Origin of the sequence: Rudanella paleaurantiibacter, from assembly GCF_009184635.1 — a bacterium.
Lineage (GTDB): Bacteria > Bacteroidota > Bacteroidia > Cytophagales > Spirosomataceae > Rudanella > Rudanella paleaurantiibacter.
The window spans coordinates 1-57,671 of sequence record NZ_WELI01000015.1 but is presented as its reverse complement, the minus strand read 5'-3'; the positions used below and the strand labels follow the sequence as shown (position 1 = coordinate 57,671).

General features: G+C 53.9%; 53 protein-coding genes. 31 read left to right on the top strand and 22 right to left on the bottom strand.

All coding sequences use genetic code 11. The features are described from left to right. The first annotated feature begins 96 nt into the window (after window positions 1-96). The 13 genes from F5984_RS24375 (at window position 97) to F5984_RS24315 (ending at window position 13,291) form a co-directional block, all read left to right on the top strand. The gene (locus F5984_RS24375; protein ID WP_019990915.1) at window positions 97-438 is read left to right on the top strand and encodes a DUF6660 family protein; all 342 of its coding nucleotides are present in this window, start codon (window positions 97-99) and stop codon (window positions 436-438) included. 109 nt (window positions 439-547) lie between these two features. Further along, window positions 548-4,966, top strand: a complete 4,419-nt coding sequence (locus F5984_RS24370) for a CusA/CzcA family heavy metal efflux RND transporter (RefSeq protein WP_019990914.1) — start codon at window positions 548-550, stop codon at window positions 4,964-4,966. A 13-nt stretch (window positions 4,967-4,979) separates the two neighbouring features. Then, complete coding sequence (locus tag F5984_RS24365; RefSeq protein WP_019991115.1) at window positions 4,980-6,248, top strand: efflux RND transporter periplasmic adaptor subunit; 1,269 nt, start codon at window positions 4,980-4,982, stop codon at window positions 6,246-6,248. Between the two features lie 12 nt (window positions 6,249-6,260). Next, window positions 6,261-6,887, top strand: coding sequence for a hypothetical protein (locus F5984_RS24360; RefSeq protein WP_019991114.1), 627 nt, complete (start codon window positions 6,261-6,263; stop codon window positions 6,885-6,887). Between the two features lie 5 nt (window positions 6,888-6,892). Then, on the top strand, window positions 6,893-8,914 hold the full coding sequence (locus tag F5984_RS24355) for a heavy metal translocating P-type ATPase (RefSeq protein WP_152126793.1): 2,022 nt from the start codon (window positions 6,893-6,895) through the stop codon (window positions 8,912-8,914). Between the two features lie 218 nt (window positions 8,915-9,132). Next, window positions 9,133-9,564 (top strand): methyltransferase family protein, encoded by a 432-nt coding sequence (locus F5984_RS24350; RefSeq protein ID WP_019991112.1) that lies wholly within the window; start codon window positions 9,133-9,135, stop codon window positions 9,562-9,564. Window positions 9,565-9,666: 102 nt separating this feature from the next. Further along, a complete protein-coding gene (locus F5984_RS24345) occupies window positions 9,667-10,023 on the top strand; it encodes a hypothetical protein (RefSeq protein WP_019991111.1) in 357 nt (118 codons plus the stop codon). 104 nt (window positions 10,024-10,127) lie between these two features. After that, complete coding sequence (locus tag F5984_RS24340; RefSeq protein WP_019991110.1) at window positions 10,128-10,622, top strand: hypothetical protein; 495 nt, start codon at window positions 10,128-10,130, stop codon at window positions 10,620-10,622. Between the two features lie 93 nt (window positions 10,623-10,715). Then, entirely contained in the window at window positions 10,716-10,997 is a 282-nt protein-coding gene (locus F5984_RS24335) for a hypothetical protein (RefSeq protein WP_019991109.1), read from the top strand. A 205-nt stretch (window positions 10,998-11,202) separates the two neighbouring features. After that, window positions 11,203-11,463, top strand: a complete 261-nt coding sequence (locus F5984_RS24330; RefSeq protein ID WP_019991108.1) for a hypothetical protein — start codon at window positions 11,203-11,205, stop codon at window positions 11,461-11,463. Between the two features lie 38 nt (window positions 11,464-11,501). Beyond that, complete coding sequence (locus F5984_RS24325) at window positions 11,502-11,819, top strand: hypothetical protein (RefSeq protein ID WP_019991107.1); 318 nt, start codon at window positions 11,502-11,504, stop codon at window positions 11,817-11,819. 20 nt (window positions 11,820-11,839) lie between these two features. Then, window positions 11,840-12,109, top strand: a complete 270-nt coding sequence (locus tag F5984_RS24320; RefSeq protein ID WP_019991106.1) for a hypothetical protein — start codon at window positions 11,840-11,842, stop codon at window positions 12,107-12,109. Between the two features lie 183 nt (window positions 12,110-12,292). Beyond that, window positions 12,293-13,291 (top strand): hypothetical protein, encoded by a 999-nt coding sequence (locus F5984_RS24315; RefSeq protein WP_044130827.1) that lies wholly within the window; start codon window positions 12,293-12,295, stop codon window positions 13,289-13,291. 140 nt (window positions 13,292-13,431) lie between these two features. On the opposite strand, the gene F5984_RS24310 is transcribed toward F5984_RS24315, so the two are convergent. Beyond that, a complete protein-coding gene (locus F5984_RS24310) occupies window positions 13,432-14,934 on the bottom strand; it encodes an FAD-binding domain-containing protein (RefSeq protein ID WP_152126792.1) in 1,503 nt (500 codons plus the stop codon). Between the two features lie 58 nt (window positions 14,935-14,992). Further along, a complete protein-coding gene (locus F5984_RS24305; protein ID WP_019991011.1) occupies window positions 14,993-15,670 on the bottom strand; it encodes an endonuclease III domain-containing protein in 678 nt (225 codons plus the stop codon). Between the two features lie 131 nt (window positions 15,671-15,801). On the opposite strand from F5984_RS24305, the gene F5984_RS24300 reads away from it, so the two are divergent. Then, window positions 15,802-16,401: a TetR/AcrR family transcriptional regulator gene (locus F5984_RS24300; protein ID WP_019991010.1), complete on the top strand. Its 600-nt coding sequence runs from the start codon at window positions 15,802-15,804 to the stop codon at window positions 16,399-16,401. A 50-nt stretch (window positions 16,402-16,451) separates the two neighbouring features. Here F5984_RS24300 and F5984_RS24295 read toward each other — a convergent pair whose 3' ends face one another. Both F5984_RS24295 and F5984_RS24290 read right to left on the bottom strand, forming a co-directional pair. Then, window positions 16,452-18,620, bottom strand: a complete 2,169-nt coding sequence (locus F5984_RS24295; protein WP_245581713.1) for a YWFCY domain-containing protein — start codon at window positions 18,618-18,620, stop codon at window positions 16,452-16,454. A 15-nt stretch (window positions 18,621-18,635) separates the two neighbouring features. Then, window positions 18,636-19,337 (bottom strand): M23 family metallopeptidase, encoded by a 702-nt coding sequence (locus F5984_RS24290; protein ID WP_083940635.1) that lies wholly within the window; start codon window positions 19,335-19,337, stop codon window positions 18,636-18,638. Between the two features lie 76 nt (window positions 19,338-19,413). Here F5984_RS24290 and F5984_RS24285 point away from each other — a divergent pair, with 76 nt between their 5' ends. From F5984_RS24285 to F5984_RS26955, 9 genes are all read left to right on the top strand, one after another. Further along, on the top strand, window positions 19,414-19,752 hold the full coding sequence (locus F5984_RS24285) for a hypothetical protein (RefSeq protein WP_019991007.1): 339 nt from the start codon (window positions 19,414-19,416) through the stop codon (window positions 19,750-19,752). Between the two features lie 5 nt (window positions 19,753-19,757). Further along, a complete protein-coding gene (locus tag F5984_RS24280) occupies window positions 19,758-20,042 on the top strand; it encodes a hypothetical protein (RefSeq protein ID WP_152126791.1) in 285 nt (94 codons plus the stop codon). 12 nt (window positions 20,043-20,054) lie between these two features. Further along, entirely contained in the window at window positions 20,055-22,811 is a 2,757-nt protein-coding gene (locus F5984_RS24275) for a toprim domain-containing protein (protein WP_019991005.1), read from the top strand. Window positions 22,812-22,897: 86 nt separating this feature from the next. Next, on the top strand, window positions 22,898-23,569 hold the full coding sequence (locus F5984_RS24270; protein ID WP_019991004.1) for a hypothetical protein: 672 nt from the start codon (window positions 22,898-22,900) through the stop codon (window positions 23,567-23,569). Between the two features lie 245 nt (window positions 23,570-23,814). Further along, on the top strand, window positions 23,815-24,474 hold the full coding sequence (locus F5984_RS24265) for a hypothetical protein (protein WP_019991003.1): 660 nt from the start codon (window positions 23,815-23,817) through the stop codon (window positions 24,472-24,474). Window positions 24,475-24,553: 79 nt separating this feature from the next. Then, window positions 24,554-25,264, top strand: a complete 711-nt coding sequence (locus F5984_RS24260; RefSeq protein WP_019991002.1) for a PD-(D/E)XK nuclease-like domain-containing protein — start codon at window positions 24,554-24,556, stop codon at window positions 25,262-25,264. A 65-nt stretch (window positions 25,265-25,329) separates the two neighbouring features. Continuing rightward, window positions 25,330-25,545 (top strand): hypothetical protein, encoded by a 216-nt coding sequence (locus F5984_RS24255; protein WP_083940634.1) that lies wholly within the window; start codon window positions 25,330-25,332, stop codon window positions 25,543-25,545. A gap of 129 nt (window positions 25,546-25,674) precedes the next feature. Next, on the top strand, window positions 25,675-30,888 hold the full coding sequence (locus F5984_RS24250; RefSeq protein ID WP_152126789.1) for an Eco57I restriction-modification methylase domain-containing protein: 5,214 nt from the start codon (window positions 25,675-25,677) through the stop codon (window positions 30,886-30,888). Window positions 30,889-30,925: 37 nt separating this feature from the next. Beyond that, window positions 30,926-31,060 (top strand): hypothetical protein, encoded by a 135-nt coding sequence (locus F5984_RS26955; protein ID WP_262884520.1) that lies wholly within the window; start codon window positions 30,926-30,928, stop codon window positions 31,058-31,060. A 253-nt stretch (window positions 31,061-31,313) separates the two neighbouring features. On the opposite strand, the gene F5984_RS24245 is transcribed toward F5984_RS26955, so the two are convergent. The 3 genes from F5984_RS24245 to F5984_RS24235 are packed head-to-tail and all read right to left on the bottom strand — an operon-like array spanning window position 31,314 to window position 33,427. Beyond that, window positions 31,314-31,970: a hypothetical protein gene (locus tag F5984_RS24245; protein WP_019990999.1), complete on the bottom strand. Its 657-nt coding sequence runs from the start codon at window positions 31,968-31,970 to the stop codon at window positions 31,314-31,316. 3 nt (window positions 31,971-31,973) lie between these two features. Next, entirely contained in the window at window positions 31,974-32,540 is a 567-nt protein-coding gene (locus F5984_RS24240) for a hypothetical protein (RefSeq protein ID WP_019990998.1), read from the bottom strand. Further along, a complete protein-coding gene (locus F5984_RS24235; protein ID WP_019990997.1) occupies window positions 32,540-33,427 on the bottom strand; it encodes a ParA family protein in 888 nt (295 codons plus the stop codon). Before F5984_RS24235 ends, F5984_RS24240 begins: the two co-directional genes overlap by 1 nt. 263 nt (window positions 33,428-33,690) lie before the next feature. On the opposite strand from F5984_RS24235, the gene F5984_RS24230 reads away from it, so the two are divergent. From F5984_RS24230 to F5984_RS24210, 5 genes are all read left to right on the top strand, one after another. Continuing rightward, complete coding sequence (locus tag F5984_RS24230) at window positions 33,691-34,194, top strand: plasmid mobilization protein (protein ID WP_019990995.1); 504 nt, start codon at window positions 33,691-33,693, stop codon at window positions 34,192-34,194. Continuing rightward, the gene (locus F5984_RS24225) at window positions 34,191-34,850 is read left to right on the top strand and encodes a relaxase/mobilization nuclease domain-containing protein (RefSeq protein WP_152126788.1); all 660 of its coding nucleotides are present in this window, start codon (window positions 34,191-34,193) and stop codon (window positions 34,848-34,850) included. The genes F5984_RS24230 and F5984_RS24225 overlap by 4 nt, the downstream gene beginning before the upstream one ends. Window positions 34,851-34,904: 54 nt before the next feature. Continuing rightward, window positions 34,905-35,162 (top strand): hypothetical protein, encoded by a 258-nt coding sequence (locus F5984_RS24220; RefSeq protein ID WP_019990993.1) that lies wholly within the window; start codon window positions 34,905-34,907, stop codon window positions 35,160-35,162. A 108-nt stretch (window positions 35,163-35,270) separates the two neighbouring features. Further along, window positions 35,271-36,338, top strand: coding sequence for a site-specific DNA-methyltransferase (locus F5984_RS24215; protein WP_019990992.1), 1,068 nt, complete (start codon window positions 35,271-35,273; stop codon window positions 36,336-36,338). A gap of 7 nt (window positions 36,339-36,345) precedes the next feature. Further along, entirely contained in the window at window positions 36,346-40,818 is a 4,473-nt protein-coding gene (locus F5984_RS24210) for a DEAD/DEAH box helicase (RefSeq protein WP_083940633.1), read from the top strand. A gap of 59 nt (window positions 40,819-40,877) precedes the next feature. Here the strand turns inward: F5984_RS24210 and F5984_RS24205 are convergent, their stop codons facing one another. Genes F5984_RS24205 through F5984_RS24145 form a run of 13 tightly spaced genes read right to left on the bottom strand, consistent with a single transcriptional unit; the run spans window position 40,878 to window position 51,948 of the window. Next, a complete protein-coding gene (locus F5984_RS24205; RefSeq protein ID WP_019990990.1) occupies window positions 40,878-41,447 on the bottom strand; it encodes a conjugal transfer protein TraO in 570 nt (189 codons plus the stop codon). 3 nt (window positions 41,448-41,450) lie between these two features. After that, entirely contained in the window at window positions 41,451-42,629 is a 1,179-nt protein-coding gene (traN, locus tag F5984_RS24200) for a conjugative transposon protein TraN (RefSeq protein WP_019990989.1), read from the bottom strand. Window positions 42,630-42,649: 20 nt separating this feature from the next. Then, window positions 42,650-44,176, bottom strand: coding sequence for a conjugative transposon protein TraM (gene traM, locus F5984_RS24195; protein ID WP_019990988.1), 1,527 nt, complete (start codon window positions 44,174-44,176; stop codon window positions 42,650-42,652). Further along, complete coding sequence (locus tag F5984_RS24190; RefSeq protein WP_019990987.1) at window positions 44,173-44,412, bottom strand: hypothetical protein; 240 nt, start codon at window positions 44,410-44,412, stop codon at window positions 44,173-44,175. Before F5984_RS24190 ends, traM begins: the two co-directional genes overlap by 4 nt. 1 nt (window position 44,413) lies before the next feature. Beyond that, entirely contained in the window at window positions 44,414-45,028 is a 615-nt protein-coding gene (traK, locus tag F5984_RS24185; RefSeq protein ID WP_019990986.1) for a conjugative transposon protein TraK, read from the bottom strand. Next, entirely contained in the window at window positions 45,025-45,264 is a 240-nt protein-coding gene (locus F5984_RS24180; RefSeq protein ID WP_019990985.1) for a hypothetical protein, read from the bottom strand. Before F5984_RS24180 ends, traK begins: the two co-directional genes overlap by 4 nt. Window positions 45,265-45,316: 52 nt before the next feature. Beyond that, on the bottom strand, window positions 45,317-46,612 hold the full coding sequence (locus tag F5984_RS24175; RefSeq protein WP_019990984.1) for a hypothetical protein: 1,296 nt from the start codon (window positions 46,610-46,612) through the stop codon (window positions 45,317-45,319). 45 nt (window positions 46,613-46,657) lie between these two features. Beyond that, window positions 46,658-47,662, bottom strand: coding sequence for a hypothetical protein (locus F5984_RS24170; protein ID WP_152126787.1), 1,005 nt, complete (start codon window positions 47,660-47,662; stop codon window positions 46,658-46,660). A gap of 40 nt (window positions 47,663-47,702) precedes the next feature. Further along, entirely contained in the window at window positions 47,703-50,291 is a 2,589-nt protein-coding gene (locus tag F5984_RS24165; protein ID WP_019990982.1) for a TraG family conjugative transposon ATPase, read from the bottom strand. Continuing rightward, window positions 50,288-50,626, bottom strand: coding sequence for a DUF4133 domain-containing protein (locus F5984_RS24160; protein WP_019990981.1), 339 nt, complete (start codon window positions 50,624-50,626; stop codon window positions 50,288-50,290). The genes F5984_RS24165 and F5984_RS24160 overlap by 4 nt, the downstream gene beginning before the upstream one ends. Further along, entirely contained in the window at window positions 50,623-51,075 is a 453-nt protein-coding gene (locus F5984_RS24155; RefSeq protein ID WP_019990980.1) for a DUF4134 family protein, read from the bottom strand. Before F5984_RS24155 ends, F5984_RS24160 begins: the two co-directional genes overlap by 4 nt. Further along, window positions 51,072-51,596 carry a DUF4134 family protein gene (locus tag F5984_RS24150; protein ID WP_019990979.1) on the bottom strand — a complete coding sequence of 175 codons (525 nt, stop codon included), beginning with the start codon at window positions 51,594-51,596 and terminating at the stop codon, window positions 51,072-51,074. The genes F5984_RS24155 and F5984_RS24150 overlap by 4 nt, the downstream gene beginning before the upstream one ends. Window positions 51,597-51,609: 13 nt before the next feature. After that, a complete protein-coding gene (locus F5984_RS24145; RefSeq protein ID WP_019990978.1) occupies window positions 51,610-51,948 on the bottom strand; it encodes a DUF4134 domain-containing protein in 339 nt (112 codons plus the stop codon). A 246-nt stretch (window positions 51,949-52,194) separates the two neighbouring features. Here F5984_RS24145 and F5984_RS24140 point away from each other — a divergent pair, with 246 nt between their 5' ends. The 3 genes from F5984_RS24140 (at window position 52,195) to F5984_RS24130 (ending at window position 53,845) form a co-directional block, all read left to right on the top strand. Continuing rightward, complete coding sequence (locus tag F5984_RS24140) at window positions 52,195-52,791, top strand: hypothetical protein (RefSeq protein WP_083940632.1); 597 nt, start codon at window positions 52,195-52,197, stop codon at window positions 52,789-52,791. A gap of 166 nt (window positions 52,792-52,957) precedes the next feature. Further along, a complete protein-coding gene (locus tag F5984_RS24135) occupies window positions 52,958-53,554 on the top strand; it encodes a ParA family protein (RefSeq protein WP_019990976.1) in 597 nt (198 codons plus the stop codon). Between the two features lie 12 nt (window positions 53,555-53,566). After that, a complete protein-coding gene (locus tag F5984_RS24130; RefSeq protein WP_019990975.1) occupies window positions 53,567-53,845 on the top strand; it encodes a hypothetical protein in 279 nt (92 codons plus the stop codon). On the opposite strand, the gene F5984_RS24125 is transcribed toward F5984_RS24130, so the two are convergent. After that, window positions 53,842-54,396, bottom strand: a complete 555-nt coding sequence (locus F5984_RS24125) for a hypothetical protein (protein ID WP_246169349.1) — start codon at window positions 54,394-54,396, stop codon at window positions 53,842-53,844. The genes F5984_RS24130 and F5984_RS24125 overlap by 4 nt on opposite strands. Before the next feature lie 69 nt (window positions 54,397-54,465). Next, a complete protein-coding gene (locus F5984_RS24120; protein WP_138279465.1) occupies window positions 54,466-57,453 on the bottom strand; it encodes a Tn3 family transposase in 2,988 nt (995 codons plus the stop codon). Between the last annotated feature and the right edge of the window lie 218 nt (window positions 57,454-57,671).

The window sequence follows — 57,671 nt, the reverse complement described above, 5'->3', positions numbered from 1 at the left end:
CTATAGAAGCCGTACCCCTGAAAAGTGTGCGGCTTCTATAATTCAGCTTTCTTTTTGACTCCCTGTTGCACAAGTTGTTTACGTACCTTTGCCGCCGTGAAGTGGCTCACTACCCTACTGGCCCTTTATCTGCTGGCCCTTTCGCTGTGGCCCTGTGCAGATGAACCCCTGCTTACCAGCGAGCAGGCCGGGTCGGCTGTGGTGTCGGCATTGGCTCACGACTCGGAGCGGTCTCAGCACCACGAACACGATACGTGCACGCCGTTCTGTACCTGCGCCTGCTGCGCCACGACGATTACCGTAGTCCCCCGCTTCCAGTACACCCCTTCCACCCCGGTCGAGACGCTATTGACCTTTGTCGCTGCATTTAGCGACGCGCCGGAACATCCCCTCGACCCAATTACGGCCATCTGGCAACCCCCCAAACACCGGGTCTGAACACCCTTCGCCGTTTGCGATGGACTGCTTTACTATGCCCTAACCAGCGTAGTTAGGCGGTCTGTGCGCGTTCGGCAGCTTCCTATTGTCCATTTGTTCAGACACGATCATGCTGGATCGACTCATCTATTTTTCCATTCAAAATAAGCTTATCATCGGGCTGTTCACCCTCGCGCTCGTCGTGTGGGGTGGCTATTCGCTGACCCGACTGCCCATCGATGCCCTGCCCGACATCACCAACAATCAGGTGCAGGTCATCACCCAAAGCCCGGCCCTGTCGGCCCCCGACGTAGAGCGGCTCATTAGCTTTCCCATCGAGCAGACAATGGCCACCCTGCCCGATCTGGTCGAGGTACGTTCCATTTCCCGCTTCGGTTTATCTGTCGTCACCATCGTTTTTACCGATGCGGTTGACGTACTAACAGCCCGCCAGCAGGTCTTTGAACGACTGCAACAGGCCCGCGCCCAGATACCAGCCGGTGCGGGCAACCCCGAACTGGCTCCCGTCACGACGGGGCTTGGCGAAATCTACCAGTACGTGATTCGGGCGAAACCCGGCTACGAAAAACGCTATAACGGTATGGAACTGCGCTCGATTCAGGACTGGATCGTTCGGCGGCAACTGTTGGGCACCAAGGGCGTGGCTGACGTAAGTAGTTTCGGGGGCCTGTTGAAACAGTACGAGGTGGCCGTCGATCCGCAGCGGCTCCGGGCGACCGGCGTAACGATGGACGAATTGTTCACCGCCCTCGAACGCAACAACCAGAACGCGGGCGGGGCTTACATCGACCGTCGGCCCAACGCCTACTTTATCCGCTCCGAAGGGCTAATCGGCACGTTAGGAGACATCGGCAAGATCGTCGTGCGCCGAACCGATGAGGGCGTACCCGTGCTGGTACGCGACGTGGCGCAAGTGCAGTTCGGCTCGGCGATTCGCTACGGAGCCATGACCCGAAACGACGAAGGCGAGGTCGTGGGGGCCATCGTGATGATGCTCAAGGGGGCCAATTCGTCCGAAGTGATCGGCAACGTCAAGGCCCGCATCGAGCAGATCAAAAAATCGCTGCCCGAAGGGGTTGAGATTCACGCCTTTTTAGACCGCACCAAACTCGTCAACCGCGCCATCGGTACCGTCGAGCGCAACCTCATCGAAGGTGCCCTGATCGTGGTGTTCGTGCTGGTGCTGATGCTGGGTAACTGGCGGGCGGGTTTGGTCGTCGCGTCGGTCATCCCTTTGTCGATGCTTTTTGCCGTCTCGATGATGAACCTCTTCGGCGTGTCGGGCAACCTGATGAGCTTAGGTGCCATCGACTTTGGGCTGATCGTGGACGGGGCCGTCATTATCGTCGAGGCCACCCTGCACCACATCGCCCTGAAGAACTATAGGCATAACCTGACCCAGGCCGAAATGGACGAAGAAGTGTATGAATCGGCCAGCCGCATCCGCTCGTCGGCAGCGTTCGGTGAAATCATCATCCTGATCGTCTATCTGCCCATTCTGGCCCTGGTCGGCATCGAGGGCAAGATGTTTCGCCCGATGGCCCAGACCGTCGCCTTTGCCATTGCCGGGGCCTTCATCCTTTCCCTGACCTACGTACCGATGGTGTCGGCCCTGTTGCTCAGCAAGAAACCTGTGCGTGAAGGAACCCGCACTATCTCCGACCGGATCATGGCCTTCTTCCACCGGCTCTACGACCCGGCTATCCGCTGGACATTAAACCACAAGGGTATCGTCGTCGGGCTGTCGGTCGCCCTGTTCGCCGTTTCGCTATTCGTCTTTAGCCGGTTAGGGGGCGAGTTCATTCCGCAATTGGACGAGGGCGATTTTGCGGTGGAAACCCGCGTGATGACCGGCTCCTCGCTGGCCCAATCGTCGGATGCCGCGTTACAGGCCGGACGGGTGCTCAAACAAAACTTCCCGGAAGTCATTGAGGTGGTCGGCAAAACCGGCGCGGGTGAGATTCCCACCGACCCCATGCCCATCGAAGCCACTGATCTGATGGTGATTCTGAAAGACCGCAGGGAATGGACTTCGGCCAACAGCCGGGAGGAATTGGCCGAAAAGATGCAGGCCAAATTAGAGCAGATACCGGGGGTGAGTTTCGGCTTTCTCCAACCCATTCAGATGCGCTTCAGCGAGTTGATGACGGGCGTCAAGCAGGACGTAGCCGTGAAGCTCTACGGCGAGGATTTGGGGATTCTGGCCGACTATGCCGCCCGCATTGGCCGGGTGGTCAGCACGGTGCCAGGGGCCAAAGACCTCTACGTCGAGCAGGTATCGGGGTTGTCGCAGATTGTGGTCAGGTTCGACCGGGATGCCCTGGCTCGCTTCGGGATGAGCATTGAGGAGGCCAATCGAAGTTTGCAGGCCGCCTTCGCGGGGGCCTCGGCGGGGCTGGTGTACGAAGGCGAACGACGCTATGACCTGGTGGTGCGGTTGCAGCAACAAAGCCGCCAACGACTTGAAGATGTGCAGAACCTATTGGTGACGACGGTTAATAATCAGGCAGTGCCGTTAGGTCAGATCGCCGACGTATCGTTTCAGAACAGCGTCAACCAGATTCAGCGCGAGAATGCCCAACGGCGCATTACGGTAGCCTTCAACGTGCGCGAACGTGACGTAGAAAGTGTCGTGCGCGAGTTGCAGCAGAAGTTGGACAGCCAGGTAAAGCTGCCCCCCGGCTACTACGTGACCTACGGCGGCCAGTTTCAGAACCTTCAGGAAGCCAAAGACCGCCTGAGCATCGCCGTACCCGTCGCCCTGGGACTGATTTTCCTCCTGCTGTTCTTCACCTTCGGCTCGGTACGGCAAAGCCTGCTGATCTTCTCGGCCATTCCGCTGTCGGCCATCGGGGGCGTAGTTGCCCTCTGGCTCCGGGATATGCCCTTTAGTATTTCGGCGGGCGTGGGCTTCATTGCTCTGTTTGGCGTAGCGGTGCTCAACGGCATCGTGCTGATCGGGGAGTTCAATCACCTCAAAGCAGGGGGCCTGGCTGATTTACGGACGATTATTCTGCAAGGCACGGCTACCCGGCTGCGGCCCGTGATGATGACCGCGCTGGTGGCTTCGCTCGGGTTTCTGCCGATGGCCTTGGCCCAGACCGCCGGGGCCGAAGTGCAACGCCCGCTGGCTACGGTCGTCATCGGTGGGCTGGTATCGGCTACGTTGCTGACCCTGCTGGTCCTGCCCTGCCTCTACTGGTGGGAGCAAACCCGCTGGGGCGCGAAGAAATCGGGCAACGTACCCCGCCCTGCGCCCGCGACGAGCTGGCTGCTGGTAGGTACGTTGCTGGGTGGACTTGGCCTGTCGGCCCAGGCGCAAACGCCCCCGACGGGCAACACGGGCAACCCAACGACCGGCCCGCTGACGCTCGAAGCGGCTTTGAACCAGGCAATTGCCAATAATGGGTCAAGCCGGGTGAGCAGCCTGAACATCGCTATCCAGCAAACCGCCCGGCGCACGGCCCGCGACATTGGCCGGACCGACGTATCGCTGGTGAGCGGGCAGTACAATTCGCTTAATTGGGATAACAACCTTACCATCTCCCAAAGTATTCCCAACGGCAAGCTGATCCGGGGGCTGGAACGACTGGCCGATGCAACCATCCGGGGGGGTGAATTACAACGCCAGTTGACCCAAACCGAGCTAAGGGCGCGGGTAAAAGGCACGTACCTGGAACTAACGTACCTCATTGAACGGCTCAACCTATTGGCCCGGCAGGATAGTCTGCTCGTCGCCTTTCGCCGGGCCACTGAAGTGCGGCAGCGCACCGGCGAGGGGACGGCACTCGAAGTAGCCACCGCCGACAACCTCATCGGCGAACTACGCAACCAACTGGCCCTGACCGAAGCCGACCGGCAAATTGCCCTGACAAGTCTGCAAACGCTGCTTAATACGACGAGTCCGTTAACGCTCCCGACCAGCCCGCTGGCACGTCGCCCACTACCGTTGCTGACCGATTCGGCCCTGGCCCAGAACCCGACCCTGGCTTTGCTGCGGCAGCAGGTGTTCATTGCCGGGGGGCAAATCGCCGTCGAGCAGGCCCGTTTACGGCCCGATTATTCGGTGGGCTACTTCAATCAGTCACTGATCGGTATGCAGAACATCGACGGGCAGGACCGGTATTTTGGCGCGGGAAGGCGGTTTCATGGGGTGCAGGTGGGCGTGGCGATTCCGCTGTTTCAGAAAGCTCAGCGCGCCCGCATCGAATCGGCCCGGCTGGGGCAGCAACTCGCCGAAGCCGCACTCGACTTTAACCAGCGGAATCTGCAAGGCAATTTGGCCGCCGTTGTGCAGGAGGTACGCAAGCAGCAGGCGAGCCTGACCTATTATGAGCAGACCGGCCTGCCCGTTGCCCGCCGACTGGCCGAGGGAGCCGAAAAGGCGTTCCGGGCCGGTGAAGCCGGTTATTTAGACTACAGCCAGGCCCTGACCCGCGCCTACCAGACGCAGTCGGGCTATTTAGATACGATCAATCAATACAATCAGGCGGTCGTCCAACTGGAGCAACTTCTGGGCCTGCCATAACCCCACTGAATCCATGATTTTCAGACGAAGTGTATCATTTATCGCCCTATTGTTCAGCTTACTGGCTGTACCGATGGCCTGCCAGCAGCGCACCGGCGACGCGGCAAAACCAACCGGGGAAGCCGAGCATCCCCACGAAGAAGGCCCGACGGATGTGGTCGAACTGACCGACGATCAGCGACGTATTGCCGCCATAGCAGTAGGCAGCGTCGAATACCGCAACCTCGGCCAGACGCTACAGGTCAATGGCCGATTGGCCGTGCCGGCTCAGAGCCAGGTGAACATCACGGCCCTGCAAGGCGGGTTTGTACGGGCCATCCCCCTGCTACCCGGCCAGCCCGTGCGGAAGGGGCAGGTCCTGGCCCGCATTGAAAACCCCGACCTGATCGGGGTGCAGCAGGAATACGCCGAAACCCACAGCCGCCTGACGTACCTCGAAGCCGAGTTTGCCCGCCAGCAGGAACTGAGCCGCGAGAACGTCAGTGCCCTGAAGGTGTTGCAGCAAACCACCGCCGATCTGAGGGCGACCCGCGCCCGCGTGACGGGGCTGGCCCAGCGCATCCGGCTGGTGGGCCTGTCGCCCCAGTCGGCATTAGCGGGAAAATTCAGTGCCGGCTACGTCGTTACCGCTCCCGTGGCGGGCGTCGTGACCGACGTACCCGCCGTGGCCGGGCAGTACGTGCAGCCCGCCGACGTGATTGCCCGCCTTACCAGCAGCCAGGGTTTGTATGCCGAACTGACGGTATTCGAAAAGGATTTGCCCCAGTTGCGCGAAGGCCAGCGGGTGAGCATCGTACTCAACAACGAAGGGGGCCGGGAGCGTTTGGGACGCATCAGCTTTATCAACCGGGCCATCGACGCAGACCGTTCCGTTCGGGTGGTTGTGCGGCTTGACCAATCCGATGCCCGGTTGGTGCCGAACACGTTTCTGAAAGCGAGTTTAGACCTCGGTAACAGCCGGGTTACGGCCCTGCCCGAAGGGGCCATCGTGTCGGCGGAGGGAAAAGATTACATCTTTATCGAGACCGACGATCAGGCAGCACATCACCACGAGGAAGGAGAAGCTGAACAGTCAGAGAAGGAAGAGCATGAAGCATCCGATCCACCGTCGCGGTTTAAACAAATACCCGTGCGCCGGGGCGTAACCGAAGGCGGCTATTCGCAGGTGACGTTGCCGGGCAATCTGGATATAGCGAAGTCACGGGTAGTGGTGAAGGGGGCCTACGCGCTGCTGTCGCAGCTCAAAGCGGCCAGTGGGGAAGAAGAAGGACACGCGCACTAAACAGACAGGACGATGGACAGTATTCTGATTGGTAGCCTGACCCTGAGCCTGCTTCACGCGCTGATTCCCAGCCATTGGCTCCCCTTCGTCACCATTGGGCAAACCGAACGGTGGAGCCTTCGGCAGACGTTGACGGTAACGACCATTGCGGGGCTGGCTCACACGATTAGCACGACGCTGCTGGGTGTACTGGTGAGCCTGGCGGGCTGGCAACTGGCCGAAAACTACCACGACCTCTCGGAGCGAGCCATACCGCTGTTGCTCCTGGCGTTAGGATTGTGGTATTTGATGCAACACCTGCGCCACCGCCACGTGCATGACCACATCGATACGGACACAGCGCGGAAAGCGCGTTCGTTTTCGGCCCTGCTACTCTCGCTGGGGCTGGCCATGTTTCTCTCGCCCTGTCTGGAAATCGAAGCGTACTTCCTCAGCGCGGGCGCGAAGGGCTGGTCGGCGGTACTGCTGGTAGCCCTGATCTATAACGTCGTCACGCTGTCGGGAATGCTGGTGATGGTCGCGATTGGTCGGCGGGGACTGCAACGGGTGAACCCCCACTGGTTCGAGCACTACGAAAACCTGATTACCGGCCTGACCCTCGTTGGGCTGGCGATTCTCAACTTTTTCATTGAATTCTAAGCGAAATGGCACACGACCATAGTCACGACCACGAGGGACACAATCACGACGACGTAGACCTCATTGAAGCAGGGACTACCCCCGCAGCCGACGCGGCCCCGGCTAAAGAAGGGCCGTTCCAAACGGTACGTACCTACGCTCCGGCTATCAGTAGTCTGGTGCTGCTGCTGGGCGGCATCGGGCTGGATCAATACGCGCCGGGCTGGTTTGGCGACCCCTGGCGACTCATCTGGTACGTCGTGGCGTACCTGCCCGTTGGCTGGCCGGTGCTGCGCCGGGCGTGGAGCAGCATTCGCCGGGGGGATGTCTTCACGGAATTTTTCCTGATGAGCGTCGCGACGCTCGGCGCGTTCGCTATTCGCGAATACCCCGAAGGCGTGGCCGTGATGCTGTTCTACACTATCGGCGAACTGTTTCAGGAAGCCGCCGTGCTGCGGGCGCGTCGCAGCATCAAAGCCCTGCTGGACGTGCGGCCCGACGAGGTAACGGTGCTTAGAAACGGCAACGCCCAGGTAGTGAAGGCCGCGACGGTGGCCGTCGGCGAGGTGATCCAGATCAGGCCGGGCGAGAAAGTCGGGCTGGATGGGACGATGCGCTCCGACTCGGGTACGTTCGATACGGCGGCTCTGACGGGCGAGAGCGTTCCGCGCACCATCGGGCGGGGCGAAGCGGTGCTGGCAGGCATGATCAACCGGCAATCGCTGGTGGAGATGGACGTAACGACTCCGTATCAGGATTCCAAGTTGTCGCGCATCCTGAAGCTGGTGCAGCAGGCGACAGGCCGCAAGGCGCAGACTCAGGAGTTTATCGCCCGCTTCGCCAAGATATACACGCCCATCATCTGTTTGCTGGCCGTGCTGATTACGGTACTACCGTATTTCTTCGTCGCCGACTACCGCTTGGCCGACTGGCTGTACCGGGGGCTGGTGTTTCTGGTGATCGGCTGTCCGTGTGCGCTGGTGATCTCCATTCCGCTGGGCTACTTCGGCGGTATCGGGGCGGGGTCGCGGCAGGGTATCCTGTTCAAAGGCTCGGTATTTTTGGACCTGATGACGCAGGTCAAAACCGTTGTCATGGACAAGACCGGTACGTTGACGAAGGGCGTGTTCCGGGTGCAGGAAGTCAACCCCGTTGGTATCGACGCGGGTACGCTGGCCCGGCTCACGGCGGCATTAGAAAGTAAATCAACCCACCCGGTCGCGACAGCGGTCATCGAGTACGCCCGTGTAAACGGGGATGATAACGCCTTCGGGAACGTACCCGTCGAAGCCGTCGAGGAGATTGCCGGGCATGGGCTAAAAGGACGCGTCGATGGGAAAGAAATGTTGGTGGGCAATGCCAAACTGCTCCGCAAGTTCGGGGTAGCGTTCGACGAGGCACTGACCCGGATTCCCTACACGGTGGTGATGACCGCCCTCGACGGGACATTTGCGGGCTACTTTACCATCGCCGACGAAGCCAAACCCGACGCTACCGACGCGGTCAAACGGCTGCAAGCCGAAGGCATTCGCACCGTGATGCTGTCGGGCGATAAGTCGGCTGTTGTCGAGATAGTGGCCAAACAGGTAGGCATTGACGAATGGCACGGCGATCTGTTACCCGAAGATAAGGTAGCCCAGGTAGAACGGCTCAAAGCAGAGCAAGCCGCTAACCCAAAGGCGAAGCGTCGCCCGGCGAAGCTGGCTTTCGTGGGTGATGGCGTAAACGACGCGCCGGTCGTGGCCCTGGCCGACGTGGGCATGGCGATGGGGGGCCTTGGCTCGGATGCCACTATCGAAACCGCCGATGTAATCATTCAGAACGACGAACCCTCTAAAATTGCTACGGCGGTGGAGATTGGCCGGGCCACGCGTCGAATTGTCTGGCAGAACATTACGCTCTCACTGGTAGTCAAAGCCATCGTGCTGGTGTTGGGAGCCGGGGGCGTAGCCACCATGTGGGAGGCTGTCTTCGCCGACGTAGGTGTGGCGATGCTGGCCATCCTGAACGCCGTGCGGGTGCAGAATCTGAAATTTGATGGAAAGTAGTTAACACACACCAGCCCTGTCCCTACAGGGCTGGCCTACCTACACACTCAATGGAGACGTACATCAAACCGAATTTATGGCTTATTTTTCTGTTATATGGCGGTATTGTACTGGTACTGCCCACCTACCGGGTGTGAAAGCAGACCGGCATCAACCCACTAACGTTTGGCAACACTGACTCGGCGCATGATTACGCAGGGCGGGTTTTCAAGGTACTGATGGGCCTGTTGCTGGGTACGATTCTGGTGTATTGCTTTACCGACGGGTATGGCTGGTTAACTCCGATTCGCTGGCTGGAGGGACCTAAGATCGGGGCAACCGGTGTTGGACTGGTCGCTTTGTCGCTGTTGTGGATTATGCTTGCCCAGCACCAGATGAATCAGTCGTGGCGCATCGGTATCGATGAGGCTCATCCAACCACGCTGGTTACCACCGGCATCTTTGCCTATTCCCGCAACCCAATCTTCCTGGGTATGCTGGTCGGCATTGGCGGGCTGTTTCTGGTGCTGCCCAATGCCGTTACGCTGTGCCTGTTGGGCGTGGGCTATGTGGTCATGCAATTACAGGTACGTCTGGAGGAGGAGTTTCTGGAACGACAGCACGGGGAAGCGTATCGGGCGTACCGAACCCAGACCCGGCGTTGGCTCTAATCAGCACGACTCAACGCAGCTTGTTTGGGGTGTTTTGCCGGTATCAGTACCGTTAAAGATGTCCAATGTATTCTGATTTTCAGATAATTAACAATAGAAAAAATGAAAACTACACTTTCTGTCCTGCTGCTTTCCCTGCTTCCCCTGTTGACCCAGGCCCACAGCTATTGGCTCGAACTGAAAGGTGCCGGTAAGGTGGGTGAACCCATGACGGTGCAATGCTACTTCGGTGAACTCGAAAATGGTCTGCGCGAAAAAGGTTCTGTTTTGAACGGTATCAAAGCTTTCACGGCCTCAGTGTTGCTGCCCGATGGCACCACCGAGCCGCTGACATTAATCCCCGCCGAGAACTGCTATCAGGTCCAGTTTACGCCTAAGCAGGCCGAATTGCAGCGTTGCTACAAATTCACCGAACAGGAATGCCACTTCGCCGATTGGTCGAAAATGCAAAAGGGTTAATCGAATACAGGTTGGGGCGCACCGCTTCAGCCTGTTTTTTTGAAACATGGACGCTCCACCTGACTGATGGGTGAAGACAAAAGCGCAGTCCTTACTAACCCAAGATGTGCAACAATTTATTTACACGTACCCAGGATGTCTGGTTGTTTGGCAATTCGGCCAATAGCATATGGCCTTCATTATCAACACCAGATCAGGGTGACAGCGCATGGCGACCTCGTCAGGTGATGGATTGGGAAACCTTTTGGCGGAGAGCCAGCAAGGTCAATTGTATTCTGCCTAAGCGGCTGGTGCTCCTGGCGGATGCAAGTGCCCTGTCGCATGAAATCATCTTTCAGATTCAGCAGTACAGAGCGCAAAATGCCCTGTTTTCGCCGGTCATCCATTTTGATAAACCGGACTTGTGCAAGTTCATTCACACCTTCAATAGTGATCTGGCTGGGTACTGTGCGGCCACCGATACCAACGAAGAAATGGGGCGGCTTCTGAGGGCGGTATGCGCCGGAAAGCATTACTACAGTCCGGGCTTTTGCCAGATGGTGGAGGATTTGGGCTTTCCTATCGCGAGAGGAGACGATGATGAATACATAAAAAATTAAACAAAAAACTAATGAATCTATTAGTAACAACCGTGAAAAATAATCTTATTTGCACCGCAGGGGCTTGCTTACCAGGCCCTCTGCTATGCGAATATGGAACAGAAACCCAAACTTCTTTACGAAGACATCTACGGCCTCTTTGAATTTCGGGGCATCAAACAAGGCAAAATCGCCGAGGTGATGAAGATGTCTTACAACAATTGGTACAAAACCAAACAGAATCACCTACGCAATTTGAGTCTCAATGAAATAGGAGAATTGGCCATGTTCCTCGATTTACCACCCGAACAGGTGTTTAGTCTGTGTTTCGCTGTCTATAAACGAGCCTATCTTGAGGAACAAAATATGCCTTTACCCGAACCGTCTAAGGCGTAAACGTTCTGACCCGCTGGAAGCGGGTTTTTTTACGCCCATCTGGGTATAATCAAAGGGGATTGGGCGAAGATAAATAGGTAAATCAAAGAGGATTTATAAAGAGCAATTTATTGAAAATCAGAGTTTTATGTATATAAAGTAGGCTGTAAATTTAGGTAGTGAATCAGCGAACGACTTAACTAACCCCGCTGAGATTACGGCCCTTATGACTTGTTTTTGCAGCCCTGCCCGCGTTCGGTTAGCCATCGACAGCCGCATCAACCGCGACCTTATCGCTACGGCCCGAGAGCAGGGATTTGTGTTCAGCAACCCGCCCGAAGACTTCCTCATCAGGGAGCGCGTGGCCGTCGCCGACTTAGAAAATCCGGCCTTCATGTGTACGCCCGACGTAATGCACTGGTTGATGGGAAAGGCCATCGAAGCCACACTGTTTCAATTATATCTGTCCCGCCGAATGCGTCAATAAGCCCCCTACCCTACTTTAAACACCCTATTCATTCTGATATGACAAAGACTATGAACCCCTACGTACAAACCCTGTACGACCAAATTGGCCCTATGGCTTTCTCGATGATGGGAGCCAAACGTTTCCACGTCGATAACCGGGCAAACTCGTTAAGGTGGCAGATAGCCAACTCGAAAATCAAAAGTGTTACTGTTCGCTACGACATCACCAGCGATTTGTACGAAGTTTCGTTTCTAACTGAGACTGCTAAAACCATTTCCGAAATTGTCATCGAGCAGGTAGAAATAGGTCAGTTACACGCCACTATTGAGCGGATGACTGGATTACGGCTTTCTCTTTCCCGTGTGTATGCGTAACAGAATACTTATCTTTGAGTATGAGAGCACCCTACAGCGAACGCGCCAAAGCTATCCTGAATAATCCAGACACAGCCAAACAACTCACAGAATGGCTAAAAAGCGGTCAGACGACCGGCAAAATCCTGTACATAGATGAGCAACAGCAACCCAGAACTGTTATCGCGAGCCGTACTAATCGCCCCGAAGCTACGCACGGCGACGAGCCAAGACTGTTGACGTTATGGGAGCGAATCAAAGGATTTATGGCTGTCCTGCTTGGTGCTCTTGTCAATCCGTTTGGGTCGTGAGCGGTGCCTTTACGGCACCGTTTTTTTAATCAAGGGGTGCTGAAAATTTGCATTAACATAGTGGAGTTGAAAGTGTTATGTCTTTGATGGTGAATTAGTTATACTGTAATTGATTGGCTATTTTTATATCAGCAAACGGCCTGACGGTAGGGCCGTACAAAACAACAAAACTTGCTGATCGCCATGCGCAAAGCCAACATAAACAACCAACTTTTAACCACTGATTCTTGGGACACGATTTGCTTTCCCGTCAAGTCCGTTCCCGCCCGTGACATCCTGCCCGACCCCTACCGGGTCGTACCTACCGACCGGCAGCATTTTATCGTCGGCACCATGCCCAGCGAAGAACGCCAGATTTTTGCCGCCCAGTCGCCCCGCTATTCGCTCATTCCAAACGCAGTTATTCGCGATGCTGTTACAGAAGTGACGGGTATTGAGCAGCCCGTACATATCCGCTACAGCCGTAACGGTGAGTACTCGATTAATATCATTCTGCCCGACGAAACGACCGTAGGTCCTAACGACGTGATTCAGCGGCAACTGACGTTTACTAATTCGTACACGGGTAAGTCTCAGTTTACCATTCAGGGTACGGAGATGAAGCGGGTACGGGAGCAAAAGGTACGGGTAGCATTTTACCGTCAAATCTGTTCAAACGGTATGATGGGATGGGCCGACGAGTTCGTAAGCCTTGACCAGTACCTTGATTGGCTCGTGACGGGTCAAACGCCGGAGAAAGCCAAAGTAAAGGGCTTGGAATGGGTCTATGAAAGTGCCGAGACCTTACGAGCCTATCAGCACATCTTTACCCACCGGGGTATCAACCTGAATCAGTTCCGTGCCTTTCTGGTCAACTTTTTGCGCGACTTCCTACGCTACGCGCAGGACTGCCCCAGCCCTACGCAGGACGTGTTTAGCGTGATGCAGGACACCGCCGTAACCGACCGGCAGGAAGCCGCCCGACTGGTCCGTAAAGTGGGTGTTTCGCAAAAATTGGTTGATGCCGCTATGGAACGTATGGCCACCGAGGAATGCGTTTTAGGCTCCGGCCCCAACGCTTGGCTCCTGTACAACGGCGTAAACCACGCGCTATTCAATGGTAATTCGGGTCTGACGCTACCCGCCCGTTACGCCCTTGATGAAAAAGCCTTTCACGCCATAGCTGCCCACTACATTTTGTAGAAAGCAAGCTGACTGCCTTTAAGGGCAGTCAGTGAGGAACAAAGGGGTAGATTGTTTATAATTTTCAATGATTTCCAGACAATTATAACTTCAGAATTTTATCATCTAATACAGCTTAGTCAAGGATGGTTCTCGCCCAACTATCTTTCGACCAGATGGTCGCCGGGCAGGTCGCTCCTCGAAGAGGTTATTTGGTTACGAAATTTATAGAACTGTTCTTGTGCGAACTGGTACGTTTGCTTCGTGTCTATGATAGGGGCCGGGTACTCCTGACCGATCCGGCACCCAGCGGTCTGTTGTTCTAACGCTGGCATCGTCCATGGCTGGTGAATGTACCGCGTCGGGCAGGCAACCAGTTCAGGTACCCACTGCCGGATGAATTGCCCCTCAGGATCGTGTTCCTGTGATTGCTTGACGGGGTTATAAATTCGGACGGGCTGGCGATCACTGGCCAGAATTCCGGCCTGTAGCTGAAGCTGAGCATAGTGGATCCCCGGTTCAAAATCCGTGTACTGACGGGCTAAATGCCAGCCCCCTTCCTGCCAGTGCTGAAACAGATGGTGCGTCAGAAACGAAATCAGCAGGGCCCGCATTCTAAAGTTGACATAGCCCGTAGCAATCAGACACCGCATACAGGCATCAATTAGTGGATAACCTGTCTGACCCGTTTGCCAGGCCAAAAAATGCGCTGGGTTCACCTGCTTTTCAAGGGCATCGAAAGCGGAGTGCTTGTTCTCGAACTCGATGCGCTCATCGCGCTCAAAGAGTTGAATGAAATAACTTTGAGCACGCAGTCGGGAAATGAACAGGGCCGAAGGGCGAATGCCATTGCTGCCATTAGGGGGACGAACCGCCTGCTGGTAAGCCTGATATACCTGTCTTGCGCTTAGACAGCCCCAGGCCAGATAAGGCGACAGGCGGCTCCCACCCCGCCGACTCTCCAGCGGTTTGGAAATGGAGTTTTCGTACTGAGCAATCCGTTGGGCAAAGAAACTGGTCATATAACGGTGGGCGTTACGTTCTCCGCCAGGCTGAAACTGGGGGTCGGTCTGCTGCCAGTCATCAGGCAGGGCAGGCCCCCGCTCGACTTCGTACCAATTGGCGAGTAGCCGAACCGGTTGCCAGCGAGTAAGGTCAGGCTGTTGCTGGCACTGCTGCATGGTTCGGTCCCAATTTGCCTGAACGCCTACACCGGTTTTTAGCCCCCGCCGGACCGCATTGCTCTCATACTCCCGCCAGTCTAACCTATGCTGCTGGCAGAAACGAGCTACTATCTTATCGCGGTCATAGGTGATCCGCAGGCCGGTTTCCTGGTGAGAATACAGGGTATGAATGGTAAACTGACGATGTAAGGCGGTCAGCACGTCGATCACCTCTCGCTGAAACAGATAAACGGGAGCAGTATAGGTTATGGGCAGGTCCATCAATTGCCCGTTTAGATCTGTCAGCGATTCATAGACAAACCGCCAGTGCCGCATGGCGTAATTTGGGTCTGCCATGACCGACGGCTCGAAACAGTATAACAGCAATAGCGGTCGGCCCGATTGCTGACCGGCTTCGATGGCAGCTTTCAGCGGCTCGTGGTCACGTAAACGTAGGTCACGCTTGAACCAGAGGACATTGATACCGGAGGGCTTATTCATGACTGATACGGGCTGCTGAGAACAGAAAGCAGGTTGAGCGGAAGAACGGCAATGCACCTCAGGCCGCCTGTGTCAGTCCTTTCAAAACATGTTCTTGGTAGTATTCGCACAGATGGGTTAGTGGGCATTCCTCGCAGTGGGGCTTGCGGGCTACGCATACTTTCATGCCGTGTTGAATCAGCCATTCGTGGGCGTGGCGTTTGAACTCAGCGGGCGTAATCTGGTTGAGTTGATCGGCTGTGGCGTTGGCAGTGGTGGCCTTTACCATGCCCAGCCGATTGACAACCCGAAATACGTGCGTATCGACGGCGATGGCTGGCTGCTCAAACACAAAATTCAGCATGATGTCAGCGCACTTACGACCAATGCCGCTCAAGGTCAGCAACTCCTCCTTCGTTTGAGGAATCTGTCCGTGGTACTGGTCGATGATTTGAGCAGCCATCGTTTTCAGATTTTTCGCTTTCCGGTTGTAGTGAGCCACCGACTGGATGCGGTGAACCAGTTCCTGCTCATCCATATCGCGTAGCTGCTCGAACGTATGTACCGTCTCATAAAGTGCTAAAGCCGCTTTAATAGTCCGTTTCGAGGTCGTCATAGTCGATAATGCCACCGATACTAAACTCCGGAAAGGTGTGTCTGAGAGTCCATTAGTCATCCACTCATCGTCGGTTTGATCGAAGGTTGTGTAAGTATGGCTCAGAATTTGGTAAGCTTCTGTAAGTTGATCGGATTTCATATAACTATTGATTTTTATCTAAATATATAACACACTGACACTTTTATTTGTTTTGTCAGTGTGTTATATATTTTGTTTTGTCTATCATGAACCGTCGAACCGGCAGTATCTTCGACTAATCATTGCATATAATGGCTAAACCTGATGTGAAAGAACCCAACCTGCGCACGGTCATTTTGGAGCAGGCGACCAAACTGTTCAAGCTGTTTGGATATAACAAACTGGTGATGGACGATATCGCCCGGGCGGTGGGCAAGAGTCGCAGCACACTATACTTGTATTTCAAGGACAAAGAGGAAATCTTTTCCACCATCGCCGAGGGAGAAATCAAGCTATACCTGCACGAACTGATCAGCGATTTGCCCAATCACCCGACAGCCGCCGACCAGCTACGGGCATATTTTCGTATAAAGTTTGATTTCCGTCACGCTAAGGCTACCGAATTTTTGACCATGACGCGGGAGGGCTATCCTGAACTGCTGGCCAAGATGCGCCTGCACACTGACCCACCAGAAATTGCCCACTTAACTGGCATTATCCGCTTCGGCGTAGCCAACGGCGAATTCGAGCCTTTGACTGATATGCAGATTGAGCTGATGGCCAATATGATGGTCAGTGCGCTGCATGGAATTGCAAACGACCTAACAGCACAGCCCGAAACCTCCGATGTAGTTTCAGTGCATTCGTTACTACAACTACTATTTGTCAGCGGTCTGGAAAAAAGGACTTAGCGTAACTACATTCAACATTAAATTATCGATCAACAATTGATTGTAACCTCCTATCCTTTTCGCTCTTTGAAGACAATCCCGAACTCTGCTACCTCGCAATCGACCAATAGCTGAATGTCTTCTTTCACCCGGCGGTAGTTGTCCTGAAGCAACTGGGTCTTGAACACCTGACGCATGGCCGGCGTCGTGTCGGCTGGTTCAACGCCGTACACGTCCCGTATGATGCTGTCAAGGTCCAGCATGGGCGGTAGCTGATGAGCTTTTTTCATTTGCTGCTCTTCCACACCTATGAATGCTTTAAACGTTTTCAGGTCGAACTCTTCGCCGAAGTTGTCGACGAACTGCCCCACAAACTCGCCCTGCTTTAGGCGCGAAATCTTGGCCGCCGGGATCATCTCTGTGAGTTGCTGCGATACGTTGATGGTCGTATCGTTTTTCGAGTACGTAATCGACTCTTTGGTTTGATTGGTTTTGCCAAACCGGCGCGAAAGTTTCTCGGCCGTTTCGTACACGACCGTACCAGCAAACACATTTGCCCCCAGGTTCATGATGACTTTGGCTTCTTTCTCTCCATAATCGCGGGTCAACTGCTCAAAATCCTGGATGCCCAGCCAGGTGGCCACCTTGTTGGAGCGGGCCGTGGCGATGAGCAAGTCCAACCCTTTCAGAAACATCGTGGGTAGTTCGTCCCAAAACAGGGCCGATTTCAGTCGCCCTTTCCGGTTGACCAGCTTCATGAGCCGGGCGGTGTAAAGCGAAAACGCTGTGCCGTATATGGCAGTACGTTCGGGGTTATTGCCCGTACACAAAATCTTGGGGTCGTTGGGGTTGTTAATGTCGAGCGTGAAGTCGGAGCCGGTCATTACCCAATACAGCGTCGGCGATGAAAGGCGGGCCATCGGAATCCGCACTGACGAAATCTGTCCTTCCAACTGCTCCATCGCGCCCCCGTCGCGGGCATCGATGAACGGTCTGACGTAAATCTCGACTTCGGGGTAACGCTCCATGAGCGCGAACGTCTCGTCGTACCGCCGGTTAATGAACTCCAGCGTGTGGGGGAAGGTGCAGCATTTAGATAGCCGGGCGTAGGTGGCCAGCCTTTGCGGGTTTTGCTGGTTGGCGGGTTTGGCTTCCTCCACGGCACAAAGACCCCGATACTTCAGGCTGACAGTCCGCAGATACCAGAGCACCGACGTCAGGAAGTTGATGGCCGATTCTGGGAAAAATTCACCCTGCTTCTGCGCCCACGTCCGGTTCAGGTTGAGCATGACCGTCTGAGCCGCTTCGTAGGCATCCATCACGTCGGTCATGCCGTCGGCGTCGATGGGGTTACAGCGGTGCGAATACTCGATGTCATCGAAGTTCAGTACGTAGAACTTTGGAATGAGCGGATCGTTCCGGTGTTTGCGGTCAGCTAATTGGTCGGCAGGTGTCCAGGCGTAGGTGTTTTCAGCAATAGTCTTGCGGTAGGCGTTGTAAGCTTCCAGCGTCAGGTCTGGAAACTTGAAGTCATACACGTAGGTCACGTACCCCTTGTACATACTCTGCCAAAGTGCCTGAATCAAGATTGCAAATGTCTTCCCCGACCCCTGAAGGCCCAGCACAATCACCGAGCGGAACGGATTGACGATGTTGACCAATCCCCGTCGCCATGCTCCTTTGTAGGCATATAGGGTCTGGAAGTGAATGGAAAATTCATTCTGCACCAGCGTTTCATTCTGCGGAAACTCCTCGTTGGTGTCGTTGAAGATGTCGTTCGGACTGCGGGTAAACAGAATCCGCGAGAGATACTGCCCGCCTTTTATCAACTGCATGGTGCCGGCCAGCGTCAGGCCGATGTACAGCACGTCCACAGCCAGTGGAGCGACAAGGGCTTTGGCGTAAAGCAACGGCACAGAACCCAGGAACAGCAACAACCCGACCGAAGCATAGCGCAATACCTGGTGCCGACCAATCGAGGGGTCGATTTTCCCTTTCGAGCCGATGGCGTACAGAAACAGTAGTAGCAGCACCAGTGCTTTAGTAATCAGCGGATTTTTGAACAATTCCAACCGTTCGTTTAATATAGATAGACCGCTATAAAAATATTCCTGTAGCCAGCTATTTGAATAGACAACTTCATAGCAATACCATAAGCAGTGCAAAATCAGTAGTCCGATAGCTGCAATGATGAAGAGTTCGACGGTTTGGGTGTGTCCCTCCCGTTCCTTGTTGGTCATTTCGGGCATGATAAATTAGCGTGTTTGGGTACGTTGTTGCTGTTGGTAATGGGCCACAAAGCGGATGGCCAGCGTGAGGTAATCGGCAGGATTTACCGCCCGATGATGCTTCAGGACGCAGTAATGAAGATGCACCCCGGTGGCCCGGCCCGTACTACCCGTTATGCCGAGCGTTTCGCCGATCACTACCCACTGACCAGCCCGCACCGAGGTCAAAGCCAGGTGACCATACACGGTTTGGTAGGAGTTGCCGTGGTCAATTTTTACGTAACGCCCCAGCGTGCTACTATAGCCGACCGTAGCCACCAAGCCCGAAGCCGCCGAGCGAACGTATTGATGTGGCCCGGCAATGTCGATACCATCGTGGTGGCGCAGGGTATGCAGAGTAGGATGCTCCCGTAGCCCAAAACCCGACGAAACCCGATTGCCCGACCAATCACCCAGTGGAGGCAGGCATGGAATCCGCTGCGCTCTTTCCGGTGAAGCAAAGAACAGTTTAGAAAAGGCAGTCACCACCTGCTCCGACGTGGCCTCCCCCACCCACTGATCCAGCCAATGCGGGTGAGTCGATTCCGATATTGTATGGGCCGCAAACAGGTCTATTTCTCTACTCTGATTTATTGCCGTTGGGTAATTCGACCCACTCAGCGTCAAGCTAATAACAGCCCCAATTAGGCCGTTTCTATGCAGTCCATAACGTATTCTTCTCTTTGCCATCGGGCAAAATTAAACCGCAAAACGCCAAAATATTTAATTAATTAAAGTAAATTCGATAAAAAATTAAACTAAAGCAATGAAAAAAAGTAATGAAGCTGTTTGCCCGCTATCACACGAGCAGGCCAGTCGGCTGGTTCAGCTTTTCGCCCCGTCGTTCGATGCCTGCTTAGCCCAGGCAGCAGACAAGGCGGGAAGACCGGTGGTATGGCAACCGGTGCTGACGGACATCCACGAACAGGTTGTCCACGCGCTTAGTCCGGTACTAATCGAGAATCGGCAACAGCCCGGTGAGGTCTCCCCTACCCTATCGTTGACGCTGCTCCCCCCACCCACCAGAGATACCCGGTTGCAGCCGGTGCCGGGACAACCCCTTGCCCCCGACTCGCTCACGCCCACCGTTAAAACCAGCCTTTGATGCCCATGCAGTATCTGGAACAACTGGAAGTACGATGGGGGCGCGAGCGCATTCATCAGGCGATTCAACCGCTGTTTATCGGTGATGGCGAAGAGCCGGGCGACCTGCCAATCACCGTTCTGAATGCGTCGGTCAACGACCCGGAGCTTTGGCAGCATCTCACCGACGAGGAGCGCGAACGGCTGTATCTGGCCTTTATGGAGCTTCAATATGACCTCTCCGAACTGGCTACCGATCTGCACCGGGCCAACGAACCTGACCTGGGTGGTTTTGAACTGACAACCCCGTAACCCCTTTCCGTTATGAAGCAAAAAGCACAGAACCGTGCCACCCGCGAGCAGTTGGCTATTCTACGCCAGTTAAATAAAGCCGGGGTACGTTACGTAGCATTTGGCGATTACGCCATGAACGCCATCGACCCGGCCCGTGCCATTGGCAACGTGCAGCTCTGGGTCGAGCCGACAAAAGCCAACTTCGAGCGACTCGACAAAGCCATTCAGGAGGTCTATGGTCCGCGCGTACTTACCCGTACCAAGCCCGAGTTGACAGAAAACCCTCAACCGCGAAAGATGCTCACGCTCGGCGACGGTCCGCAGAAGGTAGGGCTTTACCCTGCCATCAACGGCTTTACGCCGGATCAGTTTGGCGAACTGTTTTCGCGGGCGCAGACGAACCGGGCCGCGCTGATCACCAACCGGGGCAAGCTGGACGGTTCGGTGGCGTATCGCCAATTGGCCGTCCCCGACCTATACCAGAACGTGCGCGAATCCACGGCCTACCACAAAGCGTGGAACATTCAGACGCTGGAGAAGTATGCCGACGATTACCGTATCGACCTGACCCCGGTCCGGCCCTCGTCGGCGACACAAACGGCCCAGGAATCGGCCAAAGCTTCCCCCACGAATCGGGAAGCGACGATTACGCCAGCCCAAAATGCCCAGAAGGAGCCGCAGCCGACACCAAAGCCCCGTGGTGAAAAGTTGGTGCGGGATTTCGATGCCATCAAGCGCGAGCTGGATCTGGAAGTGGTGCTGCAAGATTACGGCTTCGTGCTCGATGCCAAGAAGTCGAAACCGAGCGACGAGTGGCTCATTTATGAGCGGGGCGAGAAAGGGTCGAAGGAACGGCTGGCCGTTTATACCGGCGACAAGTACGGGCAAAAGATGTTTGTCGACATGAACGATCAGCGGGGCTGGCGGGGCGACGTGATCAAGTTTCTGGAACGAGTCGAAAACGGCATTTACCGGAACGTTTTTAAGGCTGTCGACCGTATCATGTCCTCCGCCGACTACGTACTCGAAAAGAGCGTTACGTCTCCCCTGAAGCAGGTAAAGGAAAGCCTGATCGACACGAAGCTTCGGGAAAAAGACCTGCACAATCGGTACGCCATCGCGCCCCTGACCGACACCCGCTATCTGGAAGGACGCTCGCTTCATAAAGACGTACTCTTTTCGCCGGAGTTCAACGGCCGCATTCACAACATTGCTTACACGACGGAGAAGGGCACCACGCATCGTAATACCTCCTTCCCGATGTACGCCCAGGATGGTCACCTGGTGTCGATGGACATTCGTAACGAACGCTTCAAGTCGTTCCCTTCCGGGGAGCGCGGGGAAGCCATGTGGCACTCTAACCGGTTCTACGAATTGAAAGCCCCATTGGCCATGCATGATAAACCTGACCTTCCTGCCGGTACTGTCGGTACGGTCGTTCGGCTCAGCCCCGAAACGGTTTCGTTCAATTTTGTGCAGGAGGGAAAGCCGCAGCAGGTGCAGTTACCGCTCGAAACCGCCCGCCCGGCCTTCAAGGAGGTGCCCGCCCAGCGCATCCTTGTCGCTGAGTCTGCCATTGATGCGATGTCGTTCAAGCAACTCAACCCTGAAGCCGAGGGCGAACGTCGGTTCTACATGGCGACGGGCGGGCAACCTGGTAGCCGACAGATGGGCTTTATCCAGAAAGTGCTCGACCGCAACCCGCAGGCGCAGTTTGTGATCGCGCAGGATGGCGACAACGCCGGTCTTCGGTTCGCCATCAACTACCTCGCTCTGCAACACCCCGCTGCCGACCCGGCCCTGCGCGTCAAACCGGACATTGCCTATTCGGGGCCGAACCTCCCTCCTAACCCACTGGCTAACGTGCTCGGGCCAAAGTTTGCCTTCGACCCTGAGATAAAAACATTCAGCGACGTGCTGAAGCGGTTCGACGTACCCGACGGCAACCTGTCAGAAGGGCATAAACTGGCCATCAACCACCAGGCCCGCTTTAAAGAGATCATGCCTGACGACTACGTCAAGGTTTCGGTCGAGATGGTGCAGTCGGTAATTCCGGCGTTCACGTATGCCAGGGCTTACGGCATTCCGATGCCGGAAGAGGCCGGAAAACTGGCTCAGTCGGAATATATGCAGATGAAGGTGGGTAACGAGTTTCGGGTGGCGCGGGAACGAGCCATGATTTCGCCCGACGAAATGGAGCAGCGCATTCAACACCATAAGGATGCCAAGTTGGAAAAGGATTTGTATTCGGGCGTGAACAAGTTGGAACTGGAGCTACGGCAACCCCTGTCGCCCGGTGGGGCTGGTGCCGACATCGCGGGCGGCAGAAACGAAGCGTTCCTCCATCGTTTCATGGACGAGATGAATCGCTTTACCAAGCAGTTCAACTACAACAATGACCCGAACGACAAGGAAAAGCGAGTGCAGGAGTTTCAGCGCGAAACCTTGGTCGATCCTGATCAGGGTCAGGCTGTAACCCGCACCCGGATTCACTTCCCCAACGACGGTCGACTGCTGGTGAAGGCACTCACGCTGCTTACCGACGAAATCAACAACCGACAGGGGCAGTCGCTCTATCACGTTGTGCGACCCACCCGGCAGCAGAAAGACTTCAACGACATCCTGCAAAACCGCCAGGGCGAGGCTCTGCCCGATTCGAGTCCGCTGAAGATGGGAGCTCCGCCCCTCATCAAACCTCACACGGAGATAAAGGCGGAACAGACCGCTCAACGCGAAACGGTTCAATCTGCTTCGGAATCAGCCCGCACGTACAAAGCAAAACTGTGATAATGTCTCCGATTTGGGCAAGGCCGCTCCGGTCTTGCCCGAACCAAATTCTTTAACCGATGACCTCCTCCCCTACTCACCCTGATATGGATACACTTTGCCCCGACCGGCCCAGGGCTGCTCCGACCAATAAGTTTTATTCATCGAATCCGTATTGGAGTCGTGGCCCCAAGCCATCCGCCGAGACAGAACAGGCCAAACCCTCGAAGGAAGTACCCTCACTCCCGGTTTCGCAAACCGATGACCTGCCTCCCCACTTGATTGCCGGTCTGCTGGAAGCTATTGAAAAAATGGGTCAGACGCAGCAGGAGCAATTGACACGCCACCTTACTGAGTGGCTACCCCAGGTTCCGGCAACCCTTACCCCTGCCCTTGAGCAGCATCTCGATAAGTTGGTCCCGAAGGTGGTCAGGGTAGAGCAGCCGGGGTCGGCGTTGCTTAAACTGGTGCGTTACCTAACGGGGGGGATAGCTGTCGCTGGTCTGCTGGTTGGTGGATTGGTCTTTGTCTCGCTGCAAACCCGTCAGCAGCGTGACACGTATGCCGCTGGCTACTGGCAGCACCGGTACGTGTCGGCTCAAACTGCCGTAGCCCGAACCGCTCCGTTGCAACGACTGCTGTCAGATGCCGATTCGCTTTACCAGTCTCCTTCCTTCAACGCTGAGTTGCAGCGGCTGGAAAGCATCCTCGATACGCGCAAGCAGCAGTACCAATTGTACTTACGCGAACAGGAGCTTACCCACTCAGGCCGACCATAAGGTTTACCTTAATTAAGCCATTAGCTGAATAGCCGACTACTTTTATAGTCGGCTATTTGAATAATCAAGGGGTTCTGAAACAGTTCAGGCAGAAAGCAGCCGAATCAAACGGGTTCACAAAGTGCTGTGTATCAGTAGTTAAGTAGTTGACTATTCAGATAGTTGGCTATCTTTGTAATGTTGAAACCGCGAACGCTTGGCCGGTGTAAGCCCAGGCACCAACCCCTTTTTTACGCTATACAGGTATGAAATCCTATCAGCAAGAGACCGTCAACAAACATGGTGAAACTGTAATCTCGGACATCTTCCGCTACATCGAGGGTGAGCCGAAGCAGTACCGCTACAACTCACAAACCGGACAGTTCAACATCGACGGGGACACCCCCGTTTTGGACAAATCGGGTAAGCCCATCAAGGAGTTTACGTTTCAGCCGTTTGTGTTCCGCATTTTCGAGGACGGGCTGTTTAACCGGAACCGCGAAGCGTGGGCCGAACTGTTCTTTATCGACGCGCTGAATTGCGTATCGAGCATCATGTTCAACGGCACTACGCTTACCGAGTTGCGGGGCGTGATGAAAAAGCTCATCTACGAAGGGAACGAACCGCTGAACCTTTGCGACGTGGTGCTGACCATCCGCCCGGAGAAACTAACCAGCAAAAACGACCCTACAAAGTCGTGGTTCATTGGCCGGTTCAGCTACCAGCTTGCCGACCCCGAAAGTGTGCAGCAACTTGCGGAGTACGCGGCAGACTGCCCCATCTACCGGCGCGATACGCTGAAACACACGGCGAACTACTTCAGTTTTTCGGAGACGTTCGCTTTACCCTCAACAGACGTAGTACCCGTTACGTTAAACGCAGGAGAACTGCCCCAAGCAGAGGTTGAAGCCGTGGAAGTCGTCTAAATTTATTTAGGTAGTCAGCTATTTAGATAACTGACTACCTATTTATTCAACTAATAATTCGCTATTTCTGCCTGATTCTATGCAAGTGCTTACACCAGACAATTACCGTCAGTTTCCCGCTTTTTCCAATTCCGACCTGACCGAGTACGAGCGGTTTCTGTTGGGCGAACCCAACCGAAAACCCGTTAAGGCGTTTGCCGAAGGGTCAGCTTTTCACCAGTTGTTATTGGAGCCGCGCAGTACCCGACCGTTCGAGGGAGCCATCGACCGGGAGCGATTGGGCAAAATGGCAAAGGCAATTCGCGATACCCGGTTTGGTCGATGGGCGTTACAATGGGGACAGAAAGAACAGCCCCACTTGTTTCGCGATAAGGTCACGGGCTTACTCTGTAAATGCCAGACGGATATTCGATTGCGGCACGGGTTGATCGTCGACGTGAAGACTACCCGCGCCCGGACGTATCGCCAATTCATCGAGTGCTGTGAGCAGTACCAATACGACCGTCAAGCGGCCTTTTATTTAGATGGTTTGAAGGCTCGGCGGTTTGTCTTTCTGGGCGTTCAGAAAGCGGAGCCTTTCCAGGTCTTCTATTTCGAGCCGACCGCCGATGCTATTGGCCGGGCTTTCATTCAGGAGGGCCGGGAACGCTACCAACGTTTACTGTCATTACTGGCTCGGTCTGAGTTCCGCCCCTCCGCCTGGACACCGCAGGATAAACCGGGCATCTCGATACCGGTAGGCCACCGGATAACGCAGAACAGCTACCCGCCTATTTATCAATTTCGCTAATTAACTTGACAGATAGATGAGTACTCATCTACTCAACTATCTGGCAAGTTCTCATTAATGCCGTGATGAATCGGAACGAACCTAAACCACCTGAAGGTAATTACCGCCGGGCAAAACTGACGGTGTCGTTGGGGCCGCTAATGCCAGCCGGTAGGGTAGGGTGGCTGTCTGATGAAGTCGAAACTCTCGATGCTGATGGCAGGCCCATGTTTCGATTTATCTCGGCCACAAACCACGACCTCGTTTTCAAAGTGTACGCTGAGGAGGTAGTCATCGAGTAAATAATCAAGGGGTAGGGGCTAAGCACTGTTCAAATCAAGCGGGTTGTAAAAGGCTGACAGATAGAAAGTTAGATAGATAAATAGCTGAATAGTTGGCTATCTTTATAGTGTAGAACTATTCAGCTATTTATGACGCGCTATACAACCGGTAGGCCGGAGCGGCCCCGCACTCGTCCGGCTCAGGCCCGGCCCGTGGTCATCGTTGCCAATCAATATACCCTGTTCGGACACCCCGGTCTTATACCTCCGACGCGGGGAGAACGCAAACCCGGTGAGACCACCGAACGCCGGAGCAGCGCAAGCCCGGCAACACTGTTGATCCTCGATGAACAGATTGAGCTACGGCCTATAGCGGAGCCATCCGTATTTAGCCTTTGCGCGGAAACGTTCACCCTACCCACTGGCAACGCGGCCAAACTACGGGCCAATGTTGCCGCCATCGAAACCCTAAAACGAATAAGCGGTGAGTCAGCGCAAGGAAGCACCAGACAAGCCACGCCCGACGAACAGCGGTTACTATCGCTTTATACGGGTTGGGGTGGTTTATCGCAGGTCTGGAAAAACGACGTTTACGAGCAGTGGCAACACGCGCAGACCGACCCCGCCCAAGCCCTTGACGAATCGGTAAACCGGTGGGGCGGTCAGTACGGACGTACCCGCCAGCGGTTGGCCGAGTTGTTAACCCCCGCCGAACAGCGAGCCGCCGAAGCATCGACGCTCAATGCTTTCTACACGGCCCCGCACGTCGTAGCGGCCATGTGGCAGGCTATCGAAGGGTTTGGCTTTACAGGCGGTCGCATTCTGGAACCAGCCGCAGGTATCGGGTATTTTATCGGTCTAATGCCCCCGGCACTACGGGAGCGGTCGGTATGGGTAGCGGTCGAGAAAGACCGGCTATCGGGGCAAATCTTGCAGCAGCTTTACCCGGAGGTCGAAACCCACGTTTGCGGTCTGGAAGAAACCAAATTGCAGGCGGGTAGCTTTGATTTGGTCATTGGCAACGTACCGTTTGGATCGTACACGGTGTACGACCGCCACCACGCCGAACTAAAGGGTTTTCCCATTCATAACTATTTCATTGGCCGGGCCGCGCAGTTGGTGAAGCCGGGCGGTATTGTCGCGCTCATTACCTCAATGGGTACGCTCGATGCAGCAAGCCCGGAGTTCCGCCAGTTCCTGACGGTCGAAGCCAACGCCGAACTGTTGGGAGCCATCCGCTTACCGTCGAATGCGTTTGAAGCCAACGCCGGAACGCAGGTAACGACCGACGTTTTGTTTTTGCGGAATCGTACCCCCGTTGCCGCAGTGCCGGACAACCGACCGTTTGCGGCTTATCCGTTTGAACGTACCGTTACGCTCAGAGCCGATGCAACCGACCAAGATACGGTCAGGACGTTGGCGGTAAATGAGTATTACCACGCCTACCCCGCTATGCTATTGGGCGAAATGCGCTTTGCCGACGAGGTGAATAAGGGTGGACTGTACCGGGCCGACCAGCCCACGCTACACCTCGCAGACCCCGCCACGTTGCCGCAACGCTTGGCCGAAGCCCTTAACCAATTGCCAAAAGGTATTTTGGACAACCAACCCGCAGCGCAGGCCCATAAGACAGCCGAAACCAAACAGACTACCGATCAACGGTTTACCGAATCGGTAACGGTTCGGGGCAAGCGATACAGCCAAACGCTCGTCATTGCTCAATACGAGCGGGTGAAGCGGGCATTTAACCAGCTTCGGAAGGCGGAGCAAGAGGGTAGGGGAGAGGTGGAGACCGACGCCCTACGGGTGGAGTTGAACCAGTCTTACGCCTTATTTACACGCTATTTCGGTACGCTCAACCGAAACCGGGCTTTGTCGTTTCTGGAAGATTACGACCCGCAGTTTGCCAGTGTTCAGGCGTTAGAAGTGGTGAGCCGCACCGCACCAGACCGGAACACCGGAACACAGTCCAACCCGAAAACAGCCACCTCGTACACCATCGACAAAGCCGATATTTTTCGGCAACGGGTGTACCCGGCAGCGCACACCCCGGAGCGGGTAGAATCGTTGGCCGACGCGCTACGGTTGTCTATTGGCTTGTACGGTTGTGTGAATGCCGAGCAGATAGGCGCATGGATGAGCCAACCCGCCCCGGAGGTAAAACAGACGTTGTTGGCCGCTGAATTGGCCTATCAAAACCCAACGTCGGGCCGGTTAGAGGACAGGGATACGTACCTATCGGGCAACGTTAGAAAGAAATTGGCCGCAGCAGCCGAGGCCGTTAAAGCAGATGCACAGTACGCGGTGAATGAACGGGCGTTAGCGGCTGTTGTTCCGGCCACCATTCCCGCCCCGCTTATCTCGTTCCGGTTGGGTTCGGTCTGGATTCCTACCAACATCATCGAGCAGTTTATCAGTCAGACTCTGCAAACCAATTGCGTAACGGTACGCTATAACCACCGGGTAGGCCAGTACGAAATTGACGGGATGGGTAACGTTTCATCGGTTCAAAATCGCTCCTTGGGTACGTCGCGCCGAACGGCTATCCAACTCATCGAAGCCGCTTTGCAACAGCGCACGGTGGTAGTGACCAAAACCATTATCGACGCGGAGGGTAAAGAGAAATCCGTAAAAGACGTAGAAGCCACCAGCCAGGCGGTACAGGCGCAGGAAGCCTTAAACGACCTGTTCATTGACTTTGTGCGCGACCACCACAGCGCAGCCATCGAGCCGGTTTACAATGAATTGTACAACAGCTACGTACACAAAACCTACCGGGAACCAGCCCTACGGCAATACCCCGGCGCATCGCCTGACGTTCAATTACGCTTACACCAGTTCCGGGGCGTGGAGCGCATCAAAGAGCAGGACACTTTGTTAGCCCACGCCGTGGGCAGTGGTAAAACCTTTACCATGATAACGGCGGCAATGGAGTTGAAGCGGTTAGGATTGGCCCACAAACCGATGATTGTAGTACAAAACTCGACACTCAACGACTTTGCCAGCGCATGGCGCAGGTTGTACCCCGCAGCCCTGATTTACGTACCGCAGCCCGCCGACCTTGAAGCCAGCAACCGCAAACGGTTTTTGCAACGTATCGCGACCAACAACTTTGACGGGGTGCTGATACCGCAGAGTTTCCTAAAACTTATTCCCGACGACCCCGCCAGCGAGGAAGAATTTATTCAGGAAGAAATAGAGCGCATAGCCTACACCCTTGCCGTAGCCGAGCGGCAGGGCCGCCAGAAACCCATGTCGGTAAAGCGGCTGAACGAATTAAAGTTACGATTGGTAAACCGGCGAATCCGGCAGGCCGGCCGCAAAAAAGACGAAATGCTGACGTTTGACCAGTTGGGTATTGATGCTCTGTTTTTGGACGAGGCCCACCGCTACAAACGGTTAGGCTTTTTCACCGCCCGGCAGAATGTTAAAGGCATTGATTCGGCGGGTAGTGAGGACGCGCCAAGTGCGTTGTTCAAGTGCCGCACGGTGCAGGCACGGCGGGGCCGGGTAGTCCTGGCAACCGGTACGCCCATCAGTAACACAATGGCCGAAGCATGGACGACTTTACGCTTTATTGCCCCCGACCGGCTAAACCGCGCTATGCTGTCCACGTTTGACCAGTTCGCCGGAGCGTTCGGCAGCGTAATTCAGTCGTTTGAACTGACCGCAACGGGCAACTTTAAAGCGGTGGAGCGGTTCGCCAAGTTCGTAAACGTGCAGCAGCTTTCGGAACTCTACCGCGCTCATGTTGACGTGGTGCTGAATGAAGACGTTATCGAGTTTCAACGGGATGCTACGTTGCCGACGCTTAAAAACGGGCAACACACGCGGATTATCTTACCGCAGACCCAGGGCGTAACCGACGAACTGAACAGCATTAAAGCAACCCTGCGCTGGTTTGAAAACCTGACCGGAGCCGAAAAGCGCGACAACTCGCACGTACCCTTAGTCTGCTTTGGGCAGGCCCGCAAAGCTACCATTGATTTACGACTACTCGACGCGGCTAACCCGGACGAGGACGGGTCTAAGTGTAACCGGGTGGTAACAGAAATCTTGCGTCTTTACTACCAGTCGGCCACGTATCGCGGTACGCAATTGGTCTTTGCCGATACTTACCAAAGTCCCTCCCTACGCGGTTGGTTAGACGAGGAGGGAACAGAGCGTAAAGGCCCGCGTTTCAACCTGTTTGAGGACATACGGGCCAAACTCATCACGGAAGGCGTACCGGCTGATGAAATCGCCATCGTACCCGCCGAAGCTGATAAGCGCGAACCCCTGTTTGCCAAAGTCAGAACGGGAGAGGTTCGGGTATTGCTCGGCACGTCGGAGCGGGCGGGCGTGGGTGTAAACGTACAGGAACGCTTAGTAGCGGTTCACCACATGGACGCCCCCAACCGACCAACAGATTTTGAGCAGCGTAATGGGCGGCTTATCCGGCAGGGCAACTTACACGCAGTTTGGGGCATCCCGGTTGAAGTGCTGACCTACGGCGTAGAAAAAACACTCGACGCGACCGCCTACGGACGGTTGGCGATTAAGCAAAAGTTTATCAATCAGGTTTTAAAGGGCCACATTGCCGACGACCAAATGGCCGACATCAGCGCAGACGATGATTTTGCCGCCATGTCGTTCGACCAGATGATGGCTACGTTATCCGGCTCCCAATACGCTCTATTGTACACGACCCGCCAGCTTGAATTATCGCGAGTGCAGCAAGCCCGTAAAAACTGGCAGCGCGGGTTAATGGATGCCCAATGGCAGGTAGAAAACGCCCAACGGTTCATCCAGAAACACCGCCCAATGTTGGCCGGATTGGAAGAGGAAGCCGCCCACTTACAGCAGCACTTTAACACACCATACGCCGTGATGAGCGTAACCGTGAACGGCACGACCTACGGCGAAAAGTGGGGCGAAGCCGTACAGCACCTGATAGAGCAGGTTAAAGGACTGGCAAAACGCCGGGTTAATGAACCCAGAACATTAATCGTTAACGGGCTTGCATTAACCCTGACCGGGGAGCGGTCGCAGGAACTAATAGGCGGAATGCCGCCCAGCGAGTTTTTACCCGGTCAGGCCGTTGTACGGTACGAGTGGGGGCAAAGCCTTTCGGGTGTAGTCGGTTCATCGAACGGGCTGTTTTCCTCGCTGAAAGCCGCCGTAGCCCGTGCCTACGAAGCCCCTGCCCAACTTTTGCGCGAACTGGAACGCGCCCGGCTCATCGAGCAGGAGTTTAGCCGTAAACTATCGCAACCCTTCCGACAGGAAGCCGACCTACACCGCTTAGAAACGGAGGTCGCCGACCTCAAACGCCGGATGGAAATCGAAGGCGAACCAGAGCCAGCCGCCGAGGTTGCTGTTTAGTTCACTCACCGCGCCGATTTCTCCGGGAGTCGGCGCGGTGAGAAAGAAATCAAAGGGGTACGTCGGGAGAACGCCCTGCGGGCCACCTCCCGACGAACGCGCCGGGCAGCATCTTCCGGTGCGCGCCCTCACCGCTTCGCGGTCGGTTGCTCCCCGCAAGACCCTGCCCTGATGGCGCGATAATCAAAGGGGTAGGAGTAAGTAGTTGACTATTCAGATAACTGAATAGTCAACTATTAAATCAAGGGGTAGGGTTGGAAACGCCCTTCGGGCCATTCCAACCCTGGCGCGTCGGTCAGCACCTTTGGGGTACTCCCTCACCACTCCGTGGCCGGTCGCACCCCAAAGGCCCTGCCCTCCTGCCGCGCGAATCAAAGGGGAAATGGAAAGGCAATAAAAAAATCATACGGGCATTAAAAGCCCCCTCATCCGTAGGTGGGTAGGCTGCGGTCAAAATCGTCGACTTCTTCTTCCGTTAGCAGATTGAGCAGCACGGCCTGCACGTCGGCGGGTTTTTCGGCGATGGCTTCCCGGAACAAGCTGGCATAGGAACGGCCGGTTTCGCGCTGTAGCTCCAGCGTCGTGGCCCGCGCTTGCTCGAATTCCTCGCAAAGTGAATCATCGCTGAGTAGGCGATTCAAAAGCTGCCGGTCAAGGGAAAGTCGAAAGCCAGTGGAAGGGCTACCTTCTTGCGCATCGGTGGCGGGTGCCTGTTCTGATTGATCATCAGGTTGAGATGGGGGAGGGGCCGGGGCAAAGGTGGGGTCGTCTAATTCCGGCTCCTGATCGGTTGGGGTTTCGGGCACTGCCGTGGGTGGTTGCTCAATAGGTACGTTGGGTGTTGGTTTACCACCCCGATTAAACACAATCAGCTCGCTACGGTGGTATGAAGCCATCGGCACAGCCACATCGACGGGAGTCTTACCGGCTGTAGCCTGAAAGAAGGACATAAGGGTGGGCGTTGGGCGGGTTGCTTTTTTGGTCTTACCCCGACCCGTGAACCAAAGAACCAACCCCGCCCAGATGAGTAGAGCTACTGTCGCCAACACGATGAAGGTGCTGGTAGAGATAACGAGGAACATAAATTATGGGTTTGTCGCCCCTCCGTCTCTCTTGACGAATTGGGCAAGGGTGTTGAGAAAAGTTTCGTCTGATTGTTGCGCCACCGCCTGATCGTGCAGGAAGCAGAAGTAGGCGGTCATAGTTAGTTTGACCCGGTGCTTCAACATGAGATAGCCAGCTATCTGAATATATTCCTCGCGCATGGCATCATCCAGATAGACAATCTTGACTCCGGTTTGGGGAGACGGCTCCCGTTTCTTCGGCGAAGTCGGTGGCCGGACGGTTTGCTTACGCGGGGTTGAATCCGACTTAAATTTATTGCCTTTCGATACTTCTGTAGTTGGCTGGTCAGGCGAAGGAGTGACCTCGGCCAGGGTAGGGGAGGACGTTGGTGAAGAAGTATCTGGTTCAGCAGGCTTTGCGGGCTCTGCTTCCTGATGCACGAAATCCCGGTAGCGGTTTGCTTTCTGCCGTAGGCTATCGACTGCACCACCCAGAGCCGGGGCTTGCGGGTGGTGGCGGCCTAATGGCGTTGCAGAGTCTTCTTCGCTTTTGGCCGGAGTAGGCCGACGGTATTTGTCGAGATCCATTAGCGATTAGCGATTGCTGAAACAGGCAGTAGCGAATTGATTTCCTGAATGAGGCCAACGATGTCCTGTAAGTACTGAGCCTCCCGCCATTCGGCTGGTTTTGTATCTTCCTTTCGCCGGACATACCGCCCTGCCGGCATGAGCACGGGCGACGCTATGGTCGTCAGCATCTTTGCTCTGTCGAAGCCGGCATCGGCATCGTTAAGCCGCGTTCGGAGGAAAGAAACCGGCATCACCTCGTTTCGGAACACCCCGGACAGATAGGCTTCCAATGCATCGGCCCGTCGATTGAAAGTGAACTTGTACTTGTTCCAAAAACACCGGATAGTTAGGTAGTCAGGTAGCTGCCTATTCATTACATAATCCAGAATAGCCCCGACGTACTGAATGGAAGCCGTTACGTCAACCTGCTGCGTCGTGAACGGCACCAATAGTATATCGGTCTCGGCAAGGGCGCGAAGAATCCCGGCGTTGAACTGCCCGCCCATATCCAGGAAGATGTAGTCGAAGTCTGCACGTACCCGGTTCATATCCAATTCCTGGAGTGCCGAGAAGGGTAGGGCATGAATGGCATAGTGCTCCGCTACCCCGTGCTGTCGGTTGTTGCGGTACCGTTCAAAAGCCGCCTGATCATTGGCACTGGAGTAAGGTTGCGCCATCTGCATTAGCTCGGTTGTAGAAAGAGCATGATAGGTTTGGGCCAATGTAGATTGGGTGGCCAACTCTTCCTCCCGCAAATCAGAGATGGAGTGCTGGGGTGGGTCGCAGTCGAACACGATGATACGCTGCTTGTCGACATACGCTAAATACGAAGCTATGATGGCCGTGAGCGTGGACTTGCCCATGCCTCCTTTGGACGTGTGAATGGCTATAATCTTCCCGGTCATTCTATTTAAATTGTGTAAAAAATTACACAAAATAAAATAATAAATTACATATTTGCAACTCATACAACTGAAACAACTTGGTTGGTTTGAATGGGTAAGTTGCAAGGGGTGTACAAGACAACCTGGTTGGTAAAAGCAACGCCTGCACCCAAGCCAGCCGAATTGCAAGCGTTGCAAAAGATGTACGGGGCAACCGAGTTGACCGATGCAACCAAACTTGAGGTGTGTAGCAAGCTATGTTTTTGTATATACAGGAGTCTTGAATGGCAGGCAAGCAGAAGGAAGGCGGGGTAGGGGTCAGGCCGGAGAAATCATCCGAGACGAAATCAACGGGCGTATTCGTGCGGCTCTCACCGCAGGAGCGAAAAGCCCTTAAAACGCTCAGTCAGCAATCGGGTATCAGTGTGTCGCAGCTATTGCGAACAGGAGCATTGGGGCAGTTAGATCAACTGCCCCGGCTTCGCCAACTGCCGCCCGAAGTCACGGCTCAATTGGGAAAACTGGACAGGCTCACAACGGCACTTTGGTATATCAGTCAGCGAGCCGCAGAAGATTCGGTCTATGCTCAGGACATCCGGGCTGTCGTGTACGAAGTGGGCGAGATTGCGGGGCAGGTGAGGCAGTACTGCCAGTCGAACATGGCCCGGTACACCACCGTTGCCCAACTTGATAAGCTCATAGCAGAAGGGCAGCAGCTAACCCTGTCCGAAGTGCTTGAGCAGTTGCAAAAAATCAGCGATAGCTTTAACCCGCATCCCAAAAAATGATAGGGAAAGTAGCCCGGTTTGGCTCCAGCTTTTTGGGCGCCATGCAGTACTGTTATTACGAAACCCGCGCCAATCACAGCCTCGACCGTACCCGAATCCGGGGTGAGTTGCTCTTTGTGCAACACGTCGGCGTAACTATTGTCAGCGACGAGAAGTTACGAACCGAGAACAAGCAGCGGCTGAACCTGGAACAAATGGCTACGGCCATGCAGTCGGTGGCCAGCCTGAACGACCGGGTACGTAAACCGGTATGGCACCAAAGTTTTTCGTTTCCGCCCGGTGAGTGCCCCTCAGCCGACATCATGGTGAAAATCTGCGAGTCGTTCGCCCGCACATTTGGGATGGAGAATAACCCAATGGTAGCCTTCCGGCATCGGGATCGGGAACACGAACACTTTCATATCATCGCCAGCCGGGTAGACGGAACCGGTAGGAACACCGCCCAAACCAGCTTTAACTTTCGGGAGGTCGGGCGGTTCTGCCGGGCGATAGAGGAGCGGCACGGCCTAACGCCCGGCGCACCAATGGCGATAGAAGGCCATAAAGCACAAACGCTCAAAACACCAATTGGGCAGGTGCAGCCTGGAGTAGCTAAACCAGCGCAGTCCGACGAACCCGTGCAGGCTTCAAGAAGCTATAAACGTCAGGGTCTATGAATGCATTTTTAAGCAATAGTTGTATATTTGACTATTCAACTATTTAGGTAGCTTATGGGAGCCGAACACAAACAATCAGGTAGCAAAATTCTCGATGGACGAGGAAACGACGATGTTCAATTCGTCTTTGTGCAGCAGGAGTCGGTATCGGTGTATGAGGTCAAGGACAGTATGGGCGAAGTCGTCAGCATCGTCATTGCTGAGGGCATCGATAACCCGGAGCGGTTCCAGGCCCGGCCTGTGGCTGAGCAGGACGCGATGAAGATGCTGGCTCTGGATGAATATTATGGTGGTGCAGATTGGGAGGGGTGAATGATAGTTGACAGATCTGAAAGAAGAAGTCACCATCTGCATCTCAACACGGGATTGTATGTACCAAGCCTATTTTATACTTTCGACAATTAACTATAGATTTAAGGTATGGTTGTAGAGCCACCTGTTGTTGAGATTCATTTACCTGATCATCAAATTTTACAGGGAAATGCAAAGAATTTAGATGTTTTGTCTTTGCAATTTCCTGTTCAGGGTTTTGATGTAATTCTAACGTCCCCGCCGTACTGGAAACGTCGAGATTACGAACACGATGAACAACTCGGTCAGGAAGATACACCTGATGAGTATATAGAGGTGTTATCTGATACAGTAGCACTCTGGGCACGCTGGTTGGCTCCTCATGCTTCAGTATTTATTAACTTGGCGGATACGCATCATAACGGGTTTCTGGTCGGTACTCCGATTCTTTTCGAGTTGGCGATGAGGGAGAAGGGGTGGAGGGTTGCCCATCGGATAATTTGGAGTAAACCTAGCAGTGTGCCGACAGCCTCACCGCGCCGACTAGCCAGTCGTCACGAAACTGTTCTTCAACTGGTTCCACCCAGAAAGAAGGCAACAGAGACGTATTACTTTGACCGGTTTGCTCTAAACGACCGTATACCGGAGGCCGAAATTGGCGATGTCTGGCACGTAGCACCGAGCCGGGGTCAAAGTGGACACGTAGCTCCTTTTCCTAAAGAATTAGCCCGGCGAATTCTGTTATTGGCTTGTCCTGAGCGGGTCTGTGAACAGTGTGGCAAACCTCATCAGCGGCAAGTGGAACCGTCGCCAGCTCTTAACCCGAACCGCAAACAAGCCCGGCGAGCCATCGAACTTTTTCAAGAACATAACTTAACCGAAGACCACTTAGCTGCTATTCGTGCCGTTGGTATTTCCGATGTCGGAATGGGTAAAAAACTGCAAAATGGATCAGGCAAAAATTCGCCCCGAGTCCAGCAATTGGCCGACGAAGCCAAGCAGGCTTTAGGTGGGTACTTCCGTGAATTTACGTTCGCACTGAAGCAGCACGTTGGTTGGGAAAGCTGTGGTTGTAGCGAAACCACACGACCCGGATGGCTGCTAGACCCCTTCGCCGGTTCCAATACGTCGTTGCTGGCAGCAAGAGAGTTAGGCTTCAGAGCCGTTGGTGTCGATTTAACCCCTCATCCACTTTAATACGTCCATGCCTGTTTTTCAGAAGAAGGTTCTTTCGGCATTTATCCGAAATGGCTGTAAACGACGGCTTCGTCTCAGCATGTACCCAACCGACGATGCACGTAAAGAGAATGGAATGCCCGAAACGCAGAAAGCGCGTGCAGGAGTTGGAATAGCCGGTCAGTTGGGCTACAATTGGCAAGAGGAAAAAGTCGATGAATTAGTCGATGTGTTTGGAGCCGACAGTGTTATACAAGTAAAAGGTGGCCCGAAGAATCGGGCGCAACCTCAGGATTTGAGACCAATTATAGACGCTGGTTTAAGGCCGCACCAATTCATCGTTGAAGCGAAATACACCGCAGACACAGTCGCGTTCCGGCAAGGTATGGGGGTGGTGGCGTTGGTCGATGAACGAGGCAATCCACTAGATTTCAGCTTCAACCATGCTGATCTAATACAGGTCTTGCCTCCTCGTTCAGAGGCTGACCTTGATGAGAAAGCAGTATATGGGTGGGCCCTAGCTCCAGACGGCTCGCTTACTCAATTAGCAGATACTGACAATCGCTTACGACTCCGGGTTATCGACATTAAACTGGCTTCGGAACCCGGCGCACATTACTTCGCCGAAGTGGTTTACTATGCCCTGACGTTAGCGGGATGGTTACAGGAGCAGAACCTGACAGACCGGCTTGTTGTGGTAGCTGCTTCTGCCGTTTGGCCAGGTAGCTACGACGCTTCGGCGGTCATGCAGGCCCGGTATAAACTGACACAGCAAGGCATCCCAGTTTCATTGGCAAATCTGGCCAAGGCCGTGGAAGACGACATTGAGTTGGCCCCGTTCGATACGTTCGTGGCCCGTTTACGACGTTTTTTTACCGACGTACTTCCTGAAGTATTAGCTACGCCCTGGCAGCAACTGCCTTGGCACGTTGATTATGGATGTAGCGGCTGCGAATTTATGGGATACCCCTGGCCGTTGGAAGATGGGAGTATCAGCTATAATTATCTATGGTGCTGGCCTGAAGCGCGTCGTACCGGTCATACATCACAGGTTATCAACTTGACGCAGGGAAACAGAAAACAGTTAGGTACCCCTACTGTAGTTGAGTTGGCGCAGTTTCAACCCGACCACGAGTTTTTTCGGCGGACACCCTCCTTACGGGCTCAGCGGGAACGCTTTCCCGGACGAGCAGCGGCTTTGCTGCACGACACGGTTTCAGTATTGCCCAACTCTGGCTCTGATGCGCTCATGCCGAGATGGCCCGACTTGCACGTCTATGTATTTCTCGATTATGACTTAGCCAGTGCTATAACTGTTACGTTTGGTTTGCGTGCTTTCTGGCTCGAACCCTATAGCGTTTTAAACGCGGACGATAGACACAAAATACGTTGGAACGAGCGGGAGAAAGACGGATATACAGAGGTTTTCGTTGTCGATACGCGCGATTTGAACCGTGAACGCACCGAGTTTCTAAATTTTCTACGAGCCTTACGAGGTATACTTGAGGAAGTCCGCCGTTCCGATACGGATGACATCGCAGCAGGTCGCCGGAATGACCCCACCGATCCTGACCGCATACCGAAGCGTTCAACATATCAGATTTTTCTATGGGACGACGCACAACGTCGGCAATTACAACGAGTTGCCGGGCGGCACTTGGCCGCTATTTTGGCCGACCAAACTATTCGTGAATTAGCTTGGCTATTTCCTCCTCCTGAACTGTTAGTTAACCACGACGAAGCATCCGTGCGAAGTCCATTTACGCTTGTTGGACAGGTTGTACACAATACTATCGCTGTTAATTTGCCGCATCACTACACCTTAGCCGGGGTAGCTCAACAGTATCATACGCCAGAATTTACTCCGCCCGAAATCTTTACACTCTATCAAGACCCATTGAGCGATTTAATTCCGGCTGAGCGAATTCATGAATTGTGGACTCGCCGGGGACAGTGGAAACGAGTGATGGCGAATATTGAACAGGCGACCAAGAACAAACTCCTTGCGCTGGGCGTAGTTGTCACGCGGTTAGAACGAGACCTGAGAGATGACTTGCTGCCTGCTCGTTTGGCTGCTCCTGAGCTGACCAATCGGGCACCTCGCGGTTTAACAAATCTGCCCCCATTCAGCACGTTGCTTTATGAGTTTACGCGGCTAAACGCGGCCTTGCAGGATTTGGAATCTTACGCCATACGCGCCATGCCTGCTCATGAGCGGGAAGCTAAGTTTAAATCGGCGTACCTGCCCGTTCGGTTAGAAGGTAAAGAACGTACCGATGCGTTGAGCCAACTAAGCGAAACGGCTGGTAAGAATTTGCAGACGAGTACGGGGCTTTGGGTGTACCGACTGGGCGATGACTCACGAGATATTAACGTTCGTCCGGGCGATATTGGCTTTGCATTATCTCCGCGTAGCCGTCCTGATTTTCTGGTTCAGTTTCCAAAGCGTTTGTGCGAACCCGATTATAAAGTTGAAGGAACAGGAGAACTTAACACTATTGCAGATGCAGGCTTAACAAGTGTAACAGTTGAAGCAATTGATCGACAACACAAGCTAATTGCCTTAAGATTAGATGGCCATGCATACTTAACTCGCGTTGATGACCCCGCGCGAGGTAATCAGCGTGTCAGATACACTATAGAAGAGGCTGGTTTGATTGATCTCTCTTCAGATGTGATGCTAGATCCGGTCGAGAAAGATCATTTAACTAAAAAAGTTAAGTTTACACTTACCGGCATAGGCTACCCGAAATTAGCGGAGGCACAGGACAATGCTACAATTCGTGTCGCTTTGGGATTGCCCCCCGTCGCCCCAAAGGCTACTAACGATTATGATCCGCTTACGCCCGCAGCCCGCTTTCTATGGGATGGGTCATCTTTAGCTTCTACTGCTATTGTCCGTGATGTTGCCGCCGTGAGGCCAGCCGTGGAACGTGTGCTTGAGACAAAAGGTCGAAATTTAAATGATTGGCAGTGGACCGCCTGGCGGACCTCACTCACGACGCAGTTAAGTTTAATTTGGGGTCCTCCTGGCACGGGTAAAAGTCAGACATTACGCGCCATCATTGTTGCAGCCTTACTCGATGCTCATTCGCGAAATATCCCTTTGAGGATTCTGATCTCGGCGAATGGCTACTCAGCCATTGACAACGTGTTGCTTGACTTGCCGGATTTGCTAAACGCGGTACTGCCCAACGTACCTGTGCATATGGTCCGACTGCAGGGTGGCACTAAGGAAACGCCCGCAAATCTACCTGCTGAAATACAGCCATTGGTTCCGTTGCAATTACAAGCCCCGCCAGAAGTACAGCAACTTCAGGACGAATTGACTACACCGACAGGACTAACTGTCGTCGCCGGAATCCCACACCAAATTCATAATCTGGGAGTGAGCACAAAGTACAAATCGGCTCCCACCCGAAACAAACAGGATGCTCGTCCAATGATGACGCAACGGCAGTGGTTTGACTTGGTCATCATTGACGAAGCTTCGCAGATGGATGTGGCATCAGCGACGTTGGTTCTGTCGAAGGCAACGGACGAGGGAGCCTACATTTTAGCAGGGGATGATTTACAACTGCCTCCCATCCACCAGGCTGAAGCCCCGACGCACCTGGAGCGCTACGTCGGTTCTATTTTTGAATACACACGGCATGTACAGGGAGTAGAACCATTGCCGCTGAACTGGAACTACCGCTCAAACGCTACGCTTGTTGAGTTCATCCGCACGGCAGGGTACGATTCTCGCCTACGCGCATTCAGCCCCGATCTGCGTCTTAACTTACCTGCCCTACCTGATATTCAGCCTGTAAATTGGCCCGGTGAGTTGGTGTGGACATCCGGTTGGGGGCAACTGCTCGACCCAGCTTACCCCACGACAGCTTTTGTGTACGACGATGATGCTTCGGGACAGGTAAACGACTTTGAAGCCGATACAATTGCGGCTATGGTATTTTTACTGCGGGGACGTTTAAGAAGTCAACTTCTCCACGAGCTTCTTCCTGATAACAGCGAGAAACCTGTTACAGATGAAGTGTACGAATCTGGCACCGAATTTTGGGATAAAGCAATTGGCATCGTAACACCTCACCGGGCACAAATGAGCCGAATTGTTACTCGTTTGCAAGAGCTTTTCCCCAATGATAAGCCGGAGAAAATCCGGGGAGCCGTCGATACTGTAGAGAGGTTTCAAGGCCAACAGCGCGACGTAATTTTTGCTTCATTTGGGATTGGTGACCCTGATTTAATTCGCTCAGAAGACGAGTTTCTGTACAATCTCCGACGCTTTAATGTGTTGGCTTCGCGAGCGAGAGCCAAGCTAATTTTGCTGGCTACTCAACCTTTAATTGACCATTTATCGGACGATGCTAAGGTACTTGAGGAATCCAGGCTACTCAAACGGTTTGTCGAGTCGTTCTGCGCTCCATTCGGCCAATTTGAGCTTCCGTATGGGATACAAAACACTGATGAGAGAAAGACAGGATACCTGTATCGCAGATAAACCATGAAGCCTCGCGGTTGACTACCCGCGAGGCTTACACTACAAGTGTAGTAAAGTATTCACCGCCCATGCAACCGCCAGCCCACGCTAACCAACGTGTAGAACGACTGCATACCTGATTTGGGTAACCACCGTTGGCGGATGCTCAGAATCACCGGGGCAAACTCCGTTTCGACACCTGCTTCGGCCCCCACTATAAACCTGCCGCCCGATGGCATCGTCGCGCAAATCGAATCGGACATCATTGGGCTTGATGAAGCAGGTACTGTTTCATAGGTAGCGATTGGCTGAAAAGAGCCGCGCACGAATCGGGTACGGTAGGCATTACGCCATAGGTTAAATTCGTATCCCCAGCCAATGCTGACTTGCCGAAGCTGACCCGCCGAGGTCATGTCTGTTCCAATGATTGGCTTCTGCATATAGCTGGCTGTCGCCTTCCAGGCGTTGTACTGCCGGTTGTAGCAGCCCGTCGAGATAAGGCCCTGTATGCCCAATTGATGATGGGCCGAGAACCCATCAACCACGCCCCCCTGTATCTCCACAAAACGTTGCCCTTTGAGGTGCGTCTGGGCGTGAGTTTCAGCCGAGAGCACGCAGGTGAACAGCAGTAAAAAAATAGGTTTGGTCATGGCTTAGAAAGGTTTGGCTAAGAGGAGTACGTCGGCTTCGACCTGAAAGCGGAGGTGGCGACCACCCTGCTTTTCATACAGTTCAACCTCCATCACTTTGTCTTCGGTGAGCGTCGTCATGGGCAGGGCGTACACCACTTGCTGCTCCGTTTTGGCCCGGAGTAGTTTCGGTTCCACCGGGTAGCGGCCGTAGGGCTTTAGCTCGACTTCCTGAGCCGCCATGCGCTTGAGCTTCTCTTTGTCGCGGACGTAGAACTTCACAAAATCAACTTCATAATCAAGCTGACTGTCGTTGCGGAGGTTGAATTGCAGATACATCACTTTGTCGGCAACGTAGATGCCCGTCAGCAGGTTGGTAAGCCGCATCGACGAGGCCCCGATGTTACGCATGAACGGCTTGCGCTCCAGCACCCGCTCACAATAGTTCTGTAAGTCAGCTTCCGCCACCGGCACCCCATCCGTTGCTGATACGGACTGTACGAACGTAATGGCCGCAGCTCGGTTGATGCCCAGCGACCGGCTGGTGTAATCGTCGGCCATGACGTTGTTGGCCATGTTAATATTCAAAATCTCCGGTTCTTCCTGGTAGCGGATCAGAAAGGAGAAAAATCCACCGTCTTCGGTAATCACAGTCATGTTGGTTTCCTTGCCTGAATCGGCCTGACAAAACACCGTCGCTTTCGGGTTGGCCTTCACGCGCAGGACATTCGTGACGGTCTCAGGAATTTGCGCCAGGACGTAGTCGGTGCCGGCGTCGAACTCTTTAATCTTCGCTGGAAAGATGATGTGCGTCGTCTTCCGGTCGGAAATACCCAGCGGGTACGACCCTTTTACAGCCGCCCGGTCGATGGGTAACAGATACGGTTTTTCCCGAACGCGCTCGACCAACTCGGGATTGGCCACCCGAACCGGGGTAGCAGCTTTGGGTGCTGGGGTGGTGGGCGATTGCTCAACCATAGCACCCTCAGTGCGCGTTGGCCGAACGGCCTTTGTCCCCGTGGGGGCAAGCAGGGCCAGCGTACCCGGAGCTTTCGGCGTAATTCCCAATAGCGGAAGGGTTTTGCCCGCAATCGGTTTGACCGATGCCTGAAAGCGAGTACCCCGCCCGGCTTGCTTAGTGGTTTGGCTTAGGGCCAGAAGGGGCGTAAAGGCAATAAAAAAGAGTAAGAAAGGACGTTTCATGAATAGGTTGTCTTGAATCGTTAGTTGGAATAACCGGCAGCGGCTTGCTCGGCGCGGAGGAAAATGCGGTAATTGGGTTTGACCGTTACCTTAACGGCCGTCAGTTTGGACTGCACCAGGGAGCGGATGCCCTGAAACGCGGTGTTGGTCACCTGCATGGCTAACTGGCTACCCACCTGCTGCCCGAATGAGCCTTGCGGTACGAAGTAGTAGGGCGACGAGACAGCCTGACCCGCCGAGGTTCCCAGACCCTGCGCCACCCGGTTTTTATCGGCCAGCTTGGGTACAGAAAGGCCCGCACGGCCATCTAAGTCGTAGGCTGTCAGCCGAATGGGGTAGATGTCATTGCCCAGTCGTACACTCGTTACAGCGATGTTGACGCGGTCGGCACTGATGCTGCACGTACCTGCCAACAGCGTGTGCGCCGGAAGTTTGACCCACGAGCCGTTCAAGCGAAGGCTGGTTTCTTCCGTCAGGCGAAGGTTCAACGTACTGCCGTTCTGCACCGTCACAGCGTCGCCATCGCCGTGTACAACGGCGGGAATGGACGTACCCGTTGCCGAAGGGTTCGCTACTGGCTTAGCTGCCGATGTCGATAGTCCATAAAAGCCCGTGTTACTTAAATCTATTGCCTTTCGATCTGGTGAGCCGTTTGGTCGGGCCGACATGACAGATTCCGTGGGTACGTCTTCCATACCAGCCGTGCCTTCCTCAGCTGCGATTTCTCGCTTGAACAAGGTACGGTAGGAGGGAGGCAACTCGCCCCCGTATTTCGCTTTCAATTCCCGGTACTCGGTCATATGCAGTGGCTCGGTTGTGGCGGGTAAGCCATTACCAGTAGCCCCGGTATTCATTCGCCCATTGGCCCGGTCAATCTGCCGTAGTAGCACATCGGCGGTTTGTTGGTCGAGGTCGCGCTGTCGTTTGGCAATACGCTCTTCGGCCAGTTGTTCACGACCTTTCGCCGAACGGTGCATGGTCCGGTAAATGGCATCCCGCTCGGCTTGCTGATGGTCGAATTGGCGTTTCAACTGGTGTTGTTTGGCCGATTTACGCTCCGTAGCCGTCAGGTACGGCTCCGTGGTCTGACCGGCCTGTTTACGAATAGCGTTCAGATCGGTGTCGGTCAGCGTCTCATTGGTGGCCCGTGCCATCGACGGGTCTTTGCCCGTTAGCAGTTGGGTACCCGAAGCGGCCTGCCGGTCAATGGCCGATGATTGGGTCGGATTGAGCGTACCCGCGTCGAAGCCGTACTTATCGTACTTCTCTTTGGCATCGAGGTTGTGAGGCCGGGCTTCAGGAGGAGCTAACGCCGAGGCTCCGCCATCAGGCGTTTGGGCGTTTGGGTTGGCTGTGTCGGAGGAGATAAACCCGCCCAGAAAACCAAAAATAGCTACGCCGAGCAGGAAGGCAAACCCGCCGAAAAGCAGCAGAATCTGCTTACGGCCCACCTTGCCTTTCTGAACCGTCTCGCTTCCGGGAGCGGGGGTTTCCTCAATCGGTGTATCAAAAAAAGGGTTGTTTTGCGGTTGTTCAGTTGAATTCATCGCGTCAGTAAGGCAATAAAATAGAGTAGAAAAAAGGTGCCCAGAATCACGAGCAGGGTATTTCTGGCCCCAAACCCGATGCGGTGCTGTCCCTGATTCAGCGTATTGGCGAAACGATGCTCCAGCCGGGTCATATAACCCGCTACCAGCTTACCGAACCGGAAGGCGGGATGATCCTGGGTACGTTCGCCCGGCTCCGGCTGGGGAGGGCGATTTATAAATCCAAACAGGCCCATCTTATTTGCTGTATTCCTGCGTGACGCGCGACGACAGAATGTGAAAGTCGCGCATGAGCAGCCCGTTGGGTGAGTTGTCGCTCCGGTTCACGTCAACCAGGTTAGTTTGCGTAACTAAGCTCCGATGCACAATTGCCGTAGCCCGTTCCTGCACCAGCCGGGCGTAGGTGATGGCCCGGTAGGGGTAATGGCGCAGGTCGGCCACCACCGAGTCGATTTGCACCCGCTGCGTTACGTTACCCTGCACCATATCGCGGTAGAAATTCTGCTCGGCGAGGTTGTTATACAGTCGCTTGGCCGATTCGTCGCACAGAAACATGGCCCGACGGATGTTGTCATCAATGGATTTCGGGTCCGGTGAAACGGTGAAGAACAGTTCGTGGAAACGCCCGACGTGATGCCGCAGCTCTGCCGGGCGGTTGTCGGTCACGCTGCCACACGTCACCTGAATGGCTTCGCCCCGGTTGACGAGGTAAATCCGTTTGCTGAACTCGTTGCTGTATTTAAACGCCAGACCCACGGCGGTGAGGGCCACAACCAGGCTAAACCCGAAAGCCGCGATCAGCAGCCAACGCCCCCGCTGAAAATCCTTTTCCAATTGCAGTAGCTCTTTCATCGGTAAGGTTGATAAGGTTTTAATTTGGTGATGAGGGGGATACTACGTTCGTCGTAGATGGAAACAGCGGCCCCTTTGTGGTGGAATACATAGGTGTACTGCGTCGCCTGCCGGTAGCGGCCAAAGCTCCAGACGATGCTCCAGGTAACGACAACGGCCAGCGTGAGCAGACTGCCCACACAAAGCCACATGGTGTGTTTGTGCTTGACTAACAGGTTGTTTTGATGGTAATTCATTGGGTTTCGTTTTCCTAAAAGCAAGAAATCAGAGTAGCTGCAAGGCAATGAATCAAAGTTGATTTTTCTTGGTCGGGTACGTCTTGCGGTAGGCTCCAACGGTGGCCCCGTGAGCAGCCGCGACAGCCCCGGCCCCCGTCCCGATGACGGCCCCGGCCACGCCCCCCGCGAACCCTTTAACTCCCCGGCCAACAGCACTCCCGCCCGACGATGCTCCTGCCCGTGCGCCACGGGCCACCCCCCCGGCCACGTGCGCGGCCATCGTAAACGGAGAGCGGGCCACGCCAGCCGCCATATTGCCACCGAGCCGCGCAACGTTGGTGACACTGTTGCCGATGCTATGACCAACGCGGGTTGCAACCGAGTGGCCAGCCGCTTTGAGGGGCTTAGTTACCGGGGAGGCCACCGTACCCGCGCCTGACTTAGCCAGGCTCGTAGCACCTTGCACCATCGCGCCGACTCCGCCCACTGTCACCAGCATATTCGTCATGGACGGCACCTGACAGTAACCAATCAAGCACATCACCAGAATACCGATGAACGCCAGGCCCATGTACTCCGGCGTGTGTGCTTCGGCACCGCCCGCGTTGCCCAGCACGATGGTTTTAGGGTCGTAGTAGCTCAAGTATTTGAGCGTAACCTTGAAGGCGATGGAGGAGTAAATGGCCGCCACAGTAGGGAGTAGCGTGTAGTTGATGTACTTGCCGAACCACTCCGCAATGTTGTTGCTCATGCCGGGAAATACGGCCAGCGCGATGGCAATCGGCGCACCCATCCGTAACACCAGTCGGTAGGTGAACGAGATGAGGAACAGAATGCACTCGGCCAGTTGCATCAGGGCCAGCAGGATGTCCTGTGTGTAGGAGAGCAGCTCGTATTTAAACTTCTCGGAGTATTCCGCAAAGCTCAGTTTCAGACTCGACCCGAACGCGTCGGGATCGAACGAAGGGTCAACCTGCCGGAACAGTTCGGGATGTTCGCCGATCTCCTGCCACTTGGCATCCACGGTCTGTTGGAGGAGTTTGGTTTGCTCGGCAATCTTCTCGTAGAGGGTGCCGTTTTGCCGCTCCACGGCGGAGCGGATGCTTTCTCCCAATTTGTCGATGCCGTTGCAGATACGGGGTGAAAGGCCAATAAGCACCATCAGCATAAACGGGCGCAGGTACGGAAAGAAGTCAATCGGTTCCGACCGCATCACCTGCGGAACAAGTCGTGAGAAGATATAGACCAGTGCGCCAATGCCCGCTACTGCCCGAATCTTGGCTTCGATGAGGGCTGTGATGTCCATCGTCGAAGCCGTCATGTCGGCGTAAAGGCCCAGCAATGTTTTGTACGCGTCGAATAGCATAAGATGTAAGTGATTTGGTACGTGCGTAGCTTCTAAGTCAGTCGCTTATCCTCCGATGCTGTTCATCTTTTCCTGGCACTCGCGCTGAATGGCGGCCCGTTTGTCGGCGGCTATCTGTCGGCCGCGAATGCGTACCAGAATCCCGAACTCCTCATCGGAGATGATATGCCCGTCGTGGGGGTCAACGTATCCGTTTGGTTTGCCTTTCTTTTCGGGATCGAAATAGGGCGGGTACAGAAACTTCATCTCGGCGAATGCCTGCTGTTCTCCCTGCAAGTCAGCAATCTGAAGCCGGTCCTGGCACTCCTGCATCAGGGCTGTTTTCCGGTCGATCTCGGCCTGCTTCTGCCGTTGCTGCTGCGCGATGGTTTCTTCGTCAAGAGCCGATTTGCTGCGGTCGGTGTAATCGTCGTCATACCCTTTCTCGCCCAGCATGAACTGCACCTCCTGGTAGCTGCCCTGTTTGTTCAGGGTTGGCTCGGCCATCGCGTACAGACGGCTGGTCATCTGCCAGTCTTTTTGTGAACGTACCCGGCGCAGCGATAGCCCCCGCACCTTGTAATAGTAGTTGTTCACCAATCCCTGAAACTTCTTGGCACTCTCGTAGGCCCGGAAAATCCACTCAATCCGGCCCTGATCGTTCATCTCGAAGAGGTTCTGCGATGACCCCTGCCGCATATCTTTCAGAATATCATTGGCGTGGGTACCCATCGAACTCAGGTCGTCGGCAATTAGCGCGTACTCCGCCGGGTAAATATGCCCGTCTTTGCTGATGACGGTCGACATACTTTGCAGCGTCCGGGTGGTCTGCTGCACGGTCTGAATCAGTTGCTGACCCCGATGGTAGCTCTGCACGGCCCCTTTCACCTTCTTCAGCTTCTCGATAGCATCCACCATCGTTTTAAAAGACGGTTTCTGAATCAGCGACATCAGGTTCGATACCGCCGTATGGATGGGGTCGCTCACCACAAACTGAGCCTGAAGGGCGGGAGGGACCAGGCACAGGCAAAGCAGTAGCCCGGCCACCCGCATAAGTCGGTTGGTTTGCATCGGTTGGTTTGTTGTAAAAAATGTGTTGGTCTGTTCGGGGCTACGGCTTTGAGTAATGCGTGGCCCCGTTCACCGGCTTGGGTGCCCGTCCGTTGGGATGGAGCATCGGTACGCCCTGCGCATTGACGGGCAGGTAGCCCCCGGCCCGTTCGCCCCGCGCCCAGCCCTTTACAGCCGACTCTAAATCATTGCCGTAAGCCACTTTCGCCAGTTCGTTTATCTGTTCTACCTCCGACCGCTCGGTGGTGAACGTACCGTAGGCGGTGCGGCTGACTTCCAGCCCGTACACCTTACAATAGTCACCCAGCAGCAAGGCCAGATCGTTGTAGGGCGGGCGGTTCGGGTCTTTGCCTTTGTTGATGCTCAGAATGATATCCGCCTGTTTTTCCGACAACGACAACGTCTGCATGATTTCGGGAAACCGCTTTTCGTAGTTCTGGTGGTCCAGCAGAAACTTGATGGGCGAATTGTTGATAATGGCATCCTTGACAATCGGATTACCAACAAGATCATCCACCTCCTGCGTTACCACACCCAGCGACCCCAAATGCTTCCGTACCGTTTTCGAGCACCAGCGGAGGAAGTGCGCGAAGTTTTCCTTCGCCAACGCTTTCCACGCTTCTTCGATGATCAGCATCTTCAACACACCCTTGACACTGAATAGCTTACGCACGTAGGTGTTCATAATCATGATGGTGGTGATGGGAAACAAGACGGGGTGGTCTTTGATGTTATCCAACTCATATACCACAAAGGGCAGTTCCATCAGGTCGATGTTCCGACGTGAGTTGAGCAGGTAACCATACTGGTTGTCGGCGTGAAACGGGCGAAGCACGTACAGAAAATTGTTCAGATTGAACTCCCGCTCCGACCCCATGTTCCGGGCGAAAATGGCCGGGTACGTATCCCGCGTAAACTCATAGAAACTATCGAAGCAGGTGAACGGCTCGTCACCCGCTTCCCGCGCCCGGCGCATGGCTCCGTAATACTCGTGCACGATGTTAGCGATGGTCACTTCCTCGGCTTTTGTAGCGGGTTCACCGTCTTTCTTCCAGAGGGCCATCAACAGGTTAGCCAGCGCGTCCTTCGTCTCCTCGTCGGGGTCCAAATCCCGGCTGTAGAAGGGGTTGAACTCAATCGGATTGTCGGGTTCGTAGGTGACGTACCGGCCCCCCATGAGCGCACAGAGCCGTTTATAGGAGCCGCCTACATCGACTAAGCTGATGTGCATCCCGTGGCTGAGGAGGTAGAACACCATGTTGTTCATGGTAAACGACTTACCCGACCCCGACGGTCCGACGACCATGAAGTTGCGGTTGGCGATGATGCCCCGCTCCATCGGCCCAAAGAACGGGTCCACCATGCACGGGCGACCAAAGCGGTCGGTGAGCAGTAGCCCGTTCTTGCAAAAGAAATCATCCCGATAGTTGGTCTCCGTGTTCCAAAGCGCGGTGGCTTCTTCCAGAAAACAGGTCGCTAAGTTATCCGCCCCAATCTCGGCGATGTTGCCGGGGATACACGACCAGAACAGCGTCTCCGCATCGTGGCTGGCCAGTTTCGGCTTGAAACCCAGTTTCGAGATAGCCGCAGCCGTTTGTGAACGGTAGGTATCGGCCACATCGGGGTCGCGGTGAAACACCAGCACGTTGTAATGCGCCCGCACCACCCGCCGGTTCCGGTCTTTAACCTCATCCATAAACGCATCCTTCGAGCGAATACTCACCTCGTTTTCCTTCGACCAGGCCGCAAACGACGTATGCCGCTTTACTTCTTTCACCAATTGATTCGTCAGCGCGTGGCCGTCCTCAATCAGTAGTACCTGGTTGTAGATGTGATTGAAAGGCAGCAGCATCCCCAGTGCCGAACCGGTCGAAATGGGGAAGTGGCTGCTATCGGTCGAAAACTGCTCCAGCCGGGCGGAGTTGTACACCTCATTAGGGAAGTCGTCCAACTCCGACAGCGTGTAGGTGTAGGTACGTTGCCCGGCTACCGTCAGCCCGTCCGTCAGGTCGATGTCGTGCAGCGTCGGGTCGTCTAATGACAGCGAAAAGTAGCGTTGAAACAGCCCCGTTTGTTCACCATTGTCGAGGAGTTCGTTAGGCGTTAGCCGATGCAGTTTCATCTTGCCCGAATCCTGAACGATGGCCGCAAACTGATTCACTACGTCGCCAAATTCCGCCCACGTGCGGCTTTCCTGCATTTCCTTTGGCACCAGGTGTCGCTTGAGTAGCGACGACTGCCCGCTCGTGCGCTTTAGGGGAGGGGTCGCCGGGCGCGTCACGTATAGATAACAACGGTGGCGCAGGTACGGCCGGTCGCTGAAATGCCGCTCGTTTTCCCACACCATGTAGTTAGACGAGCGCAAAAACTCGCTCTCGAACGCAGGTGTATATACGTCTTCGATGAACAGGTCTTGTTTATGCACCATATAGCCCACAGGCAGCACCTTAGCCGCGCGAACAAGTACATCGTGCAACGCGTCGTATTCGGTATCGGATACCGCGAAGATTTCTGGTGCCTGCAACTCGAACGCCATCGTGATGTCGGCGTTTTTGGATACGATAAACCCCGTCGGCCCGTCGATGCAGAGAATCGGGAAGAGGTCAGTAAGTGCCTTCTTTTTCTTCATCGTGCTTTACGGGTCGTGTGCTGGCGCACGGGCACCAGCCGGTTGAATGATTGGTATTGGCACACAAACGAGGGCTTGAGCCGCTGCACCTTTTGCTTCATGGCTCCCCACCGACCGTAACGGCCTTGTTGGGTAAAGCACCAGGTCAACGTACCCCCCGCCCCCAGAGCCAGCAGCAGAATAGCCAATAAAATGGGTAGGCCCACGATGTAGCTGAACAGCGTCACGAAGACGGAGGCAATCAGCCCGGCGGCTGCGTAGTAAAAGTGTTGCCCGCGCAGGCCCCGAAACTCAATTTCGTTATCGACTCCACGGTAAATAGAATAAGACTTCATAGCATGGCTGAGATAATGGAACTCATCAGGAACAGGAAAGCCAATGAGCCAAACCACTTGAACATGAATTCGTAGAGGTCGTCGTCGCCCCGCCGAAACTTCTGGAACACCCGAATCAGGCCGATGATCGCCACCACAATGCCCAGTAGCAGAGCCGCCCGGTTGCCCTCAATGGCCATCGACTGCGTGTATTGCTGGGCGAGGTAATCGCTTCCCCCGAACGAAGACGAGAACGCACCGCTCAGAATGAAGCGATCTACCCCATAGACCGCACCGCCACAGAAGGCGATACTGGTCAGCCACAGTACCAACGGCCCTTCGACATCTTCGCCCCGGTTCCAGGTCTGGTAAATGCGGAACCCCGCTATCACGGCGGCCAACGCGCAGAGCCATAAACCAATGGATTTGATCTGACCGTAGGCCTGAAATTCGTCGTATAGCAGAATCATCGAGTGTGCTCGCGCAGTGAGTCAGACGCTGTGCGGTAATAGTTGCGAATCGAGTCCAGGCGCGCATCCTGACCGGGCAGGTACGGAGTAGCCGCTACGTTACCCGGTGCCGTATCGGTCACCTCGGAGTTGTCTTCACCGCCCCGAAACAGCACTTTGTCGATACCGAAGCGAGCCGCCGTAACGCCAGGCATCCGGTAGCTCACCCATCCTTGCAGAAACAGAGCAACAACCCCTATACCAATCACGGCTGACGCTAACCGCCAGGTTTCTAAAGCAAAATCGCCCGTACCGGCCTGCACCCGCGCATAGATACGCAATCCTCCAATTAGGGCCATCAGGCCGCACACCGCCCAAACGAATTTGAGAAACGTAGGCATCCGGCTTAGGATTGGATTGGTAAACTGCGAGTCAATACCTACGTGCGTGGCCACACTGCCATTTAGGTTTACGTCCTGCGCCATGCCCGCGTAAGCCATCAGGCAGCAGCCCAGCAAAAGGCCTGTTTTAAGTTGATTCATGCTTGGCGCACGTTTATACGTTCTGGAAGAACACGGCTTGCAGAATGGCAGCAAAGGCCAGCAGGAACAGTACCGAGCCGCCCCAGTTGACGGCTGACTTTTGTACGTCTTGGTCCCCCGCCTGCATTTTGGAGTAAATGCGAAAGGCCCCAAAAATCCCGACGATGGCCGCGATCACGTACATGACGGTGGTCATTGGCCGGAAGTATTCTTGTAGGTCTCTGGTCGTCTGCGTGAGCACCTGAACGCCGGCTCCAATCCCTTTGGTTTGGTCTACGGTCTGGGCAAACGTTGTGGTTGTCGTTAAGGCAGCGAGGAGTACTACGCGCCCTACGGCGTTGATTCGTTTCATATAACGTATGTTTTGAAAGGTTCTGTCTCCGGCCAGATGACCCTGCAAAGATTATATAAATGTTTAATTAATTAAATAAAAATAAACAAAATTTTATTTATAAAATTTTGTTTACCCTTATATTCAGTATGTTATTCTTTGTCAATTGAACAAGGGTACTGCTTTAAAATTTACGTCACAGTGGTCATTTCATATAATTTGGAAACAGTCGTACCTTTACATACAGCTTTATCCTGTTTATCCAATATGCTTACTTTACTAAATCGCTTTTCAGCCTTACTTGCTCTCGTTGTCCTCTTTAGTTTCCTACTGAGTTGCTCACCTTCCCACACCGACGCTCCATCAACTGCCGATGTTCAAAATGAGCAGTCTGCTACTCCCGCCGTTCGGCTCAGTGGCAGCTATACCTGTGTCCGGCTTCAGTTGGATAATGGCTACACCGAAAGCCGGGGACAGATCAAAGGCAGTGGCTATATGGTGGAGGTGCAGGCTAAAGGTGATTCAGTACAGTTTTCACTGACAGGCGACGGTACCGCCGGGCGGTACGATCAGCTCGACCTGGGTACATATGCCGTAGATGCGAAATCAGGTGGAGGCACGTACTTTACCATCAAGAAAGACATTCTCACCGACTACAACGCCATGACGTTGATTGATCGCAACGTTGGCGGGGCGGGTGGTAAGCAGATTACCTATTCGTTTCCGATTACGCTTTATCAATTTGTGATTGGTACGCCCAAGGCTGGACAGTACACTCCGGTGAAAGCGTCTGATATTTTCTCAACAACCCAGCGCGTCGTGGGTATTTTCACTGTTGAACGGGTTCTATCTCTGGTTAATTAGGTAGCTTCTGGCTGTCGCTAAACATTACAAGCGGCATAAAAACTCGTTGATTATAAGCTGAGTAGTCAAATAGTTAACTACTTTTCTATTTTTAGGCTATCTGGATAGCTGACTATTTCACTTTTTTTTCCATTTTTGCTGCTACAACTGACCCGGTGACTTTATCATGAAAATCATCACTGTAGCGCATCAGAAAGGCGGAGTGGGTAAGACCACATTGGCTCTGAATCTGGCCTTTTACCTGAAAGATATCAAGCGGGTGGGTATCGTTGATACCGACTTGCAAGGCAGCGTACAGGGGTTGGATACGCTTCTCGATGGTATCACCCTCATCAGTTACGAGGCTCTTCAGGAAGGCAACTATCCTGAGTTAGACGTGCTGCTGATCGACACGCCCCCGTATCTGACCAGCAAGCTCTCCGAACTGTTCTCCGTTTCTGATTTTGTCCTGGTGCCAACGAAGGTCAGCTACCTTGATGCGATGGCACTGAAAGCAACGATGGCACTGCTCCAGGAGACGCAGCAGGCTTACCCCAACCTACGCGCCGGCATCGTGCTGAACATGGTGAAGCCCCGCACGTCGATGAACCGGGAGATCAAGGACATTTTGGATGCCTACCCGATTCCGACATTGAAAACCCGTATTCATGAACGGGTCAGCTACATTCGGTCGGTCATTGCCGGGGGGATTGTGCAGTTGGAAGACAGCAAAGCCCACGAGGAAATGGCCGACCTGGCCGATGAAATCATTGAACAACTCTAACCACGCGACATCATGGCAGAGACCCTTAAAGAACGGCAGGCCCGCCTGGCTGATAAGCTGAAAAACGAACCGCCCAAAGCTCCTATTCAGGAAGTAAACCCCGTTACGACATCTGAACCGAGAGCAACGGCTAAGCCAAGCGCGGCACCCGTCGATGATCTGGTTCAGCTTAATACGAAAGTCCCCAAAGCCCTACACAAAGCCATTCGCCGGATTTCGGTCGAAGAAGACATTGAGATACGCGACATCGTGCGCGAGGCTTTGGAAACGTATGTGAAAGGGCGGGCTTAGGCAAGAGCCAGATACCAGTAATAAAACGCTTCCGGTTGCGACTTTTTTAACTTGTTGAGTCGATTCACTGTAGGGTCGGAAAGCTGCCAGTCGGTAATGTCGCCTGGTTGTTTATAGCGACGTAACGCTGTAGCTCCTTCAGACAGTAGTCTGCTAATATAGGCCGCTTTCGCCCCAGCCAGAATAGCCCCTTCGATAGTAAACGTTCCAATGGCAAAACTGGCCAGCCGCCGAATCCCTTCTTGCAATTGGATAAAGCGGTAGTCTTTGTCATCCCGTCTTGTAATCAACATGGCCGTGTCTGCTACATCGGTCAGCACATCGGTCGGGGTGATGTTTAGCCGACGGTAAGCAATCTCTTCCTGAGCCGTATGATTGAAAGACTGCTCAACTATCCGCAGATCGGTGACCACGTCAAATAACAACCCTACATCGAAAAGCTGTTTGATGATTTCGGCAGGACGCTGTTTGGTGTAGAGTATGCCCGTTGTATTCGGAGCAAAAGCCGTTAATTTATCACCCAACAAACTATCGGTGTCAGGGAGTCGCACAACTGTGAGCGGTTCACCTGTACGTATCGAGGTTCTTCTTACAAATAGCCGGAAAACGGCGTTAGTAAACTATGTATTTAGTTTTGGCTTTCTCAAAGGCCGTAAGCCATTGACTCCAAGATCCGGGTTTGTGTTGAAGGAGTATTTTCCCAACCGGTTGATATGGGCAAATGGAGCAGGAGAGATAAATTCAAAGTCATTTTCATCTATCGGATATCCTTCCTGGTGTAATTCTTTGATAATTTCTTGTATATAAACCGTGTTCCATACCAGGACAATATTGGTGATCAGGTTCAAGCTCCTGACCACTTTTTGCTGTTGTTCTTCTTGTTTTCTGCGTACAATCCCATCGCCGCCAAACCAAAGATAAAGTCTTAGGTTGTGCAGCTGCTCTCCTTTGATCAGCTGTGTGTTGATCTTTCTACGTAAAGGCATGCTAAGCAGGTATTTAAGGATAAAAATGGTTTTTACCAGCTGGCCATAAGCCTGCAAAACATACATCAGGTTATTTTGGCGCGGGTACGATTGAAGCTTAGAGATTAGCAATGAAGCGGTTACACGCCCTGATTTAATGGAAGCTGCGACTTTGAGAAGTTCGTCAAAATGTTGTTTGAGATAATCAGGATTAACACGACCGGTGAATTTCAAAGCAGGGTATTCCCATTCCCGATCCTTGATTTTACACAGCCGCTGATCTTTTATGTCCCGGATCCTTGGACAAAAATCCATACCCAGCAGATCAAACAGCGCAAAGATTAGGTCCGAATATCCTGACGTATCGGTTGTATGTTCGAGTATTGTCAAATCGGTTTCATTGCCTATAATTTCATCAAGTACGTAAGTGGCGTCCCTTTCGGTGGACGAAATGCTCCGGCTGCCATACTGGCTATATTGATCCGAGGTATGTGTATAAAAGGTAATTCCCTTACCGTAACCAAAATAATTGGGGAGCGCCTTCGCATTCCGGATTTTCCCGCTGGTCGGGAACCGCTGCCCGTCCGAGGATGAAAGTGTGCCCCCGCCCCAATAGCCGCTCAACCATTGTTGATAATGAAAGTTAACAAGTGCATCGTTGGCTTTTTTAAGATTCTCTTCTGAGAGATAGTTATTGCTTGTCCACCAAAGCGTTTGATAGTCAATCTCACAAGACCTAGCCAAATCCGACAGAGGAATATTACATCCGGATGCAAAAACAGCCGCATATAAAATAGACTGGTGTTCCTGGTTACGCGGTTCATTTTCCAATCCATGAAGATGTTCGGAAAAATTTATCCATGCATCCACTTCTTTAATTATATCTGTGATGTTGACTTTCGGGAGCCGTTGATTGATTTGTTCCCGGAGTGCTTTTGCTGAAAAGGGTACATCTTCTGCCGGCAATGCAGGCACTACCAGGATGCCTTCTTCAAGCCGGATCTCTCCACCCGCATTCAAGAGCTCATCCAGCGGTTTCAACAGTGATTCCAGCTCTTGCAAGCGCTGGTCGATACGCTCGGTGGGAAGAGTTGGCATTGACATTTGATTGCAAAAATCCTGTCGTAGCAGTTCCCACTGCACATTTGAAAGAAGCAACGAGTTAAAGTCGGCATATTTTCGGGAGATATTGATAAATACATCGCCCGCACGGAGCCGGTCCCGCAAGTTGGCCAGGGCACATAATTCGTAAGGTTGGCGTTGTGGAAGGGCTTCCGGCTGTTGCTGATCGTTTTCAAAAATCAGTTTGTTCCAGGAAGGCGTTATAAAATCAATCGGCGCGTCATCAGGCAGTTTTCTTCTTTTGCCCGTTTGCAACCCGGTCAAAATATCAAGCACACCCAGAAAGCCATCTTTGGAATGGGCAATTTGAAAGTCAATGGTTTTAAGAAGGTTAGGGGTGAATTGTTTTAAGGTTGTATAGTAGTTGTTCAGATAGTATAAGTAAGTTTGCCTGGCTGGGCGAAGAGCAGCCCCGGTTACCAGTAATGCCTCCCTGAGCATTTCCTTTGGATATATTTCAAAAATACAGGTACGGAGCTGATCGTCTGTAATGGTGTCATTGATGATAATACTAACAGTCTGGGACAGGGTTTTCATCGCCTCGTTCTGTGATTTGAACAAGGTCTGCTGATATGTGTCGAGTTGCTTTTTTGATCCGTTGACAATGTGCTCCCAATAATCATCAAACATTTCCAACACCTTGTCATTGGTATCTATCAGGCTCTCATACAGGAAGCAAATTAAAATCGGGTACCGCCTTGTAGCGTTCATCCGCTGTAGATACTTGTTAGAAACATTCCTGGCTATTTGGGCCAGCCTTTTTCTGCGGTTTAGGCTTATTACCGATAAGTCCCATTCATGGACGTTTAATGATTTTAAAAAATTGATCTTTTCCAACGTCTGGTTAATAGCCCTGGGCGTATTGCTGGTGGGGACTTGGCAAAGCCAACGGTGCAAAGTGATGCCGCCGGTATCGTCCAATTCGACTATTTGCGTCAGCCTGGCCTTCATTTCCTCGGTCAGCAGCAAACTAAGCCTTCGATAGGTTTCCTGGTGCAGCTGTTCATCCAGGCTACCAACAATCCTTTCCAATGTCCCAATAGACGGCCTCATAATTTTTTCCTGCCCCAGTTTTAAACACACTTGCCTGAGCAATATCGGCTGGTTGTCATGTTCCATCCCCTTATCGAGCAGCCAGGGCAAAAGCCAGATTTCATCCAGGGGCTGCCACCGGCGGAATTTCAAATATTTTAAGATTACATTTAAATGCTCCGTTCTGGTCTTATCCCGTTGCCCGTATATTAATAACAGTTCAATATCAGAATCCAGTTGCCTACTTACCATGGCAGCTACATTTGCCGGGATCTGCTGCTGCCATTTGTCTGGAAGAAAACCCATGAACCGGACAATCCCAATCTGGAGTGCGATCGCTAGCCGGTTGTGCTCCCCTCTGAACGATTTAAGAAAAATATTGTCCTGCCGCGTGATTTGGAAAAATTGCATCAGGTCATATTCTGATATTTCTGTCGGGACCTTTTCGTAACGTTCACGCTGGGATTGGTTCAAAAATCGTGATGCCATATGAAAATGGGGCTATCAAAAAGGGTATCAAAATTCACCCCGTCTGCAATAGGTTTAAAGCCTGTTTTTAAGCGTTAAAAAGTATATTTGTAAAGGAGTTCCTTTTTGATAAGCAATTAAATGAAAAAACAGAACAATCGGGCCAAACGGGTAGCACTATATGCCAGAGTATCTACTCTGGATAAAGGGCAGGATCCACAGACCCAGCTGGACCAGTT

Coding starts and splice junctions, on each gene's coding strand:
- F5984_RS24370 (WP_019990914.1), top strand. CDS start 548: ATGCTGGATCGACTCATCTATTTTTCCATTCAAAATAAGCTTATCATC.
- F5984_RS24365 (WP_019991115.1), top strand. CDS start 4,980: ATGATTTTCAGACGAAGTGTATCATTTATCGCCCTATTGTTCAGCTTA.
- F5984_RS24360 (WP_019991114.1), top strand. CDS start 6,261: ATGGACAGTATTCTGATTGGTAGCCTGACCCTGAGCCTGCTTCACGCG.
- F5984_RS24355 (WP_152126793.1), top strand. CDS start 6,893: ATGGCACACGACCATAGTCACGACCACGAGGGACACAATCACGACGAC.
- F5984_RS24350 (WP_019991112.1), top strand. CDS start 9,133: ATGGGCCTGTTGCTGGGTACGATTCTGGTGTATTGCTTTACCGACGGG.
- F5984_RS24345 (WP_019991111.1), top strand. CDS start 9,667: ATGAAAACTACACTTTCTGTCCTGCTGCTTTCCCTGCTTCCCCTGTTG.
- F5984_RS24340 (WP_019991110.1), top strand. CDS start 10,128: ATGTGCAACAATTTATTTACACGTACCCAGGATGTCTGGTTGTTTGGC.
- F5984_RS24335 (WP_019991109.1), top strand. CDS start 10,716: ATGGAACAGAAACCCAAACTTCTTTACGAAGACATCTACGGCCTCTTT.
- F5984_RS24330 (WP_019991108.1), top strand. CDS start 11,203: ATGACTTGTTTTTGCAGCCCTGCCCGCGTTCGGTTAGCCATCGACAGC.
- F5984_RS24325 (WP_019991107.1), top strand. CDS start 11,502: ATGACAAAGACTATGAACCCCTACGTACAAACCCTGTACGACCAAATT.
- F5984_RS24320 (WP_019991106.1), top strand. CDS start 11,840: ATGAGAGCACCCTACAGCGAACGCGCCAAAGCTATCCTGAATAATCCA.
- F5984_RS24315 (WP_044130827.1), top strand. CDS start 12,293: ATGCGCAAAGCCAACATAAACAACCAACTTTTAACCACTGATTCTTGG.
- F5984_RS24310 (WP_152126792.1), bottom strand. CDS start 14,934: ATGAATAAGCCCTCCGGTATCAATGTCCTCTGGTTCAAGCGTGACCTA.
- F5984_RS24305 (WP_019991011.1), bottom strand. CDS start 15,670: ATGAAATCCGATCAACTTACAGAAGCTTACCAAATTCTGAGCCATACT.
- F5984_RS24300 (WP_019991010.1), top strand. CDS start 15,802: ATGGCTAAACCTGATGTGAAAGAACCCAACCTGCGCACGGTCATTTTG.
- F5984_RS24295 (WP_245581713.1), bottom strand. CDS start 18,620: ATGACCAACAAGGAACGGGAGGGACACACCCAAACCGTCGAACTCTTC.
- F5984_RS24290 (WP_083940635.1), bottom strand. CDS start 19,337: ATGGCAAAGAGAAGAATACGTTATGGACTGCATAGAAACGGCCTAATT.
- F5984_RS24285 (WP_019991007.1), top strand. CDS start 19,414: ATGAAAAAAAGTAATGAAGCTGTTTGCCCGCTATCACACGAGCAGGCC.
- F5984_RS24280 (WP_152126791.1), top strand. CDS start 19,758: ATGCAGTATCTGGAACAACTGGAAGTACGATGGGGGCGCGAGCGCATT.
- F5984_RS24275 (WP_019991005.1), top strand. CDS start 20,055: ATGAAGCAAAAAGCACAGAACCGTGCCACCCGCGAGCAGTTGGCTATT.
- F5984_RS24270 (WP_019991004.1), top strand. CDS start 22,898: ATGGATACACTTTGCCCCGACCGGCCCAGGGCTGCTCCGACCAATAAG.
- F5984_RS24265 (WP_019991003.1), top strand. CDS start 23,815: ATGAAATCCTATCAGCAAGAGACCGTCAACAAACATGGTGAAACTGTA.
- F5984_RS24260 (WP_019991002.1), top strand. CDS start 24,554: ATGCAAGTGCTTACACCAGACAATTACCGTCAGTTTCCCGCTTTTTCC.
- F5984_RS24255 (WP_083940634.1), top strand. CDS start 25,330: ATGAATCGGAACGAACCTAAACCACCTGAAGGTAATTACCGCCGGGCA.
- F5984_RS24250 (WP_152126789.1), top strand. CDS start 25,675: ATGACGCGCTATACAACCGGTAGGCCGGAGCGGCCCCGCACTCGTCCG.
- F5984_RS24245 (WP_019990999.1), bottom strand. CDS start 31,970: ATGTTCCTCGTTATCTCTACCAGCACCTTCATCGTGTTGGCGACAGTA.
- F5984_RS24240 (WP_019990998.1), bottom strand. CDS start 32,540: ATGGATCTCGACAAATACCGTCGGCCTACTCCGGCCAAAAGCGAAGAA.
- F5984_RS24235 (WP_019990997.1), bottom strand. CDS start 33,427: ATGACCGGGAAGATTATAGCCATTCACACGTCCAAAGGAGGCATGGGC.
- F5984_RS24230 (WP_019990995.1), top strand. CDS start 33,691: ATGGCAGGCAAGCAGAAGGAAGGCGGGGTAGGGGTCAGGCCGGAGAAA.
- F5984_RS24225 (WP_152126788.1), top strand. CDS start 34,191: ATGATAGGGAAAGTAGCCCGGTTTGGCTCCAGCTTTTTGGGCGCCATG.
- F5984_RS24220 (WP_019990993.1), top strand. CDS start 34,905: ATGGGAGCCGAACACAAACAATCAGGTAGCAAAATTCTCGATGGACGA.
- F5984_RS24215 (WP_019990992.1), top strand. CDS start 35,271: ATGGTTGTAGAGCCACCTGTTGTTGAGATTCATTTACCTGATCATCAA.
- F5984_RS24210 (WP_083940633.1), top strand. CDS start 36,346: ATGCCTGTTTTTCAGAAGAAGGTTCTTTCGGCATTTATCCGAAATGGC.
- F5984_RS24205 (WP_019990990.1), bottom strand. CDS start 41,447: ATGACCAAACCTATTTTTTTACTGCTGTTCACCTGCGTGCTCTCGGCT.
- traN (WP_019990989.1), bottom strand. CDS start 42,629: ATGAAACGTCCTTTCTTACTCTTTTTTATTGCCTTTACGCCCCTTCTG.
- traM (WP_019990988.1), bottom strand. CDS start 44,176: ATGAATTCAACTGAACAACCGCAAAACAACCCTTTTTTTGATACACCG.
- F5984_RS24190 (WP_019990987.1), bottom strand. CDS start 44,412: ATGGGCCTGTTTGGATTTATAAATCGCCCTCCCCAGCCGGAGCCGGGC.
- traK (WP_019990986.1), bottom strand. CDS start 45,028: ATGAAAGAGCTACTGCAATTGGAAAAGGATTTTCAGCGGGGGCGTTGG.
- F5984_RS24180 (WP_019990985.1), bottom strand. CDS start 45,264: ATGAATTACCATCAAAACAACCTGTTAGTCAAGCACAAACACACCATG.
- F5984_RS24175 (WP_019990984.1), bottom strand. CDS start 46,612: ATGCTATTCGACGCGTACAAAACATTGCTGGGCCTTTACGCCGACATG.
- F5984_RS24170 (WP_152126787.1), bottom strand. CDS start 47,662: ATGCAAACCAACCGACTTATGCGGGTGGCCGGGCTACTGCTTTGCCTG.
- F5984_RS24165 (WP_019990982.1), bottom strand. CDS start 50,291: ATGAAGAAAAAGAAGGCACTTACTGACCTCTTCCCGATTCTCTGCATC.
- F5984_RS24160 (WP_019990981.1), bottom strand. CDS start 50,626: ATGAAGTCTTATTCTATTTACCGTGGAGTCGATAACGAAATTGAGTTT.
- F5984_RS24155 (WP_019990980.1), bottom strand. CDS start 51,075: ATGATTCTGCTATACGACGAATTTCAGGCCTACGGTCAGATCAAATCC.
- F5984_RS24150 (WP_019990979.1), bottom strand. CDS start 51,596: ATGAATCAACTTAAAACAGGCCTTTTGCTGGGCTGCTGCCTGATGGCT.
- F5984_RS24145 (WP_019990978.1), bottom strand. CDS start 51,948: ATGAAACGAATCAACGCCGTAGGGCGCGTAGTACTCCTCGCTGCCTTA.
- F5984_RS24140 (WP_083940632.1), top strand. CDS start 52,195: ATGCTTACTTTACTAAATCGCTTTTCAGCCTTACTTGCTCTCGTTGTC.
- F5984_RS24135 (WP_019990976.1), top strand. CDS start 52,958: ATGAAAATCATCACTGTAGCGCATCAGAAAGGCGGAGTGGGTAAGACC.
- F5984_RS24130 (WP_019990975.1), top strand. CDS start 53,567: ATGGCAGAGACCCTTAAAGAACGGCAGGCCCGCCTGGCTGATAAGCTG.
- F5984_RS24120 (WP_138279465.1), bottom strand. CDS start 57,453: ATGGCATCACGATTTTTGAACCAATCCCAGCGTGAACGTTACGAAAAG.